Source organism: Micromonospora citrea (genome assembly GCF_049629545.1).
Classification (GTDB): domain Bacteria; phylum Actinomycetota; class Actinomycetes; order Mycobacteriales; family Micromonosporaceae; genus Micromonospora; species Micromonospora citrea_A.
The window spans coordinates 1-57,127 of the sequence record NZ_JBNADX010000011.1 but is presented as its reverse complement, the minus strand read 5'-3'; the positions used below and the strand labels follow the sequence as shown (position 1 = coordinate 57,127).

Annotated in this window: 53 protein-coding genes and 2 pseudogenes; 42 read left to right on the top strand and 13 right to left on the bottom strand. The window is 74.5% G+C overall.

All coding sequences use genetic code 11. The features are described 5' to 3' along the window. Positions 1-8: 8 nt before the first annotated feature. The 9 genes and pseudogenes from ACPFP2_RS14310 to ACPFP2_RS14270 all read left to right on the top strand — a co-directional run. On the top strand, positions 9-827 hold the full coding sequence (locus tag ACPFP2_RS14310) for a hypothetical protein (RefSeq protein ID WP_424089647.1): 819 nt from the start codon (positions 9-11) through the stop codon (positions 825-827). Between the two features lie 5 nt (positions 828-832). Beyond that, positions 833-1,138: a DUF167 domain-containing protein gene (locus tag ACPFP2_RS14305; protein WP_424089646.1), complete on the top strand. Its 306-nt coding sequence runs from the start codon at positions 833-835 to the stop codon at positions 1,136-1,138. A gap of 22 nt (positions 1,139-1,160) precedes the next feature. Beyond that, positions 1,161-2,663 carry a potassium/proton antiporter gene (locus tag ACPFP2_RS14300; protein WP_424089645.1) on the top strand — a complete coding sequence of 501 codons (1,503 nt, stop codon included), beginning with the start codon at positions 1,161-1,163 and terminating at the stop codon, positions 2,661-2,663. 223 nt (positions 2,664-2,886) lie between these two features. Further along, positions 2,887-3,306 carry a TraR/DksA family transcriptional regulator gene (locus ACPFP2_RS14295; protein WP_088975233.1) on the top strand — a complete coding sequence of 140 codons (420 nt, stop codon included), beginning with the start codon at positions 2,887-2,889 and terminating at the stop codon, positions 3,304-3,306. Between the two features lie 66 nt (positions 3,307-3,372). Next, entirely contained in the window at positions 3,373-3,987 is a 615-nt protein-coding gene (lspA, locus tag ACPFP2_RS14290; protein ID WP_424089644.1) for a signal peptidase II, read from the top strand. Next, entirely contained in the window at positions 3,984-4,928 is a 945-nt protein-coding gene (locus tag ACPFP2_RS14285; protein ID WP_424089643.1) for an RluA family pseudouridine synthase, read from the top strand. Before lspA ends, ACPFP2_RS14285 begins: the two co-directional genes overlap by 4 nt. 1 nt (position 4,929) lies before the next feature. Beyond that, a complete protein-coding gene (locus tag ACPFP2_RS14280; protein WP_424089642.1) occupies positions 4,930-5,826 on the top strand; it encodes a hypothetical protein in 897 nt (298 codons plus the stop codon). A gap of 137 nt (positions 5,827-5,963) precedes the next feature. Next, positions 5,964-7,433, top strand: coding sequence for an AAA family ATPase (locus ACPFP2_RS14275; protein ID WP_424089641.1), 1,470 nt, complete (start codon positions 5,964-5,966; stop codon positions 7,431-7,433). Between the two features lie 56 nt (positions 7,434-7,489). After that, positions 7,490-8,350 (top strand): annotated as a pseudogene (locus tag ACPFP2_RS14270) (hypothetical protein); the annotation flags it as partial. 136 nt (positions 8,351-8,486) lie between these two features. On the opposite strand, the gene ACPFP2_RS14265 reads toward ACPFP2_RS14270, so the two are convergent. Further along, on the bottom strand, positions 8,487-9,185 hold the full coding sequence (locus ACPFP2_RS14265) for an LON peptidase substrate-binding domain-containing protein (protein ID WP_424089640.1): 699 nt from the start codon (positions 9,183-9,185) through the stop codon (positions 8,487-8,489). A 106-nt stretch (positions 9,186-9,291) separates the two neighbouring features. Between ACPFP2_RS14265 and hisD the strand changes: the two genes are divergently transcribed. The 12 genes from hisD to hisF all read left to right on the top strand — a co-directional run bounded on the left by hisD (position 9,292) and on the right by hisF (position 17,688). Further along, complete coding sequence (gene hisD, locus ACPFP2_RS14260) at positions 9,292-10,614, top strand: histidinol dehydrogenase (protein ID WP_424089639.1); 1,323 nt, start codon at positions 9,292-9,294, stop codon at positions 10,612-10,614. Continuing rightward, complete coding sequence (locus tag ACPFP2_RS14255) at positions 10,611-11,684, top strand: histidinol-phosphate transaminase (RefSeq protein WP_424089638.1); 1,074 nt, start codon at positions 10,611-10,613, stop codon at positions 11,682-11,684. Before hisD ends, ACPFP2_RS14255 begins: the two co-directional genes overlap by 4 nt. Then, on the top strand, positions 11,681-12,292 hold the full coding sequence (gene hisB / locus ACPFP2_RS14250) for an imidazoleglycerol-phosphate dehydratase HisB (RefSeq protein ID WP_424089637.1): 612 nt from the start codon (positions 11,681-11,683) through the stop codon (positions 12,290-12,292). The genes ACPFP2_RS14255 and hisB overlap by 4 nt, the downstream gene beginning before the upstream one ends. A gap of 58 nt (positions 12,293-12,350) precedes the next feature. Continuing rightward, positions 12,351-12,524: a hypothetical protein gene (locus ACPFP2_RS14245; RefSeq protein WP_424089636.1), complete on the top strand. Its 174-nt coding sequence runs from the start codon at positions 12,351-12,353 to the stop codon at positions 12,522-12,524. Between the two features lie 61 nt (positions 12,525-12,585). Next, on the top strand, positions 12,586-13,212 hold the full coding sequence (gene hisH / locus ACPFP2_RS14240) for an imidazole glycerol phosphate synthase subunit HisH (protein WP_424089635.1): 627 nt from the start codon (positions 12,586-12,588) through the stop codon (positions 13,210-13,212). Positions 13,213-13,305: 93 nt separating this feature from the next. Then, positions 13,306-13,629 carry a hypothetical protein gene (locus ACPFP2_RS14235; protein ID WP_088975224.1) on the top strand — a complete coding sequence of 108 codons (324 nt, stop codon included), beginning with the start codon at positions 13,306-13,308 and terminating at the stop codon, positions 13,627-13,629. A 15-nt stretch (positions 13,630-13,644) separates the two neighbouring features. Then, the gene (gene priA / locus ACPFP2_RS14230) at positions 13,645-14,373 is read left to right on the top strand and encodes a bifunctional 1-(5-phosphoribosyl)-5-((5-phosphoribosylamino)methylideneamino)imidazole-4-carboxamide isomerase/phosphoribosylanthranilate isomerase PriA (protein WP_424089634.1); all 729 of its coding nucleotides are present in this window, start codon (positions 13,645-13,647) and stop codon (positions 14,371-14,373) included. Further along, entirely contained in the window at positions 14,370-14,786 is a 417-nt protein-coding gene (locus ACPFP2_RS14225) for a RidA family protein (RefSeq protein WP_424089633.1), read from the top strand. Before priA ends, ACPFP2_RS14225 begins: the two co-directional genes overlap by 4 nt. Positions 14,787-14,914: 128 nt before the next feature. Next, on the top strand, positions 14,915-15,361 hold the full coding sequence (locus ACPFP2_RS14220) for a MarR family winged helix-turn-helix transcriptional regulator (RefSeq protein WP_091291190.1): 447 nt from the start codon (positions 14,915-14,917) through the stop codon (positions 15,359-15,361). Positions 15,362-15,366: 5 nt separating this feature from the next. Further along, on the top strand, positions 15,367-15,798 hold the full coding sequence (locus ACPFP2_RS14215; protein ID WP_424089756.1) for an organic hydroperoxide resistance protein: 432 nt from the start codon (positions 15,367-15,369) through the stop codon (positions 15,796-15,798). A 49-nt stretch (positions 15,799-15,847) separates the two neighbouring features. Then, complete coding sequence (locus ACPFP2_RS14210; RefSeq protein ID WP_424089632.1) at positions 15,848-16,846, top strand: NADP-dependent oxidoreductase; 999 nt, start codon at positions 15,848-15,850, stop codon at positions 16,844-16,846. A gap of 74 nt (positions 16,847-16,920) precedes the next feature. Next, on the top strand, positions 16,921-17,688 hold the full coding sequence (gene hisF / locus ACPFP2_RS14205; RefSeq protein WP_424089631.1) for an imidazole glycerol phosphate synthase subunit HisF: 768 nt from the start codon (positions 16,921-16,923) through the stop codon (positions 17,686-17,688). 3 nt (positions 17,689-17,691) lie between these two features. On the opposite strand, the gene ACPFP2_RS14200 is transcribed toward hisF, so the two are convergent. Both ACPFP2_RS14200 and ACPFP2_RS14195 read right to left on the bottom strand, forming a co-directional pair. Continuing rightward, complete coding sequence (locus ACPFP2_RS14200; RefSeq protein ID WP_424089630.1) at positions 17,692-18,153, bottom strand: hypothetical protein; 462 nt, start codon at positions 18,151-18,153, stop codon at positions 17,692-17,694. 38 nt (positions 18,154-18,191) lie between these two features. Continuing rightward, complete coding sequence (locus ACPFP2_RS14195) at positions 18,192-18,866, bottom strand: YczE/YyaS/YitT family protein (RefSeq protein WP_424089629.1); 675 nt, start codon at positions 18,864-18,866, stop codon at positions 18,192-18,194. 58 nt (positions 18,867-18,924) lie between these two features. On the opposite strand from ACPFP2_RS14195, the gene ACPFP2_RS14190 reads away from it, so the two are divergent. From ACPFP2_RS14190 to ACPFP2_RS14180, 3 genes are all read left to right on the top strand, one after another. Further along, entirely contained in the window at positions 18,925-20,382 is a 1,458-nt protein-coding gene (locus tag ACPFP2_RS14190; protein WP_424089628.1) for a PLP-dependent aminotransferase family protein, read from the top strand. Between the two features lie 120 nt (positions 20,383-20,502). Continuing rightward, the gene (locus ACPFP2_RS14185; protein ID WP_424089627.1) at positions 20,503-21,804 is read left to right on the top strand and encodes a low temperature requirement protein A; all 1,302 of its coding nucleotides are present in this window, start codon (positions 20,503-20,505) and stop codon (positions 21,802-21,804) included. A 55-nt stretch (positions 21,805-21,859) separates the two neighbouring features. Continuing rightward, the gene (locus tag ACPFP2_RS14180) at positions 21,860-23,167 is read left to right on the top strand and encodes a low temperature requirement protein A (protein ID WP_424089626.1); all 1,308 of its coding nucleotides are present in this window, start codon (positions 21,860-21,862) and stop codon (positions 23,165-23,167) included. 56 nt (positions 23,168-23,223) lie between these two features. On the opposite strand, the gene ACPFP2_RS14175 is transcribed toward ACPFP2_RS14180, so the two are convergent. From ACPFP2_RS14175 to ACPFP2_RS14165, 3 genes are all read right to left on the bottom strand, one after another. Further along, complete coding sequence (locus ACPFP2_RS14175; protein WP_424089625.1) at positions 23,224-25,050, bottom strand: AMP-dependent synthetase/ligase; 1,827 nt, start codon at positions 25,048-25,050, stop codon at positions 23,224-23,226. Positions 25,051-25,187: 137 nt separating this feature from the next. Next, a complete protein-coding gene (locus ACPFP2_RS14170; protein ID WP_424089624.1) occupies positions 25,188-26,132 on the bottom strand; it encodes a terpene synthase family protein in 945 nt (314 codons plus the stop codon). Positions 26,133-26,343: 211 nt separating this feature from the next. After that, a complete protein-coding gene (locus ACPFP2_RS14165; RefSeq protein WP_424089623.1) occupies positions 26,344-26,973 on the bottom strand; it encodes a TIGR03085 family metal-binding protein in 630 nt (209 codons plus the stop codon). Positions 26,974-27,144: 171 nt separating this feature from the next. Here ACPFP2_RS14165 and ACPFP2_RS14160 point away from each other — a divergent pair, with 171 nt between their 5' ends. From ACPFP2_RS14160 to ACPFP2_RS14150, 3 genes are all read left to right on the top strand, one after another. Then, on the top strand, positions 27,145-29,022 hold the full coding sequence (locus ACPFP2_RS14160; RefSeq protein WP_424089622.1) for an ABC transporter ATP-binding protein: 1,878 nt from the start codon (positions 27,145-27,147) through the stop codon (positions 29,020-29,022). A 50-nt stretch (positions 29,023-29,072) separates the two neighbouring features. Continuing rightward, complete coding sequence (locus ACPFP2_RS14155) at positions 29,073-30,806, top strand: ABC transporter ATP-binding protein (RefSeq protein ID WP_424089755.1); 1,734 nt, start codon at positions 29,073-29,075, stop codon at positions 30,804-30,806. A 493-nt stretch (positions 30,807-31,299) separates the two neighbouring features. After that, a complete protein-coding gene (locus ACPFP2_RS14150; protein ID WP_424089621.1) occupies positions 31,300-32,052 on the top strand; it encodes a DUF2470 domain-containing protein in 753 nt (250 codons plus the stop codon). A gap of 18 nt (positions 32,053-32,070) precedes the next feature. Here ACPFP2_RS14150 and ACPFP2_RS14145 read toward each other — a convergent pair whose 3' ends face one another. From ACPFP2_RS14145 to ACPFP2_RS14135, 3 genes are read right to left on the bottom strand one after another with little or no spacing between them, the layout of a single operon-like run. Then, positions 32,071-32,667, bottom strand: coding sequence for a TetR family transcriptional regulator (locus ACPFP2_RS14145; RefSeq protein ID WP_424089620.1), 597 nt, complete (start codon positions 32,665-32,667; stop codon positions 32,071-32,073). Next, positions 32,664-33,419 (bottom strand): ABC transporter permease, encoded by a 756-nt coding sequence (locus tag ACPFP2_RS14140; RefSeq protein ID WP_424089619.1) that lies wholly within the window; start codon positions 33,417-33,419, stop codon positions 32,664-32,666. Before ACPFP2_RS14140 ends, ACPFP2_RS14145 begins: the two co-directional genes overlap by 4 nt. Next, complete coding sequence (locus ACPFP2_RS14135; protein WP_424089618.1) at positions 33,416-34,156, bottom strand: ABC transporter ATP-binding protein; 741 nt, start codon at positions 34,154-34,156, stop codon at positions 33,416-33,418. The genes ACPFP2_RS14140 and ACPFP2_RS14135 overlap by 4 nt, the downstream gene beginning before the upstream one ends. A 108-nt stretch (positions 34,157-34,264) precedes the next feature. On the opposite strand from ACPFP2_RS14135, the gene ACPFP2_RS14130 reads away from it, so the two are divergent. The 6 genes and pseudogenes from ACPFP2_RS14130 to ACPFP2_RS14105 all read left to right on the top strand — a co-directional run bounded on the left by ACPFP2_RS14130 (position 34,265) and on the right by ACPFP2_RS14105 (position 39,494). After that, positions 34,265-34,651 carry a MerR family transcriptional regulator gene (locus ACPFP2_RS14130; RefSeq protein ID WP_424089617.1) on the top strand — a complete coding sequence of 129 codons (387 nt, stop codon included), beginning with the start codon at positions 34,265-34,267 and terminating at the stop codon, positions 34,649-34,651. Continuing rightward, a complete protein-coding gene (locus ACPFP2_RS14125) occupies positions 34,648-35,652 on the top strand; it encodes an aldo/keto reductase (RefSeq protein ID WP_424089616.1) in 1,005 nt (334 codons plus the stop codon). The genes ACPFP2_RS14130 and ACPFP2_RS14125 overlap by 4 nt, the downstream gene beginning before the upstream one ends. A 69-nt stretch (positions 35,653-35,721) precedes the next feature. Continuing rightward, positions 35,722-36,573: pseudogene (locus ACPFP2_RS14120) on the top strand (hypothetical protein); the annotation flags it as partial. 168 nt (positions 36,574-36,741) lie between these two features. Further along, positions 36,742-37,158 carry a phosphoribosyl-AMP cyclohydrolase gene (gene hisI / locus ACPFP2_RS14115; RefSeq protein WP_424089754.1) on the top strand — a complete coding sequence of 139 codons (417 nt, stop codon included), beginning with the start codon at positions 36,742-36,744 and terminating at the stop codon, positions 37,156-37,158. A gap of 46 nt (positions 37,159-37,204) precedes the next feature. Next, the gene (locus ACPFP2_RS14110) at positions 37,205-38,758 is read left to right on the top strand and encodes an anthranilate synthase component I (protein WP_424089615.1); all 1,554 of its coding nucleotides are present in this window, start codon (positions 37,205-37,207) and stop codon (positions 38,756-38,758) included. A 133-nt stretch (positions 38,759-38,891) separates the two neighbouring features. Then, entirely contained in the window at positions 38,892-39,494 is a 603-nt protein-coding gene (locus ACPFP2_RS14105) for a Trp biosynthesis-associated membrane protein (RefSeq protein ID WP_424089753.1), read from the top strand. Here ACPFP2_RS14105 and ACPFP2_RS14100 read toward each other — a convergent pair. Next, positions 39,487-39,756: a hypothetical protein gene (locus ACPFP2_RS14100; protein WP_424089614.1), complete on the bottom strand. Its 270-nt coding sequence runs from the start codon at positions 39,754-39,756 to the stop codon at positions 39,487-39,489. The genes ACPFP2_RS14105 and ACPFP2_RS14100 overlap by 8 nt on opposite strands. Positions 39,757-40,244: 488 nt before the next feature. Between ACPFP2_RS14100 and trpC the strand changes: the two genes are divergently transcribed. From trpC to trpA, 3 genes are read left to right on the top strand one after another with little or no spacing between them, the layout of a single operon-like run. Next, the gene (gene trpC, locus ACPFP2_RS14095) at positions 40,245-41,048 is read left to right on the top strand and encodes an indole-3-glycerol phosphate synthase TrpC (RefSeq protein WP_424089613.1); all 804 of its coding nucleotides are present in this window, start codon (positions 40,245-40,247) and stop codon (positions 41,046-41,048) included. A 28-nt stretch (positions 41,049-41,076) separates the two neighbouring features. After that, positions 41,077-42,312, top strand: a complete 1,236-nt coding sequence (gene trpB, locus ACPFP2_RS14090; protein WP_424089612.1) for a tryptophan synthase subunit beta — start codon at positions 41,077-41,079, stop codon at positions 42,310-42,312. Between the two features lie 4 nt (positions 42,313-42,316). Then, a complete protein-coding gene (trpA, locus tag ACPFP2_RS14085) occupies positions 42,317-43,120 on the top strand; it encodes a tryptophan synthase subunit alpha (protein ID WP_424089611.1) in 804 nt (267 codons plus the stop codon). 253 nt (positions 43,121-43,373) lie between these two features. On the opposite strand, the gene ACPFP2_RS14080 is transcribed toward trpA, so the two are convergent. Beyond that, on the bottom strand, positions 43,374-43,874 hold the full coding sequence (locus tag ACPFP2_RS14080; protein WP_424089610.1) for an NUDIX hydrolase: 501 nt from the start codon (positions 43,872-43,874) through the stop codon (positions 43,374-43,376). Positions 43,875-43,977: 103 nt separating this feature from the next. Between ACPFP2_RS14080 and lgt the strand changes: the two genes are divergently transcribed. After that, positions 43,978-45,153: a prolipoprotein diacylglyceryl transferase gene (gene lgt / locus ACPFP2_RS14075; protein WP_424089609.1), complete on the top strand. Its 1,176-nt coding sequence runs from the start codon at positions 43,978-43,980 to the stop codon at positions 45,151-45,153. Between the two features lie 12 nt (positions 45,154-45,165). Continuing rightward, positions 45,166-46,362 (top strand): FAD-dependent oxidoreductase, encoded by a 1,197-nt coding sequence (locus ACPFP2_RS14070; RefSeq protein ID WP_424089608.1) that lies wholly within the window; start codon positions 45,166-45,168, stop codon positions 46,360-46,362. A 139-nt stretch (positions 46,363-46,501) separates the two neighbouring features. Here the strand turns inward: ACPFP2_RS14070 and ACPFP2_RS14065 are convergent, their stop codons facing one another. Next, positions 46,502-47,344, bottom strand: a complete 843-nt coding sequence (locus ACPFP2_RS14065) for a GNAT family N-acetyltransferase (protein ID WP_424089607.1) — start codon at positions 47,342-47,344, stop codon at positions 46,502-46,504. A 146-nt stretch (positions 47,345-47,490) separates the two neighbouring features. Here ACPFP2_RS14065 and gltB point away from each other — a divergent pair, with 146 nt between their 5' ends. The 3 genes from gltB to ACPFP2_RS14050 all read left to right on the top strand — a co-directional run bounded on the left by gltB (position 47,491) and on the right by ACPFP2_RS14050 (position 54,440). Continuing rightward, the gene (gene gltB, locus ACPFP2_RS14060; protein WP_424089606.1) at positions 47,491-52,146 is read left to right on the top strand and encodes a glutamate synthase large subunit; all 4,656 of its coding nucleotides are present in this window, start codon (positions 47,491-47,493) and stop codon (positions 52,144-52,146) included. Next, positions 52,139-53,674, top strand: coding sequence for a glutamate synthase subunit beta (locus tag ACPFP2_RS14055; RefSeq protein ID WP_424089605.1), 1,536 nt, complete (start codon positions 52,139-52,141; stop codon positions 53,672-53,674). The genes gltB and ACPFP2_RS14055 overlap by 8 nt, the downstream gene beginning before the upstream one ends. Before the next feature lie 241 nt (positions 53,675-53,915). Beyond that, positions 53,916-54,440 carry a hypothetical protein gene (locus tag ACPFP2_RS14050; protein ID WP_424089604.1) on the top strand — a complete coding sequence of 175 codons (525 nt, stop codon included), beginning with the start codon at positions 53,916-53,918 and terminating at the stop codon, positions 54,438-54,440. A 158-nt stretch (positions 54,441-54,598) separates the two neighbouring features. Here the strand turns inward: ACPFP2_RS14050 and ACPFP2_RS14045 are convergent, their stop codons facing one another. Beyond that, the gene (locus ACPFP2_RS14045; RefSeq protein WP_424089603.1) at positions 54,599-56,128 is read right to left on the bottom strand and encodes a M1 family metallopeptidase; all 1,530 of its coding nucleotides are present in this window, start codon (positions 56,126-56,128) and stop codon (positions 54,599-54,601) included. Between the two features lie 191 nt (positions 56,129-56,319). Between ACPFP2_RS14045 and ACPFP2_RS14040 the strand changes: the two genes are divergently transcribed. Beyond that, a complete protein-coding gene (locus ACPFP2_RS14040; RefSeq protein ID WP_424089602.1) occupies positions 56,320-57,117 on the top strand; it encodes an SGNH/GDSL hydrolase family protein in 798 nt (265 codons plus the stop codon). Positions 57,118-57,127: the final 10 nt, after the last annotated feature.

Below are 57,127 nucleotides of genomic sequence, written 5' to 3'. Positions count from 1 at the left end.
GTGAGCCCGTGATAGTCGCAAGCCTGGTGCTCATCCTCGTCGCCGTGGTGCTGCTGGTGTTCGGCCTCGCCGACGGCTCCAGCACCCTGCTGATCAGTTCCATCGCGGCCAGCCTGTTGGCCGCCGTCGCGTTGGTGGCCGGCGCCCGCCAGGTGGCCGCCGCCCGGGCGACGGGGGAACGGGCCCGACCGCGCGCCGGCCGGGGATTCCCGGGCACGTCCCGGACCTCGGCTCCGGCCGACCGGGCCGCACCGGAGCCGGAGATCCCCGTCCAGCACGTACCCACGACGTTCGGCGCCGGTGGCGACGGGTGGCGGCAACCGCCCGAGCCGCCGGTGACCGCGGCCGGCGCCGACGGCCCCTGGGAGCCGTACGCCGAGTCGCCGTGGGAGCCGGAGACCGTGGCCACCCGCCCAGGCCCGGCCGACGCCGCCGCCGGGCCGGGGGAGCCCGACGTGGCGTCGGCGCGCTCCGCCGACGGCGACCCCGCCGGGCCCTGGGAGTCGGTCAGCCCCGCGCCGGGGCCGTCCTGGCGCGCCGGGCAGGACACCGCGTCGTGGCGGGCCGATCGGGCCGTCGACGCGGCTCCCGGCGACGAACCGGAGGCCCAGCACGTGTCGACCGCCGACGCCGTCCGGGTCGCCCGGCTCGACACCGAGGTACGGGTGGTCGACGGCCGCCCCCGCTACCACCTCTCCTCCTGCCCGCACCTGTTCGCGCGGGACCACGAACCGCTGCCGGTCTCCGAGGCGGTGTCGCTGGGCTTCACCCCGTGCGCGGAGTGCGCCCCGGACACCGCCCTGCTCGCCGACGCCCCGCCGAGCTGAGCCGGATGCCGGTCGAGGAGACGCTCACCGTCGCCGTACGGGTCAAACCCGGGGCGTCCCGGGCCCGGGTCGGCGGCCGGTTCGACGGCCCGCACGGCCCCGCCCTGGTGATCGCGGTGAACGCCCCGGCGGTCGACGGGCGGGCCACCGAGGCGGCCCGGCGGGCGCTCGCCGCCGCGCTGGGCGTACGGCCGGCGGTGGTGTCGCTGCGTGCCGGCGCGGCCAGCCGGGACAAGCTCTTCCACGTCGAGCGGGCCACCGGCGAGGTGGCCGACGCGCTCCGTCGGCTGCGCGACGGATCGGACGCGTGACGGCGCCGAGGGCCGGCCGCCCGTGACGCCCGGGCTCGAGCTCGCGCTGCTGCTCGGCGCGGCCGTCCTGCTGGTGGCCATCGGCGCGGTCCGCTTCTCCACCCGGCTCGGCGTGCCGAGTCTCCTGGTCTACCTGGCGCTCGGCGTGGCGATCGGGGAGTCCGGTCTCGGCATCCGCTTCGACGACGCCGAGCTGACCCGGGTGCTGGGCTTCTGCGCGTTGATCGTGATCATCGCGGAGGGCGGGCTCACCGCCCGGTGGAGCACCCTGCGTCCGGTGCTCGGGCTGGCGGCGGCGCTCTCCACGGTGGCGGTGCTGGTCAGCATCCTGGTGGTCGGCCTGGTGGTGCACCTGCTGCTCGGGCTGGACTGGCGGTTGGCCCTGCTCTACGGCGCGGTGCTCTCCTCCACCGACGCCGCGGCGGTCTTCGCCACGCTGCGCCGGCTGCGGCTGCCGCCCCGGCTGGTGGCCACCCTGGAGGCCGAGTCCGGCATGAACGACGCGCCGGTGGTGATCCTGGTGGTGCTGCTGTCGGCCGGCGCCTCCGAGGGCCACCCCTGGTGGTACGAGGTGCTGCTGGTCGGCTACGAGCTGGGGATGGGCGCGGCGGTCGGCGTGGCCGCCGGGATCGCCGGGCGGTACGCGCTGCGCCGGGCGGCGCTGCCCTCGTCCGGGCTCTACCCGATCGCCGTGGTCGGCTTCACCGTGCTGGCGTACGCCGCCGGCGCGGTGCTGCACGCCTCCGGCTTCCTCGCCGTGTACGTGGCCGGCGTGCTGCTCGGCAATGCCCGGCTACCGCACCGGCAGGCGATTCTCGGCTTCGCCGACGGGTTGGCCTGGCTGGCCCAGATCGGGCTGTTCGTGCTGCTCGGCCTGCTGGCCACGCCGAGCCGGCTGTCCGGGGCGGTGCTGCCGGCCGTGCTGGTCGGGCTGGCCCTGCTGCTGCTCGCCCGGCCGCTGTCGGTGCTCGTCGCCGCGCTGCCGTTCCGGATGAACCTGCGCGAGCAGGCGTTCCTGTCCTGGGCGGGGTTGCGCGGGGCGGTGCCGATCGTGCTGGCCACCATCCCGTTGTCGGAGCGGGTGCCGGGGGCGGACCGGCTCTTCGACGTGGTCTTCGTGCTGGTGGTGATCTTCACGTTGTTGCAGGCGGGCACCCTCGCCCCGGCGGCCCGCCGGTTGCGGGTGACCGCGCCGGCCGAACTGGCGGAGATCCGGGTGGAGACGGCGCCGCTGGAACGGATGCGGGCGGACCTGCTCCAGCTGGAGGTGCCGGCGGGTTCCCGGCTGGCCGGTGTGCACGTGGACGAGTTGCGGCTGCCGGTGGGCGCCTCGGTGACCCTGGTGCTGCGCGACGGGACCGGTTTCGTCCCGGTCCCGGACACCCGGCTGAAGGTCGGCGACAGCTTGCTGATCGTGGCCATCGCCGGGGTGCGCGACGAGGCCGAGCGGCGGCTGCGGGCGGTCAGCCGGCGCGGTCGACTGGCCAGGTGGTTTGGCGAGTACGGGGAGGATCGTGACGGCTGATCTGCTAGCGTTCCTTTTGCCCCGATTGGGGCTTACTCGGGGCTGAATAGCGGTGCGTCGGTGCGGCACGTTGTCGGACGCCTGTACGTTCCGTATTCTTGCCAACCTCCGGAGTGCGTGGCCGTCGTTGCCACGCGCCCGTTTTGTTACGTGGGGGCGCCAGGCCGGTGGCCCCTGTCCGGGCACCGCCGATCGCCGCGCAACGCGGCTGAGGGAGCTGACGATGGCGAAGCCAGCCGACACCAGGACCGCCGGTCGTAAGCCTGCGCCGAAGGCCACCCGCAGCGCGGCGGAGACCGAGAAGATCCGAGCGGCGCTGGCGGCCCGCCGGGACGAGCTGCGCGCCGAGTACGATCAGACGCTGAGCGAGATCACCGAGCTGCAGCGCGACCGGCTGACCGACTCGGCCGGGGACGACCAGGCCGACACCGGCACCAAGACGTTCGAACGCGAGCAGGAGATCTCCCTCGCCAACAGCATCCGGGAACGGATCACGCAGGTCGAGCGGGCGTTGGAGCGGCTCGACGAGGGTGGCTACGGGTGGTGCGAGCGGTGCGGGAACCCGATCCCGGTGGAGCGGCTCGCCGCCTTCCCGTCGGCGACCCTCTGCGTGACCTGCAAGCAGCTGGAGGAGCGGCGCTGAGATCCGCTCCCCGCTGACCGCGTAGGACGGCGATCCGTCGCCGTCGGACAAGTCGATGGGGAGTCGATGACCACAGCACCGACCGCCGGATCCGGCACCGCTGAGCCGGGCGGCGGCACACCCCGCCGCCGTGCGGTCGTGGTCCTGGCCAGCATCGCCCTGGTGGCCCTGCTGGCCGACCTGCTCACCAAACACCTCGCGCTGCAGAGCCTGGACGACCGGCCGCCGGTGCGGCTGCTCGGCGGCGCGGTCTACCTCACCCTGACCCGCAACAGCGGGGCGGCCTGGAGCATCGGCGCCGATCACACCTGGGTGTTCCCGCTGATCACCATCGGCGTGGTGGGCTGGATCGCCTGGATGGCGCTGCGGCTGCGGTCGCTGCCGTGGGCGGTCTCGCTCGGCCTGGTGCTGGGCGGGGCGCTGGGCAACCTCGTCGACCGGATCTTCCGTGCGCCGGGGCACTTCGTCGGGCACGTGGTGGACATGGTCAGCCTCTTCGACCCGTACGGCCGGGTCTGGCCGGTGTTCAACCTGGCCGACAGCGCCCTGGTCTCCGGGGTGGTGCTGGCCGTGCTGCTGGAGCTGACCGGCCGGCAACGCGACGGCAGCCGCATCCGCAAGGACGACGGCAAGGACGCCGCGGCCACGCCGGCCGGGACCGAGCAGCGGGAGCGGGCATGACCTCGGCCTTCGCCACGGGCGGCGACCACCGGTCCCTGCCCGTCCCGGACGGACTCGACGGCATGCGCCTGGACCAGGCCGTCGCCCGGCTCTTCGGGCTCTCCCGCACCGCCGCGGCGGCCCTGGTCGACGCCGGGGACGCGCTGGTCGACGGCGTCGTACGGGCCAATTCGTACAAGGTCAAGGCGGGCTCCTGGCTGGAGGTGACCCTGCCGGCCCCGGCCGCCCCGCCGACGGTGGTGCCGCAGGCGGTGCCCGGGCTGACCGTGGTCCACGCCGACGACGACATCGTGGTGGTCGACAAACCGGTCGGGGTGGCCGCCCACCCGAGCCCCGGCTGGACCGGGCCCACCGTGATCGGCGGCCTCGCCGGCATCGGGCACCGGATCTCCACCAGCGGCGCCGCCGAGCGGCAGGGCGTCGTGCACCGGCTCGACGTGGGCACCACGGGCGTCATGGTGGTGGCCAAGAGCGAGCAGGCGTACACGGCGTTGAAGCGGGCGTTCAAGTACCGCGAGGTGGAGAAGCGCTACCACGCCGTCGTGCAGGGCCACCCGGATCCGCTGCGCGGCACCGTCGACGCCCCGATCGACCGGCACCCGCACCACGACTACCGCTGGGCGGTGGTCTCCGGCGGCAAGCCCAGCATCACCCACTACGACACGATGGAGGCGTTCCCCGCGGCCAGCCTGCTCGACGTGCGGCTGGAGACCGGGCGGACGCACCAGATCCGGGTGCACTTCTCGACGCTGCGGCACCCGTGCGTGGGCGACCTCACCTACGGGGCGGACCCGACGCTGTCCGCCCGGCTCGGGCTGAGCCGGCAGTGGCTGCACGCCCGCTCGCTGAGCTTCCTGCACCCGCGTACCGGTGCCGAGGTGACCTTCGTCAGCGAGTACCCGGACGACCTGGCGCACGCGCTGTCGGTCCTGCGCGACTGACGTGCCCGAGCCGAGCCGACCCGGGGACGCCCCGCCGTCCGCCGACCCGCCCGCGCCGCCCGCTCCGGTGGTGCGGCGCGGGCGGCCCGGGTGGCTGGGCACGACGGCGGTCCTCTGCGCCGGGGCGGTGCTGCTCACCGCGGGCTGGGTCGGACGCCGGGACGAGCCGGTCGGCGACCGTACCGTCGGCGAGGTCACCCGGGTCGGGGTCCGCCAGGGCGACTCGATCCCGGGGTACGTCCGGGCGGCCGGCGCGGAACTCGCCGCGCTGCCCGCGGACGGACCGTCCGGGTACGCCCTGGTCTCCTTCGACGGCTACCTCGCCCCGGACAGGCTGCCGGCGGTGCTGGCGGACACGGCGGTCGTCGAGGTGGTGGCGCGGGTGCCGCTGCCCGACCGGCAGACCGAGGTGGTGCACCTGCCGGCCCAACTGCTGCCGCGGGACGTCGTCGCCGGCATGTCGGCGCTGGCCGACCGGAAGGACCGGGAGGCCACCGACCAGCGGACGCGGGCGGCCGGAACCACCGACGCCGAACTGCGCCGGGTGTACGACAGCGGAGCGCGGGTCGCGGCCGAGGAGGCGCGGGCCTACCGCAGTGGGTGCGGTTGCGTCTACGCTGCGGTGGTCCGCGCCGAACCGGTGGCGCTGCGCGCGCTGGCCGTCCGGCCCGGCGTCCGCGTGGTCGACCCGGCCCCCGAGGCACGTCGGCTGGACCGGACGGTCTTCACCCCGCCGCTGCCCGAACAGCGGGACGTGGTGCGGCCGCCGGTGGACACCGCGCTGGTCCCGACCGGTACACCGGTGGGCGATTCGTCGGAAGCGGCACCGGGCGTGATCAGTTCCTCACCCGCCGCTTCCGTCGGTGTGGGATCCTCCGCACCCGCTCCGACCTCGTAGGACGTGGTCACCGGGGGGTGGCCGGCCGGTCGTGGGCGAGGATGCCCGACGGGGGATGTGCGCAGACAGGTGTGGTCCGAATAGGGTTTCGTTCGTAGCCTGTCAGGCGGAGATCGACGGCGCGGGGAGGGCGAGCCTTGGACGGCACCGAGACCGGCTGGGGCCGGTCGGCCGAACCGGCACCACGATGGCGCGCGTTGCTCGACCGTGCCCGCCTCGGCGGTCGCACCGCCGAGCAGGCGGAGGCCGACCGCCGGGTGGAGGAGCCACCGGCACGGGATTCGCTGCCCCGGCGCGGGTCGGGCAACGGGTGGTCGGGGCGGGCCTCGGCCGCCGTGCCGCCCGCCCCGCCGACGTACGGCGCGGACCCGGGCTACCGGGCGGAGGCCAGCTACCGGGTCGATCCCGCCTACCGGGCCCAGCCCGGCTACCCGTCCGACCCCGGCTACCCGTCCGACCCCGGCTACCCGTCCGACCCCGGCTACCGCGCCGACCCGGGTCACCCGCCGGAGCCGGTGGCGGAGTCCCGGTACGCGCTGCTGGACAACGGCTACCGGCACGAGCCGCCGCCGGCCGAGTCCCGGTACGCGCCGCTGCTCGACGAGGGCTACCGCCCCGGGTACGCGCCGACCGAGCCGGCCTACCCGCAGCAGCCCGGCTACCGGGCCGAGCCGAGCTACCCGGTCGAGCCGGCCTATCCGGTCGAGCCGGCGTACCCGCCCGCGGTGACGGCCGACCGGGGCTACCCGGCGCGGATCGAGCCGGCCCGGATCGAGTGGCGCCCGCAGACCCCGCAGGACGAGCAGGAGCGGGCCGCCGGCATCCTCCGCCGGGACCTGGGCACCCCCCGGGTGCTCGCCTTCGCCAACCCCAAGGGCGGGGTGCACAAGACCACCGCCACCGTGCTCGCCGCGGCCACCGTCGGCAGCGTCCGGGGGCGGGGCGTGCTGGCCTGGGACGACAACGAGCTGCGCGGCACCCTCGGGCTACGCGCCGGCAGCGCCCGGCACGCCCGGACCATCCGGCACCTGATCAGCGACCTGGCGCACATCGAGATCCGCGACGGCGCCGACCTGCTGGAGGCCCTGGACGACTACCTGCGGCACGCCTCCGACGGCTCGTACGACGTGCTGGCCGGCGAGGAGAGCCCCCGCTTCGCCCAGCGGCTGGACCAGTTCACCGTCAAGCGGGTGCTGGAGCTGCTGCGCCGCACCCACGACGTGGTCTGCGTGGACACCGGCAACAACGTGGAGAGCGCCAACTGGCGGACGGTGATGCAGGCCGCCGACCAACTGGTGGTGACCACCGTGCCCCGCGAGGACGCCGCGTTCAGCGCCGACTGGATGCTCGACCTGCTGCACGAGGTGGGCATGGGCGAGCTGGCCGACAACGCGGTGACGCTGATCTCCTGCCCCACGCCGGGCCGCTCGTCGCTCCAGGACGACCTGGAGCGCCACTTCGCCACCCGGACCAGGGCGGTCGCCGTGGTGCCGTACGACCCGGCGTTGGAGACCGGCTCCTCGATCGAGTACCACCAGCTCCAGCCGGAGACCCGGCAGGCGTGGCTGCGCGCCGCCGCGGTGATGCTGGAGCCGTTCGCCCGCTGAGGGGGTGTCGGGCCACCGAGGCCCCACCGCGCCGCCGCGCCTGAGAAGATCGTCGGGTGAGCCCGGACACCCCCGATCCGCACCGTCCCGCCGAGCCGGGCCGCGCCGCCGCGACACCCGACCCCGCCGGTGCCGCCCACCCGCCGGTCCCCGCCGCGTCGACGCCCTCCGCCGGGACACCGGCTCCGACCGCCCCGCACGATCGCGGCACACCCGACGGCTGGGCGCCGCCCGACGCGCCGCCCGCCTCCGGTACGCCCGCCGGGGCCTGGCCGCCCCCGGGGATCTCCTGGCCCCCGGGGTACGCCGCACCGCCCCAGCCGCGCGAACCGCTGCGCCGCACGGTCGCGGTGGTCGCCGCCACCGTGCTCGGGCTCACCGCGCTGGGCGTGCCGCTCGGCCTGCTCTGGGCCGCCGTCGCCCCGGACACCCCGGTGGTGAAGACCGCCGACGGCGCCGTCTACGGGCAGCCGCAGCCGGAGCAGCCGATCGCCGCCGACGGCTGGTTCAGCCTGCTCGGCCTCGGGTTCGGGGTGCTCGCCGCGATCGGGCTCTGGGTCGTGCTGCGTCGCCGCCGGGGGCCCGCCGTGCTCGGCGCGACCGCCCTGGGCGGGCTCGGCGCCGCGCTGGTCGCCTGGCAGGTGGGGCGCCGTGTCGGGCTCGGCGGCTATCAGCGGCTGCTGACCGACGCCCCGGAGGGCACCGTCTTCGGCAAGCCCGCCGACCTGCGGGCCGGTGGCATCGAGTGGGTCTTCGGCGTGCTGCCGGTGCCCTTCGGCGACGTGCTGCTGCCGGCGTTCGCCGCCGCCGTGACGTACACCCTGCTGGCCGGCTGGTCGCGCTGGCCGTCGCTACGGCCGGAGCCGGAGCTGCCCGAGCACGGCGGCGTGCCGACGGGCCCGCACTGGCCCGGGTGGCCCGAGCGTCCGGCCGGCCCGGTAGCGGGTACCGGCCCCGGTGGCCCGGTCGGCGCGGGGCCGCCGCCAGCCGGTGCGGCCGCAGGCGCCACCGGCGCGGGGACGTCGGGCTCCGGTGACACCGGCCCCGACGGGTTCAGTTGGGGGTCGGGGGCGACGCCAGCTCCGACAGCGGCACCGGAACCGCCCGGACCTGGCGCAGCAGAGCCGCCTCGCGGTTGAGCAGCCGCAGCTCGGCGCGCAGCCGCGCGGCGGTGCCGTCGACGGCGAGCAGCCGCTGCCGGTCGGCCACCGTCAGCGCGGCGGTCGCCGCCACCAGGTGCGACAGCACCGTCGGGTCCTCCGGGAGCTGCTCGGAGACCTCCTGCTCGCCGGGGCGCACCAGGGCCAGGTACTGCCGGAAGACCGAGATCACCCGGGCCGCGAGCAGTTCGGTGACCTCGTCGGCGCCGGTCGGCTCGGGCAGCCATTCCACCTCGGCGGTCAGGTACGGCGCGGCGGCCCGGTCGACGTCGGCGATGCGGAACCGCCGCCGGCCCACGGTGACGATGTCGAAGCCGCCGTCGTCGAGCTCGGTGACCTGGCGCAGTTCGGCGGTGCAGCCCACCTCGTGCAGGGTCACCTCGCCGCCGCCGGGGACGGCCCGACCGGCGGCCGGGGCGACCTCCCATCCGGTGCGGATCGCCACCACACCGAACTCGCGGGGCGCCCCCGCGGGCCGCCCGACCAGGTCGCGGATCAGGGTGCGGTAGCGCTCCTCGAAGATGTGCAGCGGCAGCACCAGACCGGGGAAGAGCACCGTTGCGAGCGGGAACACCGGCAGCCGTGCGGTCACGCGTCCGAGCGTAGCCCGATCCGTCGCGTCCGGCGTGTCCCGGCTCACCGTCCCGCCGTCCGGGCGGCGAGGGTCGCCTCCGCGGGCGCCGCCTAGACTCGCAGGCGTGTTGAATCGGATCGACCTGCGCGGCGGGGTTCGTGACCCGCGCCGCCTGCTGCCCCGTGCCCAGCTCGACGTCTCCGTGGCCGTCGAGAGGATCCGCCCTCTCGTGGAGGCGGTCCGGGACCATGGGTACCCGGCGATCCGGGAGGCCAGCGAACGGTTCGACGGGGTCAGCCCGCAGGTGCTGCGGGTCCCCGCCGAGGTGATCGCCGAGGCCGAGGGGACGCTGGACCCGCAGGTGCGCGCCGCGCTGCTGGAGTCGATCGCCCGGGCCCGGAAGGTGCACGCCGACCAGCGCCGTACCGACCACACCACCCAGGTCGTGCCGGGCGGCACGGTCACCGAGCGTTGGGTGCCGGTCGACCGGGTCGGCCTCTACGTCCCCGGCGGCCTGGCCATGTACCCGTCGACCGTGGTGATGAACGTCGTCCCGGCCCAGGCCGCCGGGGTGCGCTCGCTGGTGGTGGTGAGCCCGCCGCAGAAGGAGAACGGCGGCCTGCCCGACCAGCGGGTGCTCGCGGCCTGCGCGCTGCTCGGCGTCGACGAGGTGTACGCCGTCGGCGGCGCCCAGGCGGTGGCGATGCTCGCGTACGGCGCGGCGGTCGACCCCGAGGGCGCGCTGCGCTGCGACCCGGTCGACATGATCACCGGCCCGGGCAACATCTGGGTCACCGCCGCCAAGCGGCTGCTGCGCGGCGTGGTCGGCATCGACGCCGAGGCGGGCCCGACCGAGATCGCCATCCTCGCCGACGACACCGCCGACCCGGCGCACGTCGCCGCCGACCTGATCAGCCAGGCCGAGCACGACCCCCTCGCGGCCAGTGTCCTGGTCACCCCGTCGCTCACGCTGGCCGACGCGGTCGACGCGGAGCTGGCCCGGCAGGTGCCGGCCACCAAGCACGTCGAGCGGGTGAGCACCGCCCTGGGCGGCGAGCAGAGCGGCATCGTGCTGGTGGACGACCTGGCCGACGGGCTGCGGGTGGTCGACGCGTACGCGGCCGAACACCTGGAGATCCAGACCGAGAACGCCCGGGAGTGGGCGATGCGGGTCCGCAACGCCGGGGCGATCTTCGTGGGCGCCTGGGCGCCGGTGTCGCTCGGCGACTACTGCGCCGGCTCCAACCACGTGCTGCCCACCGGCGGCTGCGCCCGGCACTCCTCCGGGCTGTCGGTGCAGTCCTTCCTGCGCGGCGTGCACCTGGTGGAGTACACCCGGGAGGCGCTGCGCGAGGTGGCGCCGCACGTGGTCACCCTGGCGACGGTGGAGGACCTGCCCGGGCACGGCCAGGCGGTCAGCGTCCGGTTCGCGGGGGAGACGCCGTGACGAACCTGGACGACCTGCCGATCCGCGACGACCTGCGCGGCCTGACGCCGTACGGGGCGCCGCAGCTCGACGTCGCGGTGCGGCTGAACACCAACGAGAACTCCTACCCGGTGCCGGAGCCGGTGGTCGAGGCGATCGGCAAGGCCCTCGCGGCCGAGCTGCGCGAGCTGAACCGCTACCCGGACCGGGACGCGGTGGCGCTGCGCGCCGACCTGGCGGCGTACCTGGGCCACGGGCTCACCGTCGCGCAGGTGTGGGCGGCCAACGGCTCCAACGAGATCCAGCAGCAGCTGCTCCAGGCGTTCGGTGGCCCGGGGCGCAGCGCGCTGGGTTTCGTCCCGGCGTACTCGATGCACCCGCTGCTGGCGCTCGGCACCGGCACCCGGTGGATCCCGGCGGTGCGTGGGGTGGACTTCGGGCTGACCGTCGACGAGGCGGTGGCCCAGGTCCGCGAGCACGCCCCCGACGTGGTCTTCCTCTGCTCGCCGAACAACCCGACCGGCACCGCGCTGGACCCGGCGGTGGTCGCCGCGGTGCTCGACGTCGCGCCCGGCATGGTGGTCGTCGACGAGGCGTACGCCGAGTTCGCCCGCCCCGGCACGGTCAGCGCCCTGGCGGTGCTGCCCGGCCGTCCCCGGCTGGTGGTGACCCGGACGATGAGCAAGGCGTTCGGCTTCGCCGGTGGCCGGCTCGGCTACCTCGCCGCCGACCCGGCGGTGGTGGCGGCGGTGCAGCTGGTCCGCCTGCCGTACCACCTCTCGGCGCTCACCCAGGCCGCCGCCCGCGCGGCGCTGGCGCACCGTGACGCCCTGCTCGGCACCGTCGACGCGATCATGGGGCAGCGGGACCGGATCGTCGCCGAGCTGCGTGCCCGGGGCCACCGGGTGGCCGACAGCGACGCCAACTTCGTGCTCTTCGAGGTCGGCGGCGACCAGGCGGTGGCCTGGCGGACCCTGCTCGACGCGGGTGTCCTGGTCCGCGACGTCGGCCTGCCCGGCTGGCTGCGGGTCACCGCCGGCACCCCCGCCGAGACCGACGCGTTCCTCGCTGCAATGGAGAAGCTCTCATGAGTCGCACCGCCCGGATCGAGCGGATCACCAAGGAGACCAACGTCCTGGTCGCGCTCGACCTCGACGGCACCGGCCAGGCCGAGATCAGCACCGGCGTCGGCTTCTACGACCACATGCTGCACCAGATCGCCCGGCACGGCGGCTTCGACCTCACCGTCCGCACGGTCGGCGACCTGGAGATCGACGCACACCACACGATGGAGGACACCGCGCTCGCGCTGGGCGCCGCGTTCGACCAGGCGCTGGGGGACAAGGCCGGCATCCGGCGGTACGGCTCGGCCACCGTGCCGATGGACGAGGTGCTGGTCCGGGCCGCGGTCGACCTCTCCGGCCGGCCGTACGTGGTGCACGACGAGCCGGCCCTCGCGCCGTACATCGGCCCGGTCTACCCGACCAGCATGACCCGGCACATCTGGGAGTCCTTCGGCCAGTCGGCCCGGATCACCCTGCACGTGGACGTGCTGCGCGCGGCCCGTCCCGGCGGCCACCCGGACGCCCACCACGTGGTGGAGGCGCAGTTCAAGGCGGTCTCCCGGGCACTGCGCGAGGCGACCGCGATCGACCCGCGCAACGTGGGCGTGGTGCCCAGCACGAAGGGCGCGCTGTGATGGGCGCGCGGAGCACGGCGCGGCGGAGCACCGCCGTCGGGAACGAGGGGGAACGCTGATGGGCCCGGTGCTGCCGACGCTGCTGCTGATCCTGGCCGGGGTGCTGGTCGGTGGGACGTGGTCCCTGCACCGGCAGGGCGCGCCGCGGGGCGCGGTGGTGATCACCGGTCTGCTCGCCCTGCTGGCGACGATCGGTGGGGTGCTCTGGCTGCTGCCCGGGGAGGGCTCATGAGCGAGCGGATGACCGGAGCGGCGCAGTCGCGTGCGGCCGCCGGGCCGAGCGAGGTGCCGGCATGAGCAAGCGGATCGTGGTGCTCGACTACGGCTCGGGCAACCTGCGCTCGGCCGAGCGGGCGCTGGAGCGCGCCGGCGCCGACGTGACCGTCACCGCCGATCTGGCCGCCGCCGCTGAGGCGGACGGCCTGGTGGTGCCGGGCGTGGGTGCGTTCGCCGCCTGCATGGCGGGGATCGAGGAGTTGGGCGCGGGGCCGGTGATCGCCGAGCGGGTCGCCGCCGGCCGTCCGGTGCTGGGCATCTGCGTCGGCATGCAGGTGCTCTTCGCGCACGGCGACGAGCACGGGGTGGTCACCAAGGGCCTCGGCCTGCTGCCCGGCGGGGTGACGAAGCTGCCCGCCGATCGGCTGCCGCACATGGGCTGGAACACTGTCGACGCGCCCGCCGGGTCGGTGCTCTTCGCCGGTCTGCCGGCCGACAGCCGGTTCTACTTCGTCCACTCGTACGCGGTGAACGACGTCGCCGGGCTGGTCGCGTCCGGGGCGACGGTCACCACCGCCCACCACGGGACGGACTTCGTCGCCGCGGTGGAGCGGGGCGCGCTGTCGGCCGCCCAGTTCCACCCGGAGAAGTCCGCCGACACCGGTGCCGTGCTGCTGCGCAACTGGCTGGCCACGGTTGACTGAGTCCGTCGCCCGTCGATCGATCGCCGGGGCGCCCGCCGCGCGGCGCCGCCCGTGCGTCGGGTCGTCCCGGCCCGTCGTGCCGGGGGCCGCCCGGTGAGCAAGGAGCGGGCGCGTCGGCGCGCGGTGCGGGAGGCCGAGGCCGCCCGGGAACGGGTGGCCCGCCAGCGCACGGTGGCCCGCCGGCAGCGTCGCCGGGCTCTGGTACGTCGGCTCACGCCGCAGTGGCGGCGGGGTCGTACCGGGCGGGTGGGCCGGCGTACCCGGGGGGAGCGGGCCGCCATCGTGGGGCTGACCCTGGCGGCCCTGTTCGGCATCTGGGCGTTCGTCGACGACCTGGCGCTGCGCCTGGTGCTGGTCGTCCTGCTGCTGCTGGTCCTGCCGGCGATCGTGGTGATCGCGCTGGACCGTCGGATCTGACCGAGGAGAAGAGAGTTGAGCCTCACCCTGTTGCCCGCCGTGGACGTCGCCGACGGCCAGGCCGTCCGCCTCGTGCAGGGCGCCGCCGGCAGTGAGACCGCGTACGGCGACCCGCTGGAGGCCGCGCTGGCCTGGCAGTCCGACGGCGCCGAGTGGATCCACCTGGTCGACCTCGACGCCGCGTTCGGCCGGGGCTCCAACGCCGCGCTGCTGGCCGACGTCGTCGGCCGGCTCGACGTGAAGGTCGAGCTGTCGGGGGGCATCCGCGACGACGCGTCGCTGCGCGCCGCCCTCGGCACCGGGGCGGCCCGGGTCAACATCGGCACCGCCGCCCTGGAGGATCCCGAGTGGTGTGACCGGATCTGCGGCGAGTACGGCGACCGGGTGGCGATCGGTCTGGACGTGCGGGGTCGTACCCTCTCGGCCCGGGGCTGGACCCGCGACGGCGGTGACCTGTGGGAGGTGCTCCAGCGGTTGGACAAGGCGGGCGCGTCGCGCTACGTGGTCACCGACATCACCAAGGACGGCACCATGCGCGGGCCGAACCTGGATCTGCTGCGTGAGGTCTGTGGCCGCACGGACGCCCCGGTGATCGCCTCCGGCGGCGTCTCGACGCTGGACGACCTGCGGGCGCTGGCCACCCTGGAGCCGGTCGGGGTGGAGGGTGTGATCGCCGGCAAGGCGCTCTACGCCGGCGCGTTCACGGTGGCGCAGGCGTTGGAGACGCTGCGGGCCGCGGCGTGACCGAGGCCGCCGTGCCGGGTGGCCCGACCGTCACCCGGCTCGGCTCGGGCGGCCCCTGGGAGACGCTGTACGGCTACTCCCGGGTGGTGCGGGCCGGCGACCGGGTGATCACGGCCGGCTGCACGTCGACGGTCGACGGGGCGGTCGTCCACGTCGGGGACGCCGCCGCCCAGACCGCCCAGGCGCTGCGGATCGCCCTGGACGCGCTGGCCGAGGTGGGCGCGGGCGCGGGCGACGTGGTCCGGACCCGGATGTACGTCACCGACCGGCTCTACGCCGACGAGGTCGGGCGGGCGCACAACGCGGTGTTCGGCGCGGTCCGTCCGGCGGCGACGATGGTCGTGGTGGCCGGGCTGATCGACCCGGACCTGCTGGTCGAGGTGGAGCTGGAGGCGTACCTGCCCGCCGCCTGAACACCGGTTCCGCCCCGCCCCGTCCCGCCCTGTGCGGGGCGGGGCGGTGTGCTGTTCCGGTTGTGGCGGCCGTCACGTCGTCGGCTGATCTATTGTGCACAACTTAATTGTGCACTACGGTTCTCGACGTGACCGATGATCTGGTGCTGCGTCGACAGGTGTGCTTCGCGCTCTACGCCGCGTCGCGCGCCCTCACCGACGTCTACCGGCCCATCCTCGACGAGTTCGGCCTGACCTACCCGCAGTACCTGGTGCTGCTGGTGCTCTGGGAGCGCGGCGACGACGCCCCCACGGTCTCCGAACTCGGCGCCGCCCTGCGGCTGGACTCCGGCACGCTCTCCCCGCTGCTCAAGCGGCTGGAGGCGGCGGGCCTGGTGGTCCGGACCCGCTCGGCGCGCGACGAGCGACGGGTGGAGGTGGGGCTCACCGCCGACGGTGTGGCCCTGCGGCAACGGATGGACGAGGTGCCGCTGCGGGTCGCCCGCGCCACCGGCCTCGGCGAGGCCGAGCTGATCGCCCTGCGCGACACCCTCACCCGGGTCACCGAGACGATCCACCGACAGAAGGAGCAGTGATCCCCGTGCAGGTGCTCTACACCGCGTCCGCGCTCGCCACCGGCGACGGCCGGGACGGCCACGTCCGTACCTCCGACGGCACCGTCGACCTGGACCTGGCCATCCCGAAGGAGATGGGTGGCGCCGGCGGCGCGGCCAACCCGGAGCAGCTCTTCGCGGCCGGCTACGCGGCCTGCTTCCACTCCGCGCTGCGCCTGGTCGCCCGCAAGGCCAGGGCGGACGTCTCCGGCTCGGTCGTCGAGGCCGAGGTGGGCATCGGGCCGAACGGCAGCGGCGGCTTCGGCCTGGCCGTCACCCTCGTGGTGGACCTGCCCGCCGTCGAGCGGACCGCCGCCGAGCAACTGGTCGAGGCGGCCCACCAGGTCTGCCCGTACTCCAACGCCACCCGGGGCAACATCGAGGTCACGCTCACCGTCCGCGAGGCCGCGTCGGCCTGAGCGACACCGCAGGGCCGTCGACACCTCGCGTACGAAAGGACGAACTCCGATGAGCACCAACCGTGAGATCCATCTGGCCTCCCGCCCGCAGGGCTGGCCGACCGCCGACAACTTCCGCCTGGTCGAGACCGAGGTGCCCACCCCCGGCCCCGGCCAGATCGTGGTGCGCAACCAGTTCATGTCGGTCGACCCGTACATGCGGGGCCGGATGAACGACGTCAAGTCCTACGTCCCGCCGTTCGCGCTCGACGCCCCGCTCGACGGCGGCGCGGTGGGCGAGGTGGTGGCGAGCGAGGCAGACGGGATCGAGCCCGGCGACACCGTGCTGCACGGGCTCGGCTGGCGCGAGTACGCGCTGCTCGACGCCAAGGCGGCCCGCAAGGTCGACCCGAGCCTCGCGCCGGTCAGCGCGTACCTCGGCGTGCTCGGCATGACCGGCCTGACCGCGTACGCCGGGCTGCTCGAGGTGGCCGGGATGAAGCCGGGGGAGACCGTCTTCGTCTCCGGCGCGGCCGGCGCGGTGGGCAGCATGGTCGGCCAGATCGCCAAGCTCTCCGGCGCCGGCCGGGTGGTCGGCAGCGCCGGCTCGCCGGCCAAGGTCGAGCGGCTGACGGCGCTCGGCTTCGACGCCGCCTTCGACTACCACGACGGCCCGGTGTACCAGCAGCTCAAGGCCGCCGCCCCGGACGGCGTCGACGTCTACTTCGACAACGTCGGCGGCGAGCACCTGGAGGCCGCCATCGGCGCGATGAAGCCGCACGGCCGGGCCGCCATCTGCGGCATGATCGCGCAGTACAACTCCACCGAGCCGCCGGCCGCCCCGCGCAACCTGGCGCTGGTCATCGGCAAGCGGCTCACCCTGCGCGGCTTCCTCGTCGGTGACCACGGCCACCTGCGCAAGCAGTTCGTCGCGGAGATGGCCGGCTGGCTGCGCGACGGCAGCATCTCGTACGACGAGACGGTCGTCGACGGCATCGAGAACGCCCCGGAGGCGTTCCTCGGCGTGCTGCGCGGCGACAACCTGGGCAAGATGCTCGTCCGGCTCTGAACCCGGACGGCGCGCGGCGGTGGCCGGCCTCACAGGCTGGTCGTCGCCGCGCGTGCGTTGGATAGGCTCACGACATGACGGTGGCGGTACGGGTGATCCCGTGTCTGGACGTGGACGCCGGTCGGGTGGTCAAGGGGGTCAACTTCCTCGACCTGCGCGACGCCGGTGACCCGGTGCAGCTGGCGGCGGCGTACGACCGCGCCGGCGCGGACGAGTTGACCTTCCTCGACGTGACCGCCTCCTCCAGCGACCGGGGCACCATGCTCGACGTGGTCCGGCGCACCGCGGAGTCGGTGTTCATCCCGCTCACCGTCGGCGGTGGCGTCCGGCAGGTCGACGACGTCGACACCCTGCTGCGCGCCGGGGCCGACAAGGTCGGCGTCAACACCGCCGCCATCGCCCGGCCGGAGCTGATCGCCGAGATCGCCGACCGGTTCGGCCGGCAGGTGCTGGTCCTCTCGCTGGACGTGCGGCGGGCCCCCGCGGGCACCACGCCGAGCGGCTTCGAGGTCACCACCCACGGCGGTCGCCGGGGCACCGGCATCGACGCGGTCGAGTGGGCCCGGCGCGGCGCCGAGCTGGGGGCGGGGGAGATCCTGCTCAACTCGATGGACGCCGACGGCACCAAGGCCGGCTTCGACCTGGCGCTGATCCAGGCGGTCCGCGCGGTGGTCGACGTGCCGGTCATCGCCAGCGGTGGCGCGGGCGCGGTGGCGCACTTCCCGCCGGCCATCGGCGCGGGCGCGGACGCGGTGCTCGCGGCCAGCGTCTTCCACTTCGGCGAGCTGACCGTCGGCGAGGTCAAGGACGCGCTGAAGGCCGCCGGCCACCCCACCCGCTGAGCCTCAGCGGCCGCTCCGGCCCTCCGGCGAGCGGCGCGGCGCCGGGATCGACCGGACCAGGTACTCCTGCACCGCGGCGGCGTGGTCGTCCTCCGGCAGGTGCCAGTCGGCGTCGCCCGGAGCGGTGTGCCGGCGCACCAGCACGCCCTGGACGGTGTCCACCGTGGTCCCCACGCCCGCGCTCGGCCTGGTCCGCCAGAGCCGCTCGCCGTCCGGGGTGATCCGGAACCAGCCGTCGCTCACGATCACCAGCCCCGCCCCGACCAGCCGGCGCACCGCCGTCTCGACGTCGTCGCGGTCCGGGATGGCCTGGTTGAGGTGGTCCGCCGTGGAGATGACGTCAGCGAGCCGGACGCCTTCCGGACGCCGCGAGTCGGCCGCCCGACGGTGCCTCCCCGCGCCGCTCGCGATCACCAGTGACACGAAGATCCATGCGTCCGTCCAGCGCCATCCGTTCTCCCCCATGCAGGAATGATGCCCGTCGGTGTCGGCGGAGAAAACACCTACTTTCCCGCTGGGGCATCGGTGCAGGTCAGGGGAGTGGGGGGTGGGAGCCGGCCGGCCACGGGTCGGGGTGCCACCGCGAAGATCGGGGTGAACACCTGCACCAGTGGCCCGATCGCGAGCGCGTACGCGACCGTGCCGAGGCCGGCGGTGCCGCCGAGCAGCGCGCCGGAGACCAGCACCAGCACCTCGATGGCGGTGCGGACCAGCCGTACCGACCAGCCGGGGCGGCGGGCGACGAGTCCGGTCATCAGGCCGTCGCGCGGGCCGGGCCCGAGGTCGGCGCCGAGGTAGAGACCGGTGGCGGCGCCGTTGGCGACGATGCCGGTGACGAGCAGGCCGATCCGGGTGGGCAGCGGCAGCCCGGTGGGGAGCAGGGCCACGGTGGCGTCCACCGCCAGGCCGATCACCACCACGTTGCTGACCGTGCCGAGCCCGGGGCGCTGCCGCAGCGGGATCCAGAGCAGCAGCACCGCCGCGCCGACCAGGATGCTCGCCGTGCCCACCGAGATGCCGGTCTGCCGGGACAGCCCCTGGTGGAAGACGTCCCACGGGTTGAGGCCGAGTCCGGAGCGGATCATCAGGGCCATGCTCACGCCGTAGAGGACCAGCCCGGTGTAGAGCTGGGTCAGGCGCCGTACCGGCCGATGCCGGAGATTGCCAATCGCTGCCACACATGCCAACCTAGGGGCCAATCCTCGCAATAGAAGAGCCAATTCCCGGGAGGTGGCCGTGACCAGCCAGGTGCGGGGCAGCCAATTGGCACGGCTTCTCGGGCAGTGGCACGCCCTGCCGGGCCGTCGCCGCAGCCCGGACTACGCCGCGCTCGCGGCCGCGGTCCGCGGCCTGCTCGCCGACGGCCGGCTCCCGCTGGGGGTACGCCTGCCCGCCGAGCGGGAACTCGCCGAGGCGCTGCGGATCAGCCGTACCACGGTCACCGCCGCCTACCGGCAGTTGCGCGAGACCGGGCACCTGGCCAGCCGGCGCGGCGCCGGGAGCTGGACGATGCTGCCCGGCACCCACCGGGTCGCCAGCACCGGGCTCTGGACCCCGCTGGACGACCGCGACATGATCGACCTCGGGGTCGCCGCGCTGGCCGCCCCGCCCCAGCTCGTCCCGGCGGCCCGGGCCGCCACCGAGGACCTGCCCCGCTACCTGGGCGGCGCCGGCTACCACCCGACCGGGATCATCGAGCTGCGCGAGGCGGTCGCCCGGTCGTACACCGAGCGGGGACTGCCCACCAGCGCCGAGCAGATCATGGTGACCAGCGGCACCCAGCACGCGCTCGACCTGGTGCTGCGACTGGCGCTGGCCCCCGGCGGCAGCGTCCTGGTCGAGTCGCCCACCTACCCCAACGCGCTGGCCGCGCTCTCCGCGCGCCGGGCCCGGATCGCCACCCACGGTCTCGCCGCCGACGGGGCCGGCTGGGACGCCGAGCTGCTGCTGGGCAGCATCCGGCAGACCCGGCCCAAGCTGGCCTACCTGATCCCCGACTTCCAGAACCCGACCGGTCACCTGATGCCCGCCGAGCTGCGCGAGCGGGCGGTCGCCACCGCCCACGCCGCCGGCACCGACCTGGTCGTCGACGAGTCGTTCGTGGACCTCCCACTGGACGGCACCGAGCTGCCCCCGCCCACCGCCGCCTTCGACCGGCACTCCCGGGTGATCTCCATCGGCGGGATGAGCAAGCCGTACTGGGGCGGGCTGCGGATCGGCTGGGTGCGGGCCTCCGCGCCGCAGGTGCAGCGGCTCGCCGCCGCCCGGGTCGGGGTCGACATGGCCAGCCCGGTGCTGGACCAGCTCGTCGCGGTGCACCTGCTCGCCGACGCCCCGACCATCGTCGCCGCCCGCCGCTGCCAGCTCGCCGCCCAGCGCGACGCCCTGCTCGGCGCGCTCGCCGAGCGCCTGCCCGACTGGCGGGTCACCGCCCCACGCGGCGGGGTCACCCTCTGGGCCGAGCTGGACGGCCCGATCTCCAGCGCGCTGGCCCGCGCCGCCGAGGAGGTCGGCGTACGGCTGGCCCCCGGCCCCCGGTTCGGCCTGGACGGGACCCTGGAGCGCTTCCTGCGGCTGCCCTTCACCCTGCCCGCGGCCGACCTGGTCGAGGCGGTGGGCCGGCTCGCCGACGTCCGGTACGACCTGGACCGGGCCGCCCGCCCGCAGTGGCGGGAGGCGACGGTCATCGCCTGACGCCCGCCGCCCGGCTGGCGAGCACGGCGCGGGCCGGAGCCCGGTCACGGACGACGCCCGGACGGGTGCCCTGCGGCCGATCCGGCCCGCCGGTGCCGGGACGGTGGGCAGACTGCCCGGGTGGGGACATCGGTCCGGAACCGGCTCATCAGCTGGGGCGGGCCCGGCACCCGGGTCACCCGGCTGGAACTCTTCTACGACCTGGTCTTCGTCTTCGCGTTCCTCAACGTCACCACGCTCACCGCGGCGGACCTGAACGCCCGGCAACTGATCGAGGCGCTGCTCGTGCTGGCGCTGCTCTGGTGGTGCTGGACCGGCTTCGCCGCGGTCGGCAACATCCTCCGTGCCGACCAGGGCGTCATGCCGCTGGTCGGATTCTCGATCATGGCGGCGATCTTCGTGCTCACCCTGACCACCGCGGTGGCCTTCCGGGACGAGCCCGGTGGGCTCTACGGCCCGTGGGTCTTCTCGCTGGCCTACCTGTCCACCTGGCTGGTCAAGGTGGTCGCGCTCTGGAGCACCGTCGGACGGGGCCGGGCGCCACGGGCGCGCTCGATGCTGCTCACCGCCCCCACCATGGGCGGCGCGGTGATCATCGTGCTCGCCGCGACGGTGCCGCAGCGGGTGGTGCCCGACTCGGCGGTGGAGAACGTCCGGATCGGGCTGTGGGTGGTGGCGCTGCTGACGGAGTACGGTGTCGCCCTCCTGCTGCCCCGCACGGGGTGGCGGCTGCGCTCGGTGGGGCACTGGGCCGAGCGGCACGCGCTGATCGTGCTGGTGGCCCTCGGCGAGTCGGTGATCGCGCTCGGCATCGGCTCGACCAGCCGCGCCGGCCGCCCGATCGCCATCCCGATCATCGCCGCTGGCGTCTTCGGCATCGCGATCATCGCGGCGCTCTGGTGGCTCTACTTCGACGTGCTGGCCTTCGCCGTCGAGCAGGTGCTGCACGGCGTGCGGGGCCGCCGACGGATCCCGATGGCCCGGGACGTCTACACCTACCTGCACCTGCCGCTGATCGTCGGGATCATCCTCTTCGCCCTCGGGCTGAAGGAGATCCTGGCCGGGGTGATCAAGGATCCCGCCTCCGCCTCCCGCGACGAACTCGCCGGGCTGGCCCTGCTGGTGCTGTACGGCGGGGTGATCCTCTACCTGGTCGCGCTGGTCGCCATCCAGCTGCGGGTGTTCCGCCGGCTCGACCGGGTGCTCACCGCGGCCGTCGTCCTGCTCGTGCTGCTCCTACCGGCGGCCTACCGGCTGCCGGTGCTGACCACGTTGAGTCTGCTCACCGTCGCCGTGGTGGTCGTGGTGCTGGTCCAGCTGCGGGCCACCGGGGAGGCCCGCCGCCGGGTGCGGGAGACGGCGATGGCCGAACAGGCCGCGTTGGAGGCGGAGGCGAACACCTGGCGCCGCCACCACTTCTGACGGGTGTGCCGCCGATCCGCGGCCGTACGGGCCGGACCGTTGCGAGACTGCCGATGTGGGCGGCGGGGGGAGGTGGAGGCGGGGGCTGCGACCCGGCGCGCCCGGCTCGCGTACCAGCCGGCTCGAGCTCTACTACGACCTGGTCTTCGTCTTCGCCTTCCTGACCGTCACCTCGGTCACCTCGGCCCGGGCGACCGTTCCCGGCCTGGTCAGCGCCCTGCTGGTGTTGTCGCTGCTCTGGTGGTGCTGGACCGGGTTCACCGCGCTCGGCAACGCCGTCCGCACCGACCAGGGCGTCCTGCCGGCCGTCGGCTTCCTCACCCTCGCCGCGACCTTCCTGCTCGCCCTGGTCATGCCCAAGGCGTTCGTCGACCGGCCCGGCGGGCTCAACGGCCCGATCGTCTTCGCCGGCTGCTACTTCCTGATCCGGGCCCTGCAACTCGCGGTCTTCGGCTGGCTGGCCCGTGGCGACCCGGCCCGGCTGCGCCGCTGGGCGCTGCTCGCGGCGCTGCCGGTGATCTCCACCGGGTTCCTGGTCGTCGCGGCGCTGGTGCCGCACCGACTCGCCGAGGGCGTCGCGCAGGGCTGGATCCGGCTGGCCCTGTGGCTCGCAGCCCTGCTCACCGAGTACATCGGCGGCGTCACGCTCGGCCGGCAGCACTGGGTGGTGGTCTCGGCCGGGCACTGGGCGGAGCGGCACGCCCTGATCGTGCTGGTCGCTCTGGGTGAGTCGATCATCGCGCTGGGGTTCGGTCCGAAGTTCGCCACCGAACTGCCGCTGACCTGGGAGGTGATGGTCGGCGCGGTGCTCGGCATCGCGGTGGCGTCGGCGCTGTGGTGGGCGTACTTCGACACCCTCGCCCTGGCGGTCGAGCAGGCGCTGCACCGCACCCGGGAGCCGGTCGCCCGGGCCCGGCTGGCCCGCGACGCCTACACCTACCTGCACCTGCCGATGATCACCGGGATCATCCTGTTCGCCCTGGGACTGAAGGACCTGCTGGCCGAGGGGGCCGATCCGGAGACCCCCACCTGGGGCCCGCCGCTGGGGGTGTACTGGGTGGCGGTGCTCTGGGGCGGGGTGGCCCTCTACCTGCTGGCCCTCGCCGCCTGCGGGCTGCGGGCGCTGCGGGTGCTCCGGTGGCCGCCGGTCGCGGGCGCGGTGCTGCTCGCCGTGCTCGCCCCGATCGGCGCCCGGATACCGGAACTGGTGGCACTGGCGGTGCTGGCGGTCGTCTGCGTCGCGACGGTCGTCACGCAGACCGTGACCGACGGCGACCTGCGCCGCGACGTCCGGCGGGTGGCCGAGGAGGAGGAACACGCCGCCGAGATCGAGCACACCCGGTGGCGGGGACGGCACCTGTGAGCCGGACGAGGGTGGCCGTGCCCCGGGGGAGGGACGGGGCACGGCCACCGGGCCGGTCAGATCTCGGCGAGGGTGCCCTCGTACATCCGGTCGATCTCGGCGGAGAAGTTGCTCTCCACACCCCGCCGCTTGATCTTGAGAGACGGGGTGATCTCGCCGTGCTCGATGGTCAGGTCGCGCGGCAGGATGGTGACCTTCTTGATCGTCTCCCACCGGTTGAGCTTCGCGTTGAGTTGCGCGACGTACTCCTCGACCATCGCCTTCGCCTCGGGGGAGGCCACGACCTCGGCGTAGTCCCGGCCCTCCAGCGGGCCGCCGGCCGTCCAGCCCTTGATCGCGTCCGGGTCCAGGGTGACCAGCATGGTGCAGTAGTTGCGGGCCTGGCCGATCACGATCGCCTGCGAGGTGTACGGGCAGATCGCCTTGAACATGCCCTCGATGTGCGACGGCGCGATGTACTTGCCGCCGGAGGTCTTGACCAGGTCCTTCTTCCGGTCGGTGATGCGCAGGTAGCCGTTGTCGTCGAGGGTGCCGATGTCGCCGGTGCGGAAGAAGCCGTCCTCGGTGAACGCGGCGGCGGTCTCCTCGGGCAGGTTGTGGTACCCGCGCATGACCGGACGGCCGCGAACCAGGATCTCGCCGTCGGTGTCGATCCGGCACTCCAGGTCGCCCATCGCCTTGCCGACCGTGCCGATGCGCAGCCCGTCCGGCGGGTTGACGAAGTTACCGGCGCTGGTCTCGGTCAGGCCGTACCCCTCGGAGATCGGCAGGTTCGCCGCGGCGAAGAAGGTGGCGATCTCCTTGCTCAGCGGCGCCGCGCCGGAGACCAGCACCCGGATCCGGCCGCCGAGCCGGTTCTGGATCTTGCTGAACACCAGCTTCTCGGCCACCGCGTACTTCAGCTTCAGCCCGGTCGGGACCGGACGCCCGGCCTGTTCCAGGGCGACCTTCTCCTTGCCGACCGCGACGGCCCAGGCGAAGATCTTCGCCTTGGCCCCGCCGGCGTCCTGCGCCGTGGTGACCGACTTGTTGTAGACCTTCTCGTAGATCCGGGGCGCGCCGCACATCAGCGTCGGCTTGATCACCGCGAGCATGTCGACCAGCTTCTCCACCCGGCCGTCGACGTAGGTGGGCAGACCGACGTGGGTGGAGCCGCAGATCAGCGTCTTGCCGAACGAGTGGGACAGCGGCAGCCAGAGGTAGTGCACGTCGTCGGCGCGCAGCAGGCTCGTCTCGGCCTGCACGACCGCCTCCCAGCACCAGCCGCCGTGCAGCAGCTCCACGCCCTTCGGGCGGCCGGTGGTGCCCGAGGTGTAGATCAGGGTGGCCAGGTGGTCCGGGCCGACCGGGGCGACCAGCCGGTCGACCAGGTCGGGATCGGCCGCCAGCGCCGTGCGGCCGCGCTCCTCCAACTCGGCCAGGGTGAGCTGGGGGACGGCCGCGGCCGGGTCGGCGGCGCCGTCGAAGAGCACCACGTGGGTCAGCGCGGGCAGGTCGGCGCCGGCGACCTTCGCCGCCTGGGCCGGGTTCTCCGCGAACAGCACCACCGAACCCGAGTCGGCGATGATGTAGGTCGCGTCCTCGGGCTCGGTGGTGGGGTAGACGGTGGTGGTCGCGCCGCCCGCGCACATGATGCCGAAGTCGGCGATCACCCAGTCCAGTCGGGTGTTCGCCAGGATCGCGACCGGGTCCTCCAGCCCGACACCCAGGCCGTGCAGGCCGGCGGCGACCGCCTTGGCCCGCTGGCCGACCTGTTCCCACGTGAGCCAGACCGGCCCGGAGTCGTCCGAGTTCGGGTGGGCGAAAGCGTGGCGGTCGGGAGTCGCGGCCACGCGCTTGAGGAACATGTCGGGGATGGAACGGTACGGTACATCGAGAGCCATCGCTGTAGCCGCCTTCAGGGGGTGGGTGACGTGACGGGGGTCACGTCGCTCTGCGGTTACCGAAGAGTATTGCCTGCACCCGGGCGTCGGCTAGCCCCCGAAGCTGTGAGCAGGCTGAGTCCCGCCAGCTGGGCGGGTCAGTCGTACCGCGTCGCCCGCAGCGACCAGTCGTAGGTGGCGCGGATCCAGGACCGGCGGGCGGCCAGGAACGGCGCGAGCGCCGGATCCCCGGCGAGGGTCGCCTCCCGGTCCAGGTAGCGGGTCAGGCCGTCGTTGAACCGGTCGGCCGCCGCGCGGAAGGCGGTGTCGTCGTCGAGGTCGTGCTGCGCCGCGATCACCGTGACCAGGTTCTGCGCGTCGGCCTCGACCCGTCGTTCCTTGCGGTGCGAGAACAGGTCGTTGCACCAGCACACCAGGTCGGCGGAGAGGTCGTCGAGGGCCAGCACCTCCGGGTCGACCCGCCGCCGGGCCGCGGGCAGTCCGTCGTACGCGAGGTCGGTGAGCGTCATGCTGGGGCGGGCGCCGCCGGTGTGCCGCCGCATCTGCACGTACTCCGCCAGGCCGGGCACCCGCCGGCGCTCCCGGTTGGCAGCCTCCCAGAGCAGGGCGAGCAGGTACTCCCGCAGTTGGCTGACCAGCCGCAGCAGCAGGGTGGGACGGTCCTGCTCGCGGACCCGCCGGCAGACGTCGTGCAGCGCCAGGCCGAGCGGTCCGGCGGTGGCCGGCGGCGGCGCGGCCGGGTCGCCGAGCCGGTCGAGCACGTCCAGCAGGACGCCGACCGTCGGGGCGAGCCGGGTCGGCTGCGCCCCGAGGCCGTCCTCGTCGCAGGCGTCGTCCATGACGAACAACCAGGTGATCAGGTCGGCGAGCAGCCTGAGCCGGTCGGTCGGCGCCTGTGGGCAGGCCCGTCCGGCGAGTTCGGCGCCGGCGGCCCGGCGCAGCCGGTGCCATCGTGCTCCGGCGTCGACCAGCCCCAGGTGGTGGGCCCAGTCGAGGCTCTGGGTGGCCACCTCGTCGGTGTCCGCGTGTCGCCGCGCGGCGAAGGGCGGCTCGTGCAGTGCCGCCACGGCCGTGCTCCGCATGGTGGCCTCCTGTCCGGCCGGCCGGGTCGGCCGACGCGCGCAGAAGGGTACGGGAAGTGGTATCGGTGAGGATCGGTGCGTACGGATGATGGGACGCGGGGAGGTGACCGATTTCGCACATGGCGCAGGCCGTTGACGGGGCGTCATCGGCCGAGCCCGTACCGTGATCGTGGCCGATCCGGGTCGTACCGGTGGGCGGCGGTGCGGCGGGTCAGAAGCCGAGGCGGGCGGTACGGAGTCGGTCGGCCGCCGCGGTGGGGCCGTCGATCTGCACCCGGGCCACCCGTTGCCGGCCGGAGAGGAAGAGCGCCAGCTCGCCCGGTGCGCCCACCAGCCGTAGCCGGTCACCGCCACGACCCACGGTCAGCTCGCCGTACCCGGGGGCCTGCACCAGCACGTCGGCCGGGAACCGGCGCAGCGCCGTACGCGCCAGCAGCCCCGCCGGCTTCCACAGCCGGGCCTGCAATCCGGCCGGCAGGTTCCGGGGCAGCCACCCCGACCGGGCCCGCCGCACGTCCTCGTGGTGGATGAAGAACTCCAGGGTGTTGGCGAGCTCGTCGGTGAGCGGGTTGCTCAGCGGGCTCCACACCGGCGGACGGCGCACCCGCCCGACCAGGTCCGCCCAGGGCAGCGCGGCGACGCGCAGGCGCACCCGTTCGCCGTACCCGCGCAGCGGCGGCAGCAGGATGCCGCCGGCGGCGTCCGGCCGGCGCTCGCGGACCACGAGGTGCGCCGCGAGGTCACGGGTCGTCCACCCCTCGTTGATCGTCGGTGCGTCCGGGCCCAGTTCCAACATGAGATCGGCGAGCGCCTCGCGCTCCGATCGGGCGTACCGCGGCATGACAGGGATGGTAGGCCCACCCGTGCGCGTCGGCGCGTCGAGCGCGCGGCACCCCTCGGATCGGACGCGACGGCACGCACGTGACGGCGGACATAGTCCGTCCGGCTCGGCGCGGCCGGCCCGGACCGGTAAGGATGGACGGATACGAGGCGGCTTACGGCGGGGGCGAGCGTGGCGAGCAGGACGAGTCGGGACGTGATCGGGCGAGGGCTGTCCGTCCTCGGCCGGGCGATCCGGGAGCAGCCACGGATCTTCGCGGTGGCGGTGACCGGCAGCGTGCTCTTCGGCCTCATGGTGATCGTCAGCGCCCGGGTCGTCGGAGCGGTCATCGGCGAGGTGGCGCTGCCGTCGATCGCCGACGGGTCCGTCGCGGTCGGCGCGCTCGCCCTGGCCGCGGCGGCGTTGTTCGGCATCAGCGTGCTGCGGGTGGTCGGCATCTTCGGCCGCCGTCTCGGCGCGGGCTACATGCAGTACCGCCTCCAGGCGGCCTACCGGCGCCGGGTCACCCGCCGTTACCTCGAACTGCCGCTGGCCTGGCACCAGCGCAACGCCACCGGGACCCTGCTGTCCAACGCCAACTCCGACGTCGAGGCGGCCTGGTACCCGATCGCCCCGCTGCCCTTCGCCGTCGGCACGCTGGTGATGCTGGTCGGCGCGATCGCCTCGCTCTTCCTCACCGACTGGGCGCTGGCCCTGGTCGGGCTGGCCGTGTTCCCGGCGCTCTTCGCGCTCAACGTGGTCTACTCCCGGCGGATGGCGCCCCGGCAGGCCCGCGCGCAGCGGCTGCGCGCCGAGGTCAGCGGCATCGCCCACGAGAGCTTCGACGGCGCGCTGGTGGTCAAGACGATGGGCCGCGAGGCCCAGGAGACCAACCGCTTCTCCGCCCGCGCCGGGGAGCTGCGCGACGCGCTGATCTCCGTCGGCCGGCTGCGCGGCGTCTTCGATCCGCTGCTGGAGACGCTGCCCAGCCTCGGCACCCTGGCCGTGCTGGTGGTCGGCACGGTCCGGCTGCGCCAGGGCGCGATCAGCGTCAGCGAGCTGGTCAGCGTCGCCTTCCTCTTCACCGTGCTGGCCTTCCCGGTGCGGGCCATCGGCTGGGTGCTGGCCGAACTGCCGCGCAGCGTCGCCGGCTGGGACCGGGTCCGCCGGGTCCTGGACGCCACCGGCGAGATGCCGTACGGCGACCGCCGGCTCGACCCGGACCCGTCGACGTCGGCCACGCTGGCCTTCCACGACGTGCACTTCGCCTACGAGCCGGCCGAGGCGCACCTGCCCGGCGCCGAGGTGCTCGGCGAGGTCTCCTTCACCGTGCCGGCCGGGAAGACGGTCGCCCTGGTCGGGCCGACGGGCGCCGGCAAGTCGACGGTCACCTCGCTGGCGGTGCGCCTGGTCGATCCGGACTCCGGCACGGTCACCCTGGACGGCGTGGACGTCCGCGACCTGAGCGCCGAGTCGCTCACCTCGACGGTCGCCCTGGTCGCCCAGGTGCCGTTCGTCTTCGACGACACCGTCCGGGCCAACATCACCCTGGACCGGCCGGGCATCGGCGACGACGACGTCTGGGCGGCGCTGCGGCTGGCCGAGGCGGACGGTTTCGTCGCCGCGCTCCCCGACGGGCTGGACACCCTGGTCGGCGAGCGGGGCACCTCGCTCTCCGGCGGGCAGCGCCAACGCCTCACCCTGGCCCGCGCGCTCGCCGGGCGGCCCCGGCTGCTGGTCCTCGACGACGCGACCAGCGCGGTCGACCCGCGGGTGGAGGCGGCCATCCTGGCCGGTCTGCGCGCCCCGACCGGCGGGCAGGGCGCCGCCGCCTCGATCCTGGTGGTCGCTTACCGCCGGGCGACCATCGCGCTCGCCGACGAGGTGATCTACCTGGAGCACGGGCGGGTGCTGGCCCGGGGCACCCACCGCGAGCTGCTCGCCACCGTCGGTGGGTACGCCGACCTGGTCACCGCGTACGAGCAGGCCGAGCGGGAACGCGAGCAGAACCGGACGTACGACGAGGTCACCCCGCTGGCCTCCGGCCTGGAGATCGAGGTGGACCGGTGACCAGTGGTGAGCCGCAGCGGCCGGAGGCCACCGAGTCCGCCTGGCGGACGATGCGCCGTGGGCTCGCGCTCTCCCCGGAGCTGCGCGTCGGTCTCGCCGGCACGGTGGCCCTGGCTCTGGTCTACATGGTGGGCCGGGTGGCCGTACCGGTGGCGGTGCAACGCGGCATCGACGACGGTCTGACCGCCGCAGGCGGCCCGGACCTCGGCGTGGTCGGTACGGTGGCGGTCGCCACCGCCGCGGTGCTGGTGGTCACCACCATCTGCGGCTACCTGATGATGCGCCGGCTGTTCACGGTCAGCGAGACCGCGCTGGCCAACGTCCGTACCCGGGCGTTCCGGCACGTGCACGACCTGTCGATGCTGCACCAGCAGTCGGAGCGGCGCGGTTCGCTGGTCTCCCGGGTCACCAGCGACGTCGACCAGATCACCCAGTTCCTCCAGTGGGGTGGCGTGATCCTGCTGGTCAACCTCGGTCAGCTCGTGGTCACCACCGCCGTCATGCTGGCGTACTCGTGGCAGCTGACGCTGGTGGTGCTCGTCGCCTTCGCCCCGGCGGTGCTGGTCATCCGGGCGCTGCAACGGCGGCTCGGCGCGGCGTACGGGGTGGTCCGGCAGCGCACCGGCACCCTGCTCGGCACCATCGCCGAGAGCGTCGTCGGGGCCCCGGTGATCCGGGCGTACGGGATCGCCGGCCGGACCTCCCGGCGGGTGGACGACGCGATCGACGCCCAGCGCACGGCGCAGCAGCGGGCCATCCGGATCAGCATCCTGGGCAGCTCCGTCGGGGAACTGGCCGCCGGGGTGGCGCTCGCCGGGGTGGTGGTGCTCGGGGTGCTCCTCGGGGTGGACGGCTCGCTGTCGGTGGGTCAGCTCACCGCGTTCCTGTTCCTGGTGACGCTCTTCATCCAGCCGGTGCAGATCGCCACCGAGGTGCTCAACGAGGCGCAGAACGCGATCGCCGGCTGGCGTCGGGTGCTCGACGTGCTCGACGTCGCGCCGGACGTGGCCGACCCGGGGGAGCAGGGGCGGGAGCTGCCGGCCGGCCCGCTGGACGTCCGGTTCGCCGGGGTGGGCTTCGCCTACCCGGGTGGTCCGCCGGTGCTGCACGACGTCACCCTGGACATCCCGGCGAAGAGCCGGGTCGCGGTGGTCGGCGAGACCGGCAGCGGCAAGACGACCTTCGCCAAGCTGCTGACCCGGCTGATGGACCCGACCGAGGGTGCGGTCCTGCTCTCCGGGGTGCCGCTGGAGCAGGTGCGGTTCTCCTCGTTGCGGTCCCGGGTGGTGATGGTGCCGCAGGACGGCTTCCTCTTCGACGCCACGGTCGGGGAGAACGTCCGCTTCGCCCGACCCGAGCTGACCGACGACCAGCTCACCGTCGCCTTCTCCGAGCTGGGGCTGGCCGACTGGCTCGACGGGCTGCCGGCCGGCCTGGACACTGCGGTGGGGGAGCGGGGCGAGGCGCTGAGCGTGGGGGAGCGGCAGCTCGTCGCGCTCGCCCGGGCGTACGTGGCCGACCCGGACCTGTTGGTGCTCGACGAGGCCACCAGCGCCGTCGACCCGGCCACCGAGGTGCGCCTGCAACGCACCCTGGACGCGGTCACCCGCGGCCGGACCACCCTGGCCATCGCGCACCGGCTCTCCACCGCCCAGGCCGCCGACGAGGTGATCGTGGTGGACCGGGGGCGGATCGTGCAGCGCGGTCCGCACGACGAGCTGGTCCGTGACCCGGATTCGGTGTACGGCCTGCTCTACGCCTCCTGGCTGGAGCAGACCCGCTGATCGGCCGGCCGGCTTCCGGCGGCGGGCGAGGCGGGCGTGCCCGGCATGTCCGACGGCGCGGGAGGGGCGCCTGGCAGTGGTGACGTTCCGTGTCGATCCGGTCCGCCCGACCATCCCTGTCCGGACGCTTTGCTCTGCACCCACCGGCGCGACAGTCACCCACGGTGGCGACTCGCCCCGTATTGCAACGGCGTGCTGGTGACGGATCGCCTGGTGGGCGCGGTGGTGCGTCCGTGGCAGCAGAGCAAAGGACGGCGGCACCCCGGATGGGTCTCCGCGCGACAGTCACTGAAAGTCATCAGCACGGTGCGTCGCTGGCCTCTGTCGAGCGATCGGCATCCGTGGAACCCGACGGAGGCCCGTGCCGGTCGCGCGGCACCGGCGTCGCCCGGTCGAGGGCCGGGAGCGGCCGGGGTGGTTCACGGTGGACGTCCCCGCTCGGTTGCTCTAGGGTGCGATTTAGGTAAGCCTAACCTGTGTTGGAGGTGCCATCGTGGGACCGAGCCCCGCCGAGATCGTCCGCACCCTGGTCGCCGGCCGGCTTCCCGGCCTCGTGCACCTCGCCCACCGCCCCGGCCCGCACCACGTCCGGCACGCCACCGACGCCGACGGTCGGGTGCTGCTGCTCGTGCCGGTGGTCAGCGACCTCGCCGCCGAGCTGGACCCGGGTACCGCCGAGGACGTCGCCGTGGTGCTGGACGTGCTGGACCTGCCCCCGGCCGCGGGCGCCCCGTCGCTCGGGCGGGCCTGGGTGTCCGGCTGGGCGGCGCCGTTGACCGGCGAGGAGGCGCGGGACGCCGCGGTCGAGTTCGCCGCCGTCGACCCGAGCGGTGACCTGCTCGACGTGGGCACCCGCTTCCGGATGCACCGCTTCGAGGTGGCCGAGGCCCGGCTGGAGAGCGCCGGCGCGGTGCGCCGGATCGACCCGACCGGGTACGCGGTCGCCACGCCGGACCCACTGCACCCCGTCGAGGCCGCGCTGCTGGCCGACCTCGCCGACCGCCACGGGCCGGAGGTCACCGCGTACCTGCGTCGACGGCTCGACCTGACTGGCGATCGGCCCCGGGTGGTGCGGCTGGACCGGTACGGCCTGGTCGTGGCGTACGGCGGTCCGGGTGACCGGCGGCGTGCCCGGCTGCCCTTCCCGCACCCGGTGGCCGATCCGGCGGAGCTGTCCCGGCTGCTGCACCCGATGCTCTGCCCCCGTGCGACGGCCGCCCGCCCGGACGTCCGGCCGGCCGGCTAGCGACGTCCGGCCGGCCGGCTAGCCCAGGTCGCCGGTGAGGTAGCGCTGCACGGTCGGGCCGAGCGCCGCCACCAGGGTCTCCGGGTCGGCGGAGGCGACCGGCTCCAGCCGGATCACGTAGCGCATCATCGCCAGGCCGATCATCTGGCTGGCCACCAGCGAGCCGCGCAGCGGCAGCTCGTCCGGCGCGACGTCCAGGTGGTCGAGGACCCGGCGCAGCACCTGGGTGACCAGGAACTCGCGCATCAGCCGGGCAGTCCACTCGTTGTTGGTCGCCGAGCGGAGCAGGGCCACGGCCGCCGCGCCGGTCGGCGAGTCCCACACCCCGAGGAACAACCGGACCAGCCGCTCGCCCACCTCGTCCGGCGTGCCGGCCAGCACGGCGGGGAGCAGCGCCGCCGGATCCACCGGGATGTCGACGGTGGCCCGGAAGAGCTGGTCCTTGCTGCCGAAGTAGTGGTGCACCAGGGCCGGGTCGACGCCCGCCGCCGTCGCGATCACCCGGATCGAGGTCGCGTCGAACCCGCGCTCGGCGAAGGCCGTGCGGGCCGCCGCGAGGATCGCCTCCCGGGTGTCCGGGTTGCCGGGACGGCGGCCGGTGCGTCGCGGTGTCATCCGTTGCGCCTGCGCAGGGTCGCCGCCGCCAGCACCAGGGCCAGCACGGCCGCGCCGCCCACGATCGCCACGTCCCGCCACATCGTGGAAGTCGGTTCGGCGTGCGCGCCGACCTCCTGGAGGGCCTCCACCGCGTACGACAGGGGGAAGGCGTCGCTGATCGCCTGGAGCCAGCCGGCCATCTCCCCGCGCGGCACGAACAGCCCGCAGAGCAGCAACTGCGGCAGCACCACCACCGGCATGAACTGCACCGCCTGGAACTCGGTGCGGGCGAAGGCGCTGCACAGCAGCCCGAGCGCGACCGCGAGCACCGCGTTCACCGCGGCGATCATGACGACCAGCCAGACGCTGCCGGCGGTCTCCAGGTCGAACAGCCAGTACGCCGCCGCCGAGGCGATGGTGGCCTGCGCCGCGCCGGCCAGGCCGAACGCGATGCCGTAGCCGAAGAGCAGGTCGAGCTTGCCCAGCGGGGTGGTGAGCAGGCGCTCCAGCGTGCCGGTGGTCCGCTCGCGCAGCATCGCGATGCTGGTCACCAGGAACATGATGATGAACGGGAAGAAGCCGAGCATCACCAGCGCCACCCGGTCGAACAGCGACGGCTGCCCGGGCGGGGCGGGCTGGTCGACGTACATGAAGTAGACCAGGGTGAGCAGCACCGTCGGCACCACCACGAGCAGTGCCACGGTGCGCCGGTCGTGCCGCAGTTGGCGCAGGATGCGCCCGGTGGTGACGGCCAGGATCCTCGCGCTCATGATTCCTCCCCGGTGGGGCGGTGCCCCGTCTCGCTCTCGCGGATCAACCGGAGGAACGCCTCCTCCAGGTCGTCGACGCCGGTGTGCGCGCGGACGGCGTCCGGGGTGTCGTCGGCGATCAGCCGGCCCTGGCGGATCAGCAGCAGCCGGTCGCAGCGGGCCGCCTCGTCCATCACGTGGCTGGAGACCAGCAGGGTCGTCCCGGCCGCCGCCATCGCGTGGAACCGGGCCCACAGGTCGGCCCGCAGCACCGGGTCCTGGCCGACCGTGGGCTCGTCGAGCACGACCAGCTCCGGCTCGCCGACCAGGGCGCAGGCCAGCGAGGCGCGGCTGCGCTGCCCGCCGGAGAGGGTGCCGACGAGCTGGGTGGCCGCACCGGCCAGCCCGACGTCGGCGACGGCCCGGTCGGCGTCGGCCGCGCGCCGGCCGTGCAGCGCGGCGAAGTAGCGGGCGTTCTCCCGCACGGTCAGGTCGGCGTAGACGCTCGGCGCCTGGGTCAGGTAGCCCACCCGGTGCCGCAGCTGCGCCGTGCCGGCGGGCACGCCGAGCACGGTGACGGTGCCGGCGGCGATCGTCTGCACCCCGACCACCGCCCGCATCAGGGTGGTCTTGCCGCTGCCGCTGGGCCCGAGCAGGCCGGTGACCGTACCGCGCGGCACCGTGCAGCTGATCCCGTCGAGGACCCGCCGCCGGCCACGGTCCACGACCAGGTCGCGGACCGCTATGGCGTCGTCCATCGCCCACCTCCCGCAAAACTCATCAACTGTTGAACTCAACGGTAGATGAGTTATCCGCCGACGCGCAACGGTTGACTTCGAGCGCACTCGAACTGGAAGCCTGGGCGCGTGGACATCAGCACTCGGGAGAGCGGCCTCTCCGTGGGCGAGGCGGCGGCCCGCGTCGGCCTGACCGCCTACACGTTGCGTTGGTACGAGCAGGAGGGCCTGGTGGCCCCGGTGGGCCGGGACTCCGCCGGCCGACGCCGGTACACCGACGCCGACCTGGACTGGCTGGTGCTGCTCACCCGGCTGCGCCGTACCGGGATGCCGGTGCGCGACATGCGCCGGTACGCCGAGCTGGCCCGGCTCGGGGACCGGACGCTGGGCGCCCGCCGGGCGCTGTTCGAGGCGCACCGGGCCCGGGTGCTGGCCCGGATGGCCGAACTGGAGGAGGACCTGAAGGTGCTCAACTACAAGATCGACATCTACCGCAAGGCCGAGGAGGGGCGATGATCCGCCGCCGGATGGGGGCCGGCGGCCCCGAGGTCTCCGCCATCGGGCTCGGCTGCATGGGCATGAGCTTCGCCTACGGGGGCCGCGACGACGCCGAGTCGACCCGTACCCTGCACCGCGCCCTCGACCTGGGTGTCGACCACCTCGACACCGCCGACATGTACGGCGCGGGCGCGAACGAGCGGCTGCTCGCCCCGGTCGTCCGGGCCCGTCGCGACGAGGTCTTCCTGGCCACCAAGTTCGGCAACCGCTTCCGGGGCGACGCCTCCGGGGGCACCGCCGCGCCGGGCGCGTACGTCGACAGCAGCGCCGCCTGGGCGCGCCAGGCCTGCGACGCCTCGCTGAGCCGGCTCGGCGTCGACACCATCGACCTGTACCACCTGCACCGGCGCGACCCGGGCACCCCGATCGAGGAGACCGTCGGGGCGATGGCCGAGCTGGTCGGCGCCGGCAAGGTACGCCTGATCGGCCTGTCGGAGGTCAGCCCGGCCACCCTGCGCGCCGCGCACGCCGTGCACCCGATCGCGGCCGTGCAGATGGAGTACTCGCTGTTCACCCGGGACGTCGAGGGCGAGATGCTGGACACCTGCCGGGAGCTGGGAGTGTCCCTGGTGGCGTACTCGCCGGTCGGCCGGGGACTGCTCACCGGGGCGATCACCGGCCGCGACCAACTCGCCGCGGACGACTGGCGCGCCCACGTGCCGCGCTTCGCCGAGGGCAACCTCGACGCCAACCTCGCGCTGGTGGCGGCGGTGCGCGAGGTGGCCGGGGAGATCGGGTGCACCCCGGCCCAGGCCGCGCTGGCCTGGCTGCTGGCCCAGGGCGAGGACGTCCTGCCCATCCCCGGCACCAAGCGGGTGCGGTACCTCCAGGAGAACGCGGCAGCCGCCGACATCCGGCTCACCGCCGCCCAGCAGGCGCGGCTGCGGCAGGCGGTGCCCGCCGGGGCGGTGGCCGGCGAAAGGTATCCGGAGGCAGGAATGCGAACGGTCGGGCACTAGCCTTCGCAGCGGACACGGGGTCCGTCAACGGGCATTGCGGCCCGATCGGGCGTACGGCACGATGGCGAAGTGGATCACGCTCCGTTGCCGGAGGGCGGTTTCCTCGACGACTGGGCGACCCGGCTGCGCGAGGCCGCCGAGCGGCCCGTCGTCGGCATCCTGCTGCGCGGCAGCCATGCCCGGCGGGGCGCCACCGTGCACAGCGACGTCGACCTCGACGTGCTCGTCGACGACCGCCGACCCGTCCCGGCCCAGGGCGGAGCGGCGCAGGGCGGAGCGGCCCAGGGCGGAGCGGCGCAGGGCGGAGCGGCGCAGGGCGGAGCGGCCCAGGGCGGAGCGGCCCAGGGCGGAGCGGCCCAGGGCGGAGCGGCCCGGAGCGGGCCCGGCCGCGCCGACACCACCCCGTACGCCGCCCGGCAGGCGTACCTCGCCGAGGTGGACGGCCGCCTGGTGCACCTCTCCGTCGCCGCCCGTGACGTGCGGTCCTGGGTCGACCGGCTCGGTGAGCCGGCCGACTGGGCGTTCGGCCTGCCGGTCGCCGCGCCGGCCCGGCTGCTCTGGGCCGAGGAGGACTGGCGGACCCGTATCGACCTGCCGGTGCTCTGCCAGCCGGCCGACCAGCCCCGGCTGGAGGAACTGGTCGCCACCCTGGGCAAGGTGGCCTCCGCCCGATCCACCGACGACCACCTCGGGGTCCGGCTGGCCGCCGCCGACCTGGCCCGGCTCTGCCCCTCCGTGCTGCGCCCGGCCAACCCGGGCGTGCGGGTCGTCTCCCGCCGGGGCGCCTTCGCCGCCGCTCTCGCGCTGCCGGTCGTCCCGGCCGGCTACCGGGACGACATGCTGCTCTGCCTCGGGCTGCGCCCCGGATCCGTCGGCCAGCTCGGGGCCGCCGCCGCCCGCCTGGTGACCGGGGTCGTCCCGCTGGTGCGCCCGTACGCCGACCGGATCGCCGAGGTCGCCGGCGCGGACCTGGCGGCAGCGCTGGTCGACGGCCGCCTGGACCGCTACGTCGCCCAGCTCGGCCGGGCCGCCCGCCGGGGCGGGGACGGCTCGCACGTGCCCGCGCCCCGTGCGGGACAATGGCTCACTGTGCCCGTACCCGAGTCTCCCGTGACCGACGGCGGCCCCGCCGAGCCGGTCCGCCCCTCCCGCCTCGACCCGGCCATCGCCGCCCGGCTGCGCCGCACCCCGGACGGCCTGGTGGCCGCCGTCGTCCGCCAGCACGACACCGGTGAGGTGCTGATGGTCGCCTGGATGGACGACGAGGCGCTGCACCGCACGCTGACCACCGGCCGGGCGACCTACTGGTCGCGCAGCCGCCAGGAGTACTGGGTCAAGGGCGCCACCTCCGGCCACCACCAGTACGTCCGTTCGGTGGCCCTCGACTGCGACGGCGACGCGCTGCTGGTCGGCGTCGAGCAGGTCGGCGCCGCCTGCCACACCGGCGAGCGCACCTGCTTCTTCACCGAACTGCCGGTCACCGCCGAGGGAGCCGATCCCCGGTGAGCGCGCGGCGCGGCACCCCGGTCGCAGACGAAAGGCAGACCCAGCGATGACCGACGGCAGGCTCAGCCCGGACCTCGACGCCTTCACCGAGCTGGCCGCCCGGTGGCGGGTGGTGCCGGTGACCCGGCGGCTGCTGGCCGACGCGGAGACGCCGGTCGGCGTCTACCGCAAGCTCGCCGGTGGCCCCGGCACCTTCCTGCTGGAGTCCGCCGAGCAGGGCGTCGGCTCGGCCGGGATGGCCTGGTCCCGGTACTCGTTCATCGGAGTGCGCAGCAGCGCCACCCTGGTCGAGCGGGACGGGGTGGCCCGCTGGACCGGCACCCCGCCGGCCGGCGTGCCGACCTCCGGCGACCCGGTGCGGGTGCTGCGCGAGACCGTCGAGGCGCTCGCCGGCCCGGTGCAGGACCCGGGCGGCGCGCTGCCGCCGCTGACCGGCGGCATGGTCGGCTACCTCGGGTACGACCTGATCCGGCGGTTCGAGCGGCTGCCCGAGCTGACCGAGGACGACCTCGGGCTGCCGGAGCTGGGCATGATGCTCGCCACCGACCTGGTGGTGCTCGACCACTACGACGGCTCGGCGATCCTGGTCGCCAACGCGGTGCTGCCCCCGCTGGACGACCCGGACCGCGAACGCGCCGTCGCGGCGGCGTACCACCACGCGGTGGGGCGGCTGGACGCGATGACCACCGCGCTGTCCCGACCGATTCCGCCCATGATCTCCACGGTCGACCGCCCGCCGGCCGGCGAGGTGGCCAGCCGGACGCCCGACGGTGGCTACCGCAAGGCCGTCGAGGAGGCCAAGGAGGCGATCCGGGCCGGCGAGTGCTTCCAGATCGTGCTGGCCCAGCGCTTCGAGCGGGACACCCACGCCGACCCGCTGGACGTCTACCGGGTGCTGCGCACCACCAACCCGAGCCCGTACATGTACCTGCTGCGCTTCGACGGCTTCGACATCGTCGGCTCGTCCCCGGAGGCGCACCTCAAGGTCACCGCCGGCGCGGACGGCGAGCGGCGGGCGCTGCTGCACCCGATCGCCGGCACCCGCCCGCGCGGCGCCACCCCGGAGGCCGACGCCCGGCTCGCCGCCGAGCTGCTCGCCGACCCGAAGGAGCGCTCCGAGCACGTCATGCTGGTCGACCTGGGTCGCAACGACCTGGGCCGGGTCTGCCGGGCCGGCACCGTGCAGGTGCCCGAGTTCGCCACCATCGAGCGGTACAGCCACGTCATGCACATCGTGTCCACGGTGGAGGGCACGCTGCGCGCGGACCGCAGCGCCTTCGACGCGCTGGCCGCGACCTTCCCGGCCGGCACGCTCTCCGGCGCGCCGAAGGTGCGCGCCATGGAGATCATCGAGGAGTTGGAGCCGGTCCGCCGGGGCCTCTACGGCGGCACGGTCGGCTACTTCGGCTTCGGCGGCGACCTGGACATGGCGATCGCCATCCGGACCGCGCTGATCCGCGACGGGCGGGCGTACGTGCAGGCCGGCGCCGGGGTGGTGGCCGATTCCGATCCGGCCGCGGAGGACCGGGAGACCCGGGACAAGGCCGCCGCGGTGCTCGCCGCCATCGCCGCCGCCGAGACCCTGCGGCCGGCCCGGTGAGCGCGAGGCGCGCGGGCTGCGCGGCGCGGCCGGGGGCGGTCGACGTGGGCCGGCGCGGTGGAGCCCGGCCCACCGGCGACGTCGACCTGTTCGCGGACGGCTGCCGGGCCGCCACGACCATCCGGCGGCCGTGGTGAACGCGTCGGGCGGCGCGGGCGCCGCCGGTTCGTCCGCGCCGGTCGGCGGCGCCCCCGCCGACCGGGGCCGGCGCGAGCTGACGTACGCGGTGCTGCTCTGCCTGGCCGGCGCGGGCCTGGCCTTCTGGGCGGCGACCCGCACCTGGTCGGTGGAGGTCGTCGGCCGGGGATCGCTGCCGGCGACCCGGCAGGACCGCTCCGGGGCCGACCTGCTGCCCTGGCTGTCGGCCCTGGCGCTGGTCGCGCTGGCCGGCGGTGGCGCGGTGCTGGCCACCCGGGCCCGCCTGCGGCGGCTGCTCGGCGCGCTGCTGGCGCTGCTCGGCCTGGCCGTGGCGGCCGGCGGCGGCTACGGGCTGGCCGCCGGCCTGGACGGCGAGGTGAGCCGGCAGTGGCCGGCGCTCTGCCTGCTCGGCGGGGTGCTGGCGGCCCTCGGCGGTGCACTGACCGCGCTGCGCGGTGACCGGTGGCCGGCGATGGGCGCCCGCTACGAGCGCCGCAGCCCGCCGGAGACGACGCCCGACGGCCGGCCGGCGACGGAGCGGGGCACCCGGGAGGCGTGGGACGCGCTCGACCGGGGCGAGGACCCGACGGTCAGCTGACCGGCTGCCGGACCTCGCGACGGTCCCGGGCGGCGGCACGCGCGGCGGCCAGTTCGGCGACGAGACGGTCCAGTTCGGCGCGCTGGTCGGCGCGGGCCCGGTCGGCGCAGACCGCCTCCCACGCGTTGCCCCGGGCGGTCCGCATCCGGCCCTCGCCCACCACGGCGCGTTCGAGGGTGTGCACCACGCCGACGGCGAGCGACGCGACGGTCCGGGAGATGGTGGTGATGTCGAGGGTCGGGTTCGGTCCCGCAGTGCTCATGGTGGTCACCCCACACGAGAAGTCCGACGGTCGGCAGGCGCGTCATCGAGTCTGCCCTGGTCCAGCCTGCCCGGCTCACGTTTCGCCGTGGTGACGGGCGGATCAACTGTCCATCGGAGCGAACGACCCCGGTAGGGCCGTTCATCCTTGAGCTTGGTCACAGCATCGACGGGCGTCGCCGTGCTGCGGACGGTCGGCCGACGTGGTGTCATGGTCCATGGCTGTCGGTCGATGGGTCCGGAACGCCCGCGCCGCGGGCGCAGATGACGCCGGTCGACGGGCGCGGTGGCGCTGCGTGACCCGGTGTTCACCGGAAGTCGGCCATCATGCCACAGCCCATTCCGTGAGGAGCGCCATACCCCCGGCACCTGACGCCAGGTGGCGCCCCCTAGCATCGGCCCATGACACCCGGAGAGGGGAGTCCGTTGGTGACTGCTGAGCATGCGCACGCGGAGGGGGACGGGGCCGGTCCGGCAGCGTCCGGAAGCGTGCTCGACGAGATCCTGGCCGGCGTCCGCGAGGACGTGGCGCGGCGACAGGAGCAGGTTCCGCTGGAGCGGATCCGCGAACTGGCCGCCGCCGCGCCACCGCCGCTGGACGCGTACGCCGCCCTGCGCAAGCCCGGGGTTGCGGTGATCGCCGAGGTCAAGCGTTCGTCGCCGTCCAAGGGCCGGCTGGCCGAGATCGCCGACCCGGCCGACCTCGCCGGTCAGTACGCCTCCGGCGGCGCCCGGGCGATCAGCGTGCTGACCGAGGGGCGCTGGTTCGGCGGCTCGCTCGACGACCTGGCCGCCGTCCGGGCCGCCGTGCAGGTCCCGGTCCTGCGCAAGGACTTCGTGGTCTCCAGCTACCAGATCCACGAGGCCCGCGCGCACGGCGCCGACCTGGTGCTGCTGATCGTCGCCGCGCTGGAGCAGAACGTGCTGGTCGGCCTGCTGGAGCGCATCGAGTCGCTCGGCATGACCGCGCTGGTCGAGGTGCACACCGAGGAGGAGGCCGACCGGGCCCTGGAGGCCGGTGCGCAGGTGATCGGGGTCAACGCCCGTGACCTGCGTACCCTGGAGGTCGACCGGTCCGTCTTCGAGCGGATCGCACCCGGCCTGCCCAGCAGTGTCGTCAAGATCGCCGAGTCCGGCGTGCGCGGTCCGCACGACCTGATCCGGTACGCCTCGGCCGGCGCCGACGCCGTCCTGGTCGGGGAGGGTCTGGTCACCCAGAAGAGCCCGCGCGAGGCGGTCGCCGAGCTGGTCAACGCCGGTAACCACCCGGCCACGCCCCGCCCGGTGCGCTGACCTTCGACACCGCGAGAGGATCACCGCCATGAGCGCTGACGTTTCGGCCCCGTCCGGCCAGGTTCCCGACGCCGCCGGCCACTTCGGCCGCTTCGGCGGCCGGTTCGTGCCGGAGGCGCTGGTCGCGGCGCTCGACGAACTGGACGCGGCGTACCGCAAGGCGATGACCGACGAGAGCTTCCTCGCCGAGTTCGACGCCCTGCTGCGCGACTACGCCGGCACCCCGTCGCTGCTGTACCCGGCGCACCGGTTCTCCGCGAAGGCCGGCGCGCGGATCCTGCTCAAGCGGGAGGACCTCAACCACACCGGGGCGCACAAGGTGCGCAACGTGCTGGGCCAGGCGCTGCTCACCCGGCGGATGGGCAAGAAGCGGGTCATCGCCGAGACCGGCGCCGGCCAGCACGGCGTGGCCACCGCCACCGCCGCCGCCCTGTTCGACCTCGAGTGCGTGGTCTACATGGGTGAGGTCGACACCGAACGGCAGGCGCTCAACGTGGCCCGGATGCGGATGCTGGGCGCCACGGTGATCCCGGTGACCACCGGCTCGCGCACCCTCAAGGACGCGATGAACGAGGCGATGCGGGACTGGGTCGCCAACGTCGACGACACCCACTACCTGATCGGCACGGCCGCCGGCCCGCACCCGTTCCCGGAGATGGTCCGGGACTTCGTCCGGGGCATCGGCGAGGAGGCCCGCCGGCAGTGCCTGGAACTCACCGGCGCGCTGCCCGACGCGGTCGCGGCCTGCGTCGGCGGCGGTTCCAACGCGCTGGGCATCTTCCACGCCTTCGTGCCCGACACCGGCGTACGGCTGTACGGCTTCGAGGCCGGCGGCGAAGGGGTGGAGACCGGCCGGCACGCGGCCAGCATCACCGGCGGCACCTCCGGCGTGCTGCACGGCACCCGCACCTACGTGCTGCAGAACGCCGACGGCCAGACGATCGAGTCGCACTCCATCTCGGCCGGCCTGGACTACCCGGGCGTGGGCCCGGAGCACGCCTGGCTGCACGACAGCGGCCGGGCCACCTACCTGCCGGTGACCGACGCCGAGGCGATGGCCGCGTTCGAGCTGCTCTGCCGTACCGAGGGGATCATCCCGGCGATCGAGAGCTCGCACGCGCTCGCCGGCGCCCTGACGATCGCCCCCCGGCTCGCCGAGGAGTTGGGCCGGGAGCCGGTCATCGTGGTCAACCTCTCCGGACGGGGCGACAAGGACGTGCACACCGCCGGCGAGTACTTCGGCATCCTCGACAAGGAGCAGTGAGATCGTGAGCCGGATCGGGGTGGCCTTCGACAAGGCCCGCGCCGACGGGCGGGCCGTGCTGGTCGGCTGCATGCCGGCCGGCTTCCCGACCGTCGAGGGCAGCATTGCCGCGATGACCGCCATGGTCGAGGCGGGCGTGGACGTCATCGAGGTGGAGATCCCGTACTCCGACCCGGTGATGGACGGGCCGGTGATCCAGAAGGCCAGCGACATCGCCCTGGCCGGCGGGGTGCGCACCACGGACACGCTGCGCATCATCGAGGCGGTCGCGGCCACCGGCGCCCCGGTGGTCACCATGACCTACTGGAACCCGATCGAGCAGTACGGCGTCGACGCGTTCGCCCGCGACCTCGCCGCCGCCGGCGGCACCGGCCTGATCACCCCCGACCTGATCCCCGAGGAGGCCGGCGAGTGGCTGGCCGCCTCGGACGCGCACGGACTGGACCGGACCTTCCTGGTCTCGCCGTCGTCCACGGACGCCCGGCTGAAGATGACCGTGGAGCACTGCCGGGGCTTCGTCTACGCCACCGCGATCATGGGCGTCACCGGGGCCCGGGCGCAGACCTCGCAGGCCGCGCCGGTCCTGGTCTCCCGGGTCCGTGAGGCCACCGACCTGCCGGTCGGCGTCGGGCTCGGCGTCGGCACCGGCGCCCAGGCCGCCACGGTCGCCGGGTACGCCGACGGCGTCATCGTGGGCAGCGCCCTGATCCGCTGCCTGCTCGAAGCCCCGGACCAGGCGGCCGGGCTGGCCGCCCTGCGGGCGCTCAGCGCCGACCTCGCCGAGGGCGTCCGCAACCCCGCCCGCTGAACCGGCGACGCCCGCCCGGCCCGCCGGGCGGGCCCGACCCGTGGCCGCCACCCCGCCGCCGCTCTGCCGCCGCCGACGCGCCACCCCGGTCCGCACGGGCGCGCACCCTGCGCAAGATCGCGCTTGATCCGGGAAACAGTGGCCATGCGGCGCGATCGAGGCCACTACTTCCTGGATCGGGCGTGATCATGGCGGCTCCGCGTGCGGCCTGTCTCGGCATCGGCAGGCACCGCGCGCCGTCCCGCCCTGGCGGTTACCGGTGCCGGCCGGCCGGCCCTGCGCCGGCGGGCGTCGTGCCGACGGTGGCCTGCGCCGGGTCGTCCGGCCGCAGGTCGCAGAGCACCCCGGAGCGGCCGGCCAGCGCGTCGGCCACCGCCGCCCGGGTCACCGGCGTGAACTGTTCCGGCAACGCCTGCGGACGGTGCCAGGCCAGCGCGCACCCGGTCGGCGGAGCGGCGTCGGGCCGCGCGAGGACCCGGGCGCGGAAGACGTGCACCAGGACGTCGGACGGCGGACCGGACGCGGCCGCCCGCCCGCAGGGCGCGTCGGACAGGTGGTAGATCCCCACCAGGTCGGTCACCTCGACCGACCGGCCGGTCTCCCGCCGGATCTCGTCGGCCACCGCGCCGGCCGGGCAGGCCAGGCGGCGCAGCCGCCCGCCGGGCAGCGCCCACCGCCGCCCACCCCGGCAGAGCAGCACCCGACCGGCGTCGTCCGTCACGACCGCCGCGACCGCCCAGGTGAGCCCGGTCATACCCGATGAGGGTACGGACCCGTACACCGGGTGTCATCCGGCGCGCGTCACCACGCCTACCGGGGTGCCGCGAAGGCGGTCCGCAACGGTAGCCTGTGCACCCGTGACCCTCGCCTCGTCGATTCCCCAGGCAGCCCTGCCGAGCCCGACCACCGCGGTCTGGCAGCTCGGGCCGGTGCCGATCCGGGCGTACGCGCTCTGCATCATCCTCGGCATCGTGCTGGCCTGCTGGCTCACCGAACGTCGGCTGCGTCAACGGGGGGTGGCCCCCGGCGCGGTGCTCGACATCGCGGTCTGGGCGGTGCCGGCCGGCATCATCGGCGCCCGGATCTACCACGTGATCACCTCGCCGGAGAAGTACTTCGGCGCGGGGGGTGAGCCGCTGAAGGCGTTCTTCATCTGGGAGGGCGGCCTCGGCATCTGGGGCGCGGTGGCCGGTGGCGCGGTCGGCGCGTGGATCGCCGCCCGGCAGCTCGGCATCCCGTTCGCCGTGGTGGCCGACGCGCTCGCCCCGGGCCTGCCGCTGGCCCAGGCGGTCGGCCGGTTCGGCAACTGGTTCAACAACGAGCTGTACGGCGGCCCGACCACGCTGCCCTGGGGGCTGGAGGTCCACAAGATGGACTCCGCCAACCCCGGTCAGGCGCAGCTCGACGAGGCCGGCAACCCGATCCTGCTGCCGGGGCTCTACCACCCGACCTTCCTCTACGAGGCGATCTGGAACGTCGGCGTCGCCGCCCTGGTGCTCGTCCTCGACCGGCGCCTCAAGCTGGGCAAGGGCCGGGCGTTCGCGCTGTACGTGATGGGCTACACCGCCGGCCGGTTCTGGATCGAGATCATGCGCACCGACGAGGCGAACGAGATCCTCGGCGTCCGGCTCAACGTCTGGACCGCCGCGCTGGTGTTCGTCGGCGCGCTGATCTACTTCCTGCGGGTCCGTGGCCCGCGCGAGTACCTGATCCCGGTCGGCGCCCCCGCCCCGGTCCCGCCGCCCGGCGGGGACGTCTCCCAGGTCGACCTCTCCCGCGCCGAGCACGGCGCGCGGGCGGCCGCGCCGGAGGGCTACCGGACGGTGAGCGAGGAACAGTTCCGGGCGTACCGGGAGACGGGTGAGGTGCCTCCCGCCGCCGCGCCACCCACGGCGACCGACGAACCGGCGGCGAGCGCGGACGGCGCGGCCGAGGCCGACGGCGCGGACGACGACGGCGTGGACGACGACGCGCCGCAGCGGGACGACCGGGCCGGCGCGGCCGGCGCCCGTCCCGTCGACCGGGACAGCTGAGCGGGGCGGGGCATGCGAACCGCGGTGGTGGTCGGGGCCGGACTCGGTGGCCTGGCGGTGGCCGGGGCGCTGGCCCGCTCCGGCTGGCAGGTCACCGTGCTCGAACGGGCGGACCGGGTCCGCCCGGAACCGACAGCCGTGGTGCTCTGGCCCAACGGGGTCCGCGCGCTGCACGCCCTGGGCCTCGGTGCGGGCCTCGACGCCATCGCCACCGCGCTGCCCGACGGCGGGGTACGCCGCCCCGACGGGCACTGGCTGGTGCAGCCACGCCCCACACCGGCCGACCGGATGCCGGTGGTGGTGCACCGGGAGGACCTGCACGACGCCCTGATCGCCGGTCTCGGCGACCGGGTGGAGCTGCGTACCGGGGTGGCCGTGGACACCGTGCGGGTCCGTCCCGGCGAGCGCCCGGCGGTCGGCGCGGGCCGCCACCTGGTCGAGGTCGACCTGGTGGTCGCGGCCGACGGCACCGACAGCGCGGTACGCCGCCAGCTCGCCCCCGAGGCGGCCGTGGTCAGCTCCGGCTCCGCCTCCTGGCGGGCGGTGATCCCCTGGTACCGGGCGCCGAGGCTGGCCGCCGACCAGCCGCTCGGCGGGGAGGTGCTGGGGGCCGGCTACCGCTTCGTGGCCGCCTCGCTGGGCGAGCGCGGCTCCTCCGGCGCGTCGCGCCGGGGCGGCATCTACTGGGTGGCCACCGCTGCCGGCGCACCCCGTCCCGAGCCGCCGGAGACCCAGCTCGCCCTGCTCAAGCGCTGGTACGCGGGCTGGCCCGCCCCGGTCGGCGGGCTGCTCGACGCCACCGAGCCGGACGACCTGGTCCAGCAGGAGGTCCGGGAGCTGCGGCCGCTGCCCCGGGCGTACGGCTTCCCGGCCGGGCCGGGCGGGGTGGTGCTGCTCGGCGACGCGGCGCACGCCATGCCGCCGCACCTCGGGCAGGGCGCCTGCCTCGCCTTCGAGGACGCGGCCACCCTGTCGTCGCTGCTGCGCGAGTCCCGGCTGCCCGACGCCGTGCAGGCGTACGACCGGCTGCGTCGGCCCCGCGCGGCCACCGTGGTCCGGCAGACCCGCCGGATGTCGGCGGTCCTGCAGGCCCGTGGCCGGTTGGCGCTGCGCGCCCGCGACGCCGCCCTGGGCACGATCAACCCCCGTCTGCTCTCCAGCGCCGCCGCCTCCGCCGCCCAGTGGCGTCCCCCCACCCACACCCCCTGACCGCGCCCCCACGCACCCCGCACTCCGCCCTGGCGTCGATCATGAAGTTGTTGCCACCTGTCCCGGCGTGTTCTGCCAACAACTTCATGATCAACCAGGTGGGCGCGGGGAGGGCGCGGGGTGGTCCGGGGGAGGGGGGTCAGATGAGGGCGGTGGGTTCGGCGATGCAGGCGGTGCCGATGCGGCGGAAGCCGACGCGCAGGTAGACCCGGGCGATGTCCTCGCTGCCGGCGGAGAGGAAGACCAGCTCGGTGCCGGCCGCGAGCAGTTCGCGGGCGAGGGTGGCGGTGACCGCCGCGCCCAGGCCCCGGCGGCGGGCGGCCGGCAGGGTGGCCACCCCGGCGATCTCGGCCACGTCGTCGACCCGCATCGCCATCCCGCTCGCGAGGGCACCCTCGGCGGGCGTGCCGGCCAGCGCCGACAGCCGGCGTCCGTCGGCGATCCGGGCCCGCTCCTCGTCCAGCGCGGCCACGTCCAGCTCGGTCACCGCGGCGTCCCGCTCGGTCGGTCCGGCCTCGCCACGGGCGGTGCCGGCGGCGGCGAAGCCCACCGCGGCGACCGCGCGACGGGCCGCCACGTCGGCGGCGAAGCCGGGCGCGTCCGGGTCCAGCACCCGCACCGGTACGTCGGTGAACGTCGCCGGGTCGCCCAGGGTGTCCGGGTCGAGCACCATCAGCGGCGCCTCCAGCACGCCCAGCCCCGCCGCGCGGGCCACCGCGAGCAGGTCCGGGCTGGTTTCGTGCACCCACTCGAAGGCCTCCGGCAGCCCCAGTTCCCGCTGCCGTTCCCGGACGGCCGCCACGTCGGCCAGGGAGGGCGGCGCGGTGGCGTCCAGCCGGGGGCGGGCGTAGAACGGCCAGCCGACGCCGTCCCGGACGAACAGGACGAGACCGCCGTGTTCCTCGCCGCGGGCCGCATCGCGGGGCACCGCGTCGTAGAAGCGTTCCAACCGGGCGAACAGCTCACGGCGCTGGGAATCCACCGCGCGAGACTACACGTCCCAGAGTCTGGAAGGTGTGATCAATCTGCACTGGCCTTGCGGGGGTCGCCCTAACGTAGACTCAATAGACCGCTGAGGGCCGACGTCGTCCCGATCATGATCCAACCTGAGTGACGACAGGAGGCCCGGTGGCCTTTCCGTACCCTCTCAGCCCGCAGTCGGCCCCGTCCGCGGCCGGTCTCTACGACCCGGCCAACGAGCACGACGCGTGCGGCGTGGCGTTCGTCGCGGACCTGCACGGTCGGCGCTCCCACGCGGTGGTGGCGAACGGACTCGGCGCGCTCTGTCGCCTGGACCATCGTGGCGCGCGGGGCGCGGAGCAGAACACCGGCGACGGCGCGGGGATCATGATCCAGGTGCCGGACGCGTTCCTGCGCGCCGTGGTGGACTTCCCGCTGCCCCCGGCCGGCCAGTACGCCACCGGCCTGGTCTTCCTGCCCGACGACGACGCCGGCGAGGCCCGCGCCCGCCGGGTGGTCGAGAAGTACGCCCTGGTCGAGGGGGCCGAGGTGCTCGGCTGGCGGGACGTGCCGACCGACCCGAGCGGGCTGGGCGAGACCGCCCTGGCGGCGATGCCCCGCATCCGTCAGCTCTTCCTCGCCGCGCACCGGCTCACCGACACCCCGGCCGGCCCGGCCGGCTCCCCGCTGACCGGCCTCGACCTGGACCGGGTGGCGTTCTGCGTCCGCAAGCAGGCCGAGCGGGAGAGCGCCGAGCGGGGCGTGCCGGCGTACTTCCCGTCGCTGTCGTCGCGGACCATGACCTGGAAGGGCATGCTGACCCCGGACCAGCTCCCGGCGTACTTCCCGGAGCTGACCGACGAGCGGGTGGACAGCGCCATCGCCCTGGTGCACTCCCGCTTCTCCACCAACACCTTCCCGTCCTGGCCGCTGGCGCACCCGTACCGGTTCATCGCGCACAACGGCGAGATCAACACCATCCGGGGCAACCGGAACTGGATGCAGGCCCGCGAGGCGCTGCTGCGCAGCCCCGACCTGCCCGGCAACATCCGGCGCATCTTCCCGGTCTGCACCCCGGGCGCCTCCGACTCGGCCAACTTCGACGAGGTGCTGGAGCTGCTGCACCTGGCCGGGCGGAGCCTGCCGCACGCGGTGCTGATGATGATCCCGGAGGCGTGGGAGAACGACCCCGGCATGCGGGCGGACAAGCGGGCCTTCTACCGCTTCCACGCCAGCCTGATGGAGCCGTGGGACGGCCCCGCGTCGGTCGCCTTCACCGACGGCGAGATCGTCGGCGCGGTGCTGGACCGCAACGGCCTGCGTCCGGGCCGCTGGTGGCACACCTCCGACGGCCTGGTCGTGCTGGGCAGCGAGGCGGGCGTGCTCGACCTCGACCCGGCCACCGTGGTCGCCAAGGGGCGCCTCCAGCCGGGCCGGATGTTCCTGGTCGACACCGTCAACGGGCGGATCGTCTCCGACGACGAGATCAAGACCGAGCTGGCCGCTGCCCGGCCGTACGCCGAGTGGCTGCACGCCGGCCTGATCGAGCTGGACGACCTGCCGCCGCGCGAGCACGTGGTCTACACCCACGACTCGGTGCGCCGCCGCCAGCAGACCTTCGGCTACACCGAGGAGGAGCTGAAGATCCTGCTCGGGCCGATGGCGCGCAGCGGCGCCGAGCCGCTCGGCTCGATGGGCACCGACACCCCGATCGCCCCGCTGTCGACCCGGCCCCGGCTGCTCTACGACTACTTCCACCAGCTCTTCGCCCAGGTCACCAATCCGCCGCTGGACGCCATCCGGGAAGAGTTGGTGACCAGCCTGGCGTCCACCATCGGCCCGGAGGGCAACCTGCTCGACCCGGGTCCGGCGAGCTGCCGGCAGATCGTGCTGCCGTACCCGGTGATCGACAACGACGAGCTGGCCAAGATCCTCGACATCGACCAGGACGGCGACCTGCCCGGCTTCAAGGCGGTGCGGGTCTCCGGGCTGTACCGGGTCCGCGACGGCGGGGCCGGCATCAAGGCCCGGCTGACCGAGATCTGCCGGCACGTCTCCGAGGCGATCGAGGACGGCGTGCGGATCCTGGTCCTGTCGGACCGGGACTCCAACGCCGACCTCGCCCCGATCCCGTCGCTGCTGCTCACCGCCGCGGTGCACCAGCACCTGGTCCGGGAGCAGACCCGTACCCAGGTGGCGCTGGTCGTGGAGTCCGGCGACTGTCGCGAGGTGCACCACGCGGCCGTGCTCATCGGGTACGGCGCGGCGGCGGTGAACCCGTACCTGGCCTTCGAGTCGGTGGAGGACATGATCTCCACCGGCGTGCTGGTCGGCGTGGAGCCGGCCAAGGCCATCCGGAACTACGTCAAGGCGCTCGGCAAGGGCGTCCTCAAGATCATGTCCAAGATGGGCATCTCGACGGTGTCGTCGTACTGCGGCGCGCAGGTCTTCGAGGCCGTCGGCCTGGAAACCCGCCTGGTCGAGCGGTACTTCCGGGGCACCCCGAGCAGCATCGGCGGCATCGGCCTCGACGAGATCCACGCCGAGGTGGCCGCCCGGCACGCCCTGGCCTGGCCCGCGCCGGGCGCGATGACCTCCGACCGGTTGGAGGTCGGCGGCGAGTACCAGTGGCGCCGCGAGGGTGAGCTGCACCTGTTCAACCCGGAGACGGTCTTCCTGCTCCAGCACGCCACCCGCAGCCGCCAGTACGACGTCTTCCGGCAGTACACCGCCAAGGTCGACGAGCTGGCCGCGCAGGGCGGCTCGCTGCGCGGGCTGTTCACCCTGCGCACCGGGGTGCGTCCGGCGGTGCCGCTGGACGAGGTCGAGCCGGCCGGCGAGATCGTCAAGCGGTTCGCCACCGGCGCCATGTCGTACGGGTCGATCTCGGCCGAGGCGCACGAGACCCTCGCCGTCGCGATGAACCGTCTCGGCGGCAAGTCCAACACCGGCGAGGGCGGCGAGGACGTCGAGCGGCTGCACGACCCGGCCCGCCGCTCGTCGGTCAAGCAGATCGCCAGCGGCCGCTTCGGCGTGACCAGCGAGTACCTGGTCAACGCCGACGACCTCCAGATCAAGATGGCCCAGGGCGCGAAGCCCGGCGAGGGCGGCCAGCTGCCCGGCAACAAGGTCTGGCCGTGGATCGCCCGGACCCGGCACGCCACCCCGGGCGTCGGCCTGATCTCCCCGCCGCCGCACCACGACATCTACTCCATCGAGGACCTCGCCCAGCTCGTGCACGACCTGAAGTGCGTCAACCCGGCCGCCCGGGTGCACGTCAAGCTGGTCAGCGAGACCGGTGTGGGCACCGTCGCGGCCGGCGTCGCCAAGCTCAAGGCCGACGTCATCCTGATCTCCGGCCACGACGGCGGCACCGGCGCGTCCCCGCTGAACTCGCTCAAGCACGCCGGCACCCCGTGGGAGCTGGGTCTGGCCGAGGCGCAGCAGACCCTGCTGCTCAACAAGCTCCGCGACCGGGTCACCGTGCAGGTCGACGGCCAGCTCAAGACCGGCCGGGACGTGCTGGTCGCGATGCTCCTCGGCGCCGAGGAGTTCGGCTTCGCCACCGCCCCGCTGATCGTCGAGGGCTGCGTGATGATGCGGGTCTGCCACCTGGACACCTGTCCGGTCGGCATCGCCACCCAGAACCCGGTGCTGCGCGAGCGGTTCACCGGCCGGCCGGAGTTCGTCGAGAACTTCTTCCTCTTCCTCGCCGAGGAGGTCCGGGAGTACCTCGCCGAGCTGGGCTTCCGCACCATCGACGAGGCGATCGGCCACAGCGAGCTGCTCGACGTCACCCCGGCGATCGACCACTGGAAGGCGCACGGGTTGGACCTGGGGCGCGTCCTGCACCTGCCGGAGCTGCCGGCGGACGCCGCGCGGCGCGGCATCCGGGCCCAGGACCACGGCCTGGAGCTGGCGCTGGACAACGAGCTGATCGCGCTCGCCGAGCCGGCGCTGCGCGACGGCAGCCCGGTGCGGGTCGAGGTGGCGGTGCGCAACGAGCACCGCAGCGTCGGCGCGATGCTCGGCGGCGAGGTCACCCGCCGCTTCGGCGGTGCCGGCCTGCCCGACGACACCATCGAGTTCGCGCTGCGCGGCACCGCCGGGCAGTCCTTCGGCGCGTTCCTGCCGCACGGGGTGACCCTGCGGCTGCACGGCGACGCCAACGACTACGTCGGTAAGGGCCTCTCCGGCGGGCGGATCGTCGTACGCCCGGACGCCGCCGCGCCGTTCTGCGACGCCGAGGCCGCCGCCGGGCAGCGGGCCGAGGACCAGATCATCGCCGGCAACACCATCCTGTACGGGGCCACCGCCGGTGAGCTGTTCCTGCGCGGCCGGGTGGGGGAGCGCTTCGCGGTGCGCAACTCGGGCGCGGTGGCGGTCGTCGAGGGCGTCGGCGACCACGGCTGCGAGTACATGACCGGCGGCACCGTGGTGGTGCTCGGCGCGACCGGTCGCAACTTCGCCGCCGGCATGTCCGGCGGCACCGCGTACGTGTGGCGGCTGGACCGCGACCGGGTCAACGCCGAGCTGGTCGACCTGACGCCGCTGCGCGACTCCGAGCGTGAGTTGGTGCACGACCTCGTCCAACGGCACGTGGCGGAGACCGACTCGGCGATCGGCGCGGAGCTGCTCAAGCGCTGGCCGGAGGCGGCCGAGGAGTTCACCGCGGTGGTCCCCCGCGACTACCGCCGGGTGATGGAGATCATGAAGGCCGCCGAAGCCGCCGGCCGTGATGTCGACGACGCGGTCATGTCTGCGCTGACCGCGCCGGTGTCGCCCGCCTCGCGGGTGGCGGTCCAGGAGGTGGCTCGTGCCTGACCCGAACGGTTTCCTGCGCTACAACCGGCGGCTGCCGGCCCGCCGCCCGGTGCCGGTGCGGATCACCGACTGGCGTGAGGTCTACCCGCCCGCCGGGGAGGAGCTGATCCGCGAGCAGGCCACCCGCTGCATGGACTGCGGCATCCCGTTCTGCCACGACGGCTGCCCGCTGGGCAACCGCATCCCGGACTGGAACGACCTGGTCCGTACCGGCAACTGGGACGCCGCGGTGGAGTCGCTGCACGCCACCAACAACTTCCCGGAGTTCACCGGCCGGCTCTGCCCGGCCCCGTGCGAGGCGGCCTGCGTCCTCGGCCTCGGCGGCCAGCAGCCGGTCACCATCAAGCAGGTCGAGGTGGAGATCGCCGACGCGGCGGCGCGCGCCGGGCTGCTGCCCCGGCCGGTCCCGGCGCCGACCGGCCGCTCCGTCGCCGTGGTCGGCTCCGGGCCCGCCGGTCTCGCCGCCGCGCAGCAGCTCGCCCGCGCCGGCCACAGCGTGACGGTGTACGAGCGCGACGACGCGATCGGCGGCCTGCTCCGGTACGGCATCCCCGACTTCAAGCTCGAGAAGCGGCACGTCGACCTGCGGCTGGCCCAGCTCGCCGCCGAGGGCGTCCGGTTCCGCACCGGCGTGGACGTGGGCGTCGACGTGACCGCCGAGCAGTTGCGCGCCGAGCACGACGCGGTGCTGCTGGCCTGCGGCGCGTTGCAGGGCCGCGACACCCCGGAGACGCCGGGGCGGGCGCTGCGCGGCGTGCACCAGGCGATGGACCACCTGGTGGCCGCCAACCGCGTGGTCGCCGCAGCGGCCACCGGCCAGCAGGGCGTCGTCGCGGCCGGCGAGGGCAGGCCGGCGCCGGCCGTGCTCCCCGACGGCACGCCGATCGACGCGGCCGGCAAGCACGTGGTGATCATCGGCGGTGGCGACACCGCGGCGGACTGCCTGGGCGTGGCCCACCGGCAGGGCGCGGCGGGCGTGCACCAGCTCGACCTCTACCCGGAGCCGCCGGAGACCCGGGACGCCGAGCGTGACCCGTGGCCGACCTGGCCGTGGGTGCTGCGCAACTACCCGGCGCACGAGGAGGGCGGCGAGCGGGTCTTCGCCGTGGCGGTGCAGGAGTTCGTCGACGACGGCACCGGCCAGGTCGTCGGGGTGCGGATCGCCGAGGTCACCGTGGAGAAGCGGGACGGCCGACGGATCGTCACCGCGCTGCCCGGTTCCGAGCGGGTGCTCCCCGCCGATCTGGTGCTGCTGGCGATCGGCTTCGAGGGCACCGAGGAGCAGCCGCTGCTGGCCCAGTTCGGGGTGACCCGCAACGCCCGTGGCGCGGTGGACGCCCGGCCGGACTGGCAGACCGACGCCGACGGCGTCTTCGTCGCCGGGGACATGCACCGGGGCGCATCGCTGATCGTCTGGGCGATCGCCGAGGGGCGGGCTGCCGCCGCGGCCATCCACACCTACCTGGGCGGGGTCGGCGAGCTGCCGGCCCCGGTGGACCCGGGCCGGCAGCCGCTCGCCGCGCGCTGACGACAGTCGCCGACGGCCCGGCCCGGGCGGGACACCGCCGGGGCCGGGCCGTCCTGCCGCTCACGCCGCCGGCCGCTCACGCGCCACGAGTGCGCTCGATCCGGGAAGTAGTGGCCTCCATCCGCTGGGAGCCCACTGTCTCCATGTTCGAGCGTGATCATGAGTCACGGGTGAGCGGGATCATGCCGTAACTGCTCGGGCGGGGACGTCGGGACCCGACGCGCGCCGATACCGTGCCGATATGGACGTCGATGAGCGCCTGCGTCGGGTACGTCGGTGGCTGTGGGTCGTGGTGGTGGGTCTGTTCCTCAGCGGGGTGACCGCGTTTCCGCTGGAGATCGAGGTGCGGTGGCTGCTGCGGGCGCTCGATCCGCTCGCCGGGCAGTTCCCGGCGCTGGTGGCCTGGATCGAGCGGGTCCACACCGGACTCGTCGAGACCGGCGACCGCTACCCCTTCATGCTCTACGGCACCGACTGGCTGGCTTTCGCGCACCTGGTGCTGGCGGTGGCGTTCTGGGGGCCGCTGCGGGATCCGGTTCGCAACGTCTGGGTGGTGCAGCTCGGCATGATCGCCTGCGCGGGGATCGTGCCGCTGGCGCTGATCTGCGGGCCGATCCGGGACATCCCGTGGTTCTGGACGCTGGTCGACCTCTCCTTCGCCGTCGCCGCGTTCCCGCCGCTGTGGTTCGCGTACCGGCACATCCGGGCGGTCGAGGCCGCGACCGGCGGGTCGGCCGTGCCGGTCGTACCCACGCCGGCCGGCTGACGGCCGCCGGCCCGCGAACGTGAGCACATGAGGGCATCCGACCACGGCCGGTGGTGGGCCGAGGTCCGGCCGCCGCCCGGTCGGCCGGGCAGCCGACTTCGACCGGCCGGTCGGGTGTCCGTCCCGGGACCAGGGGCGGACACCCGACCGGGGTCGGGTCAGCGCGCCAGCAGGTGGTGCGCCTCGCGGATCTTCGCCCACGACGCCGGCTGCTGCGGGGCGGTCGCGCTCCGCGCGGCCGTCGGCAGGGCGGGCCGGCCCGGGGTGAAGAGCCAGGTGGTGAAGACGTCGTCCAGGTCCAGGCCGGAGATCCGCTCGGCGAGGGCCTGGAACTGCGCGACCGTGGCGTTGCCGTGCCGGTGCTCGGCGGTCCAGGCCGGCAGGATCCGGAAGAACGCCTCGTCGCCGACGGCGAGCCGGATCTGGTGCAGGGCCATCGCGCCCCGGTCGTAGACCGCGTCGTCGAAGATCCGCCCGGCGCCCGGGTCGCCCGGCAGCACCTGCCAGAAATCGGAGTCCGCCGGGTAGCCGGCGTAGGTGAAGTCGAAGAGCTCCTGGGCGGTGCCCTCGCCCTGCTCCTCCGACCAGAGCCACTCGGCGTACGAGGCGAAGCCCTCGTTCAGCCAGATGTCGCGCCACTGCGCGACCGACACCGAGTCGCCGAACCACTGGTGGGCGTTCTCGTGCACCACCACGTACGAGTTGGCGCCGCGTCGCCAGAAGCCCGGGCCGTACACCGACCGGGTCTGCGTCTCCAGGGCGAAGCCGATGCCGTCGACCGGCCCGGCGACGCCGCCCTGCGCCTCGAACGGGTACGGCCCGAAGATCCCGCTGGCCCAGTCGACGACCTCGGCGGTGCGCTCGATGCTGGCCCGTGCGGCCGGCGCGAGCGGACCCAGCGTGGTGCTGTAGGCGTTGATCACCGGCTGCCCGTTCGGCGCGGTGTCGGTGACGACGTCGTACTGCCCGATGGCGAGGAAGGCCAGGTAGGTGGCGGTCGGGCTGGTGGTGCGCCAGCTCCATCGCATCCGGTCGCCGGCCTCGGCGAGCGGGGGACGCGGCGGCACGCCGTTGCTGATCACCTCGACGCCGCTGGGCACCGAGACCGAGATGTCGAAGGTGGCCTTGTCGAGCGGGTGGTCGTTGGCCGGGAACCACCACCAGGACGACTCCGGCTCGTTGACGGCGAGCGCGCCGTCGTCGGTGCGGGTCCATCCGGTGTAGCCGCCGATGAGCGTCTCGGACGGCACGCCGGAGTACCTGACCACGATGGTGAGCTGCTGGCCGCGGACGATCCGGCGGGGTGCGGTGACCGCCAGTTCGTGTACGCCCTCGCGGGCGTACGGGGCCGTCCAGCCGTTGACCTTCACGGACTCCACGTCGAGCAGGAAGTCCAGGTTGAACCGGGGCAGGTCCTGGGTGGCCCGGGCCAGGATGGTGGTGGTGCCGGTGAGCCGGTCGGTGGCCGGGTCGTAGCGCAGGCGGACGTCGTAGTGGTCGACGTCGTACCCGCCGTTGCCGTAGTCGGGGAAGTAGCTGTCACCGAGCCCGGGGGCGCCGGGGGTGGCGGTGGCGACCAGCCGGCTGCGACCGGGTCGGTCGGCGGCCTGGCCGGGAGCGCCGGTCACCAGGGTGCCGGCGGTGGTGACGGTCAGGGCGGCGATGGCCGCCGCGAAAACGCGTCGCACGGGGTGGACTCCCTCCGTCGGGGTGTACGCGCGATCAACCTAATCGATGTTTGTGAACGCGATGACCCCGTCCCGCGCGATCGGCTGTTCACTTTATGGGAATGTTTCGATAGCATTACCGACCAGTAACAACCCTTGGCCACGCGCGCGGTCACGAGGCTCCCCCCACCCCTGCTCCGTGGAGGTCCGTGATGCCCCACCGCGCCCTGGCCCGCGCCGTCACCGCGTTGGCCGCCCTGCTCGCCACCGTCCTCGGTGTCGTGCTCGTCCCCGGCACCGCCCAGGCGGCCACCGTCAACTACGTCGCCCTCGGCGACTCCTACTCCTCCGGCGTCGGGGCCGGCCCGTACGACCTCTCCGGCTGCCTGCGCAGCCAGAAGTCGTACGCCCCGCTCTGGGCCGCCGCCAACTCCGTCACCAGCTTCAAGTTCGTCGCCTGCGGTGGCGCGGTCACCTCCGACGTGATCGACGAGCAGGTCTCCGCGCTCAGCACCAGCACCACGCTGGTCACCGTCACCATCGGCGGCAACGACGCCGGCTTCGCCGACGTCATCACCAGCTGCCGCTTCGGCAGCACCAGCACCTGCACCAACGCGGTCAACGAGGCCAAGGCGTTCGCCACCGCCACGCTGCCCGGCCGGCTCGACCGCACCTACGCCGCCATCCGCGAGCGCGCCCCGAACGCCCGACTGGTCGTGCTCGGCTACCCGCGGCTGTTCGAGACGAACTGGTGCGGCTGGCTGGCGATGAGCACCTACAAGCGGACCATCCTCAACGAGGCCGCCGACGTGCTCGCCACCGTCATCGCCGGCCGGGCCGGCGCGGCGGGCGCCACGTTCGCCGACACCCGCCCCACCTTCGCCGGCCACGGGGTCTGCGCGGCCGACCCGTGGATCCGGGACGTCTCCGGGGTCATCGAGGCGTACCACCCGGACGCCGACGGCTACCGGTACGGCTACCTGCCGGCCCTGAACGCCGCACTGCGCTGAGGCGTCCCGG

Coding starts and splice junctions, on each gene's coding strand:
- ACPFP2_RS14175 (WP_424089625.1), bottom strand. CDS start 25,050: ATGGCTCTCGATGTACCGTACCGTTCCATCCCCGACATGTTCCTCAAG.
- hisH (WP_424089635.1), top strand. CDS start 12,586: ATGAGCAAGCGGATCGTGGTGCTCGACTACGGCTCGGGCAACCTGCGC.
- ACPFP2_RS14080 (WP_424089610.1), bottom strand. CDS start 43,874: ATGACCGGGCTCACCTGGGCGGTCGCGGCGGTCGTGACGGACGACGCC.
- hisB (WP_424089637.1), top strand. CDS start 11,681: ATGAGTCGCACCGCCCGGATCGAGCGGATCACCAAGGAGACCAACGTC.
- lspA (WP_424089644.1), top strand. CDS start 3,373: ATGACCACAGCACCGACCGCCGGATCCGGCACCGCTGAGCCGGGCGGC.
- ACPFP2_RS14155 (WP_424089755.1), top strand. CDS start 29,073: ATGCGCCGTGGGCTCGCGCTCTCCCCGGAGCTGCGCGTCGGTCTCGCC.
- ACPFP2_RS14295 (WP_088975233.1), top strand. CDS start 2,887: ATGGCGAAGCCAGCCGACACCAGGACCGCCGGTCGTAAGCCTGCGCCG.
- ACPFP2_RS14100 (WP_424089614.1), bottom strand. CDS start 39,756: ATGAGCACTGCGGGACCGAACCCGACCCTCGACATCACCACCATCTCC.
- ACPFP2_RS14305 (WP_424089646.1), top strand. CDS start 833: ATGCCGGTCGAGGAGACGCTCACCGTCGCCGTACGGGTCAAACCCGGG.
- ACPFP2_RS14110 (WP_424089615.1), top strand. CDS start 37,205: ATGACCGACGGCAGGCTCAGCCCGGACCTCGACGCCTTCACCGAGCTG.
- ACPFP2_RS14210 (WP_424089632.1), top strand. CDS start 15,848: ATGAGCACCAACCGTGAGATCCATCTGGCCTCCCGCCCGCAGGGCTGG.
- ACPFP2_RS14135 (WP_424089618.1), bottom strand. CDS start 34,156: ATGGACGACGCCATAGCGGTCCGCGACCTGGTCGTGGACCGTGGCCGG.
- ACPFP2_RS14200 (WP_424089630.1), bottom strand. CDS start 18,153: ATGGGGGAGAACGGATGGCGCTGGACGGACGCATGGATCTTCGTGTCA.
- ACPFP2_RS14245 (WP_424089636.1), top strand. CDS start 12,351: ATGGGCCCGGTGCTGCCGACGCTGCTGCTGATCCTGGCCGGGGTGCTG.
- ACPFP2_RS14145 (WP_424089620.1), bottom strand. CDS start 32,667: ATGACACCGCGACGCACCGGCCGCCGTCCCGGCAACCCGGACACCCGG.
- ACPFP2_RS14285 (WP_424089643.1), top strand. CDS start 3,984: ATGACCTCGGCCTTCGCCACGGGCGGCGACCACCGGTCCCTGCCCGTC.
- ACPFP2_RS14070 (WP_424089608.1), top strand. CDS start 45,166: ATGCGAACCGCGGTGGTGGTCGGGGCCGGACTCGGTGGCCTGGCGGTG.
- ACPFP2_RS14165 (WP_424089623.1), bottom strand. CDS start 26,973: ATGCCGCGGTACGCCCGATCGGAGCGCGAGGCGCTCGCCGATCTCATG.
- ACPFP2_RS14050 (WP_424089604.1), top strand. CDS start 53,916: ATGGACGTCGATGAGCGCCTGCGTCGGGTACGTCGGTGGCTGTGGGTC.
- hisF (WP_424089631.1), top strand. CDS start 16,921: ATGACGGTGGCGGTACGGGTGATCCCGTGTCTGGACGTGGACGCCGGT.
- trpB (WP_424089612.1), top strand. CDS start 41,077: ATGAGCGCTGACGTTTCGGCCCCGTCCGGCCAGGTTCCCGACGCCGCC.
- ACPFP2_RS14040 (WP_424089602.1), top strand. CDS start 56,320: ATGCCCCACCGCGCCCTGGCCCGCGCCGTCACCGCGTTGGCCGCCCTG.
- ACPFP2_RS14170 (WP_424089624.1), bottom strand. CDS start 26,132: ATGCGGAGCACGGCCGTGGCGGCACTGCACGAGCCGCCCTTCGCCGCG.
- ACPFP2_RS14140 (WP_424089619.1), bottom strand. CDS start 33,419: ATGAGCGCGAGGATCCTGGCCGTCACCACCGGGCGCATCCTGCGCCAA.
- ACPFP2_RS14125 (WP_424089616.1), top strand. CDS start 34,648: ATGATCCGCCGCCGGATGGGGGCCGGCGGCCCCGAGGTCTCCGCCATC.